This window comes from Bradyrhizobium elkanii WSM2783 (genome assembly GCF_000472865.1).
GTDB lineage: Bacteria > Pseudomonadota > Alphaproteobacteria > Rhizobiales > Xanthobacteraceae > Bradyrhizobium > Bradyrhizobium elkanii_A.
This window is the reverse complement of sequence record NZ_AXAP01000061.1, coordinates 1-51,876: the sequence shown is the minus strand read 5'-3', so window position 1 is coordinate 51,876 and position 51,876 is coordinate 1. Positions and strand designations below refer to the sequence as shown.

Genomic DNA, 51,876 nt, shown 5'->3' with positions numbered 1-51,876 from the left:
CGTTCACTCGCGTTACGGCCTGCACACTCGCGCTGTCACCAATTCGTGACACGCTAATCGAAGGCTTCAGCCACTTCGTTACCTCCATGACTGCTCCGATTGCTTCCGGCTGGAGCGTTTGCCGGGTGGGACTTGCACCCACTGGAAAGCGCCGCCTTGTCACGGCGCACACCCGAAACGGTCATTTTATTGGATTGAAATAACGGAGTGGCGGCTTCCACATCGGCGGAAGACACTTCGGTGGCGGCCGTGGGTTCGCCGGGAGACCTCATTTTGGCCCGCGGATAGGCCGTTCGTTTGCGCGGCCGAGCTTCCATGGCGGTCGTTCGTTCAGCCAGCGATCGTTCGCACCGCACAACAGGATCGCGGCGGTCGGCGCCTCGGCGCTTGCGGCGAGGCACGTCAACGTGGCGCGGAACGCCAACGCCGTGCGGCGTTCACTGAACGCGCGCCCGGTTAACCGGGCGCTGAACAACACCGTCGCGCTGCGCGATCCGCGCACCCGCGCGTTCATCGCCGCGAGCGTGGCCACGGCGGCGTGGCATGGTAGCAACTGGTCGTGGTGGCGCCATCGCAATGGCGGTTTTGGGTGGGTCGGCCCCTTGTTCTGGCCGTTCGCTTTCTATGACATTTATGACTACACCTTCTGGGGCTATCCCTATGATGATGCGTTCTGGGGCTATGGCTACCCGGACCTCTATGCCGGCATCTTCGGCCTTTACGGCTATGACGGCCTGATGGGCTATGCGGGCTACCTGCCGGGCTATGCCGGCAGGCGCGGCGGCAACCTCGACACCTATGCCTATGCGCCGTCGACCGGCCGGACCAATCTTGCACAAATGTGCGGCGACGATAGCCGCGCGATCGCCGGGCTGCCGATCGAGGCGTTCCAGAATGCAATCCAGCCGAACGAGGCACAGCGCGCCGCGCTCGAAGAACTCGCCAACGCGTCCGAAAAGGCAGCTGCAGGCCTCAAGGCCTCCTGCCCCACCGACGTTGCGCTCACGGCCCCAAGCCGGCTTGCAGCGATGCAGCAGCGCATCGAAGCGATGATCGTCGCGGTGCAGACGGTGCAAGGGCCGCTCGATAAGTTCTACGGCCTCCTGAGCGATGAGCAGAAGGCGCAGATCAATGCACTTTCCACCACGCGCCAGCGTCCGGGCCGGACCGCGGCGAGAGCCGGCCCGGCTGGACCAGCCTGCGATGTGACGCAACCGGGTCTAAGCGAGTGGCCGACCGCCACAATCGAGCAATCGGTCAGCCCGACCGACCAGCAGCGCCGATATCTTGACGCGCTTCAGGGCGCCGCCGCCGAGGCCGCGGAGACGCTGAAGCAATCGTGTCAGACCGGGCCGGAGGACGCGCTGACGCCGCCGGCACGCCTCGTAGCCGTCGGCCAGCGGCTCGACACGATGCTGCAGGCGGTGAAGACCGTGCGCACGGCGATGGATGACTTCTATGGATCGCTGACCGACGAGCAGAAAGCGGCCTTCGACGCGATCGGTCCGCAGCAGGCTGGCGGGCGCCGACACGTCCGCGGGCGCGCGTGATCCGCCGGATGATGTCGTGCGCGTAGTGAACGCATTCCAGTCATCTGACCTTTGGAGGCCATTCAAACGTTCCCTCTAGGATTCGCTGAAGGATACGCCAATAATGTTAAGCATCACTAACCTGGTCCCGGTTGCTCCCCTCTGGCTCCCCTTCCGCGTTCCGAGGGCCGATATTCCTCATATTCTGAACTGGTTTTCGTCTGGGCTTCTAACCTTCACAGGGTTAAGTTCTTCTCAGCAAACTGACAGTGGCACCACCAGAAAATGCGTCCGAATGCGCTGCAGGGGAGCTCCGGGGTATCTATCAGACACATGGGTCATCTTCGGACCTGACACAGTGAATGCGAGATGTCTGTCACTCTCTCGATTGTGTTGCAAAAGTCTTTTTGTCTCACCGATGACAAATTTTCCGGGCCGTGGGGCGGCGATCGAATATTGATGTGGGGACACTTCATTCTGTGATGAATTCACCAACGACTTCGGAGGCGCGTTTGAGGCTACGTCGATCGACGGTTGCGCTTGTTTTGTCGTTTAGCGGAAATTTTGCTGCACGGCGTTTTGGGACTTCTGCAACACAATCCTCTCACTAGCGGACATGTCACGGGCGCCAGACGGCGGCTCGATCAGCACGCCATCGTAGCGCGACGGCGGGCGCAGACTGCCGATTTAAGGGCGTCACTGCCGGAAACGCCCGCGCACTGCAGAAACGGGCGCTTCACTCGCTATTGGCCAGGGAGGGGCCTCATTCTGTAAAAAGGGCCTGAGCGAACCGCTACGCCGGCCGGGCTTTTCCGGACGAGGGCGCTTGCGCGCCGAAAGAGTAAGGGCAAAAGGGCAACTGAGGGAGCTTTGTCCTCTCGGACAATATCCAGGCGGCCCCTAGCCTTGGCCCTAAGCTATACTGATGGGCGGCGATTATGTTGGCCGGCGTGGTCTACGTCGTGATGCAATAAGGTTGCTCAATTGGCCGCCTCTTTCACTCGCCCCTTCCCGCCGCAAACCTTGCAATTCGGCGGGTAAATTCTGCGGCTCGGTTGGCGGTGGATGAATGACCGGCTCAAGTCCGGTGCCGTTGCAGGCCGGCATTTCGTTTCGGGTACTTCGGACTTAATCCGCTTGATCGCTCGCGCCACAGGAGAACAGCGCCGCAGATTTCGCTCGTTTAGTCACCTCTCACAAGCGAAGTAGCGAATCAACGTTGAGCGGTTCGGTTAATGCCGAGACAGCGGCCCGTAGTTTTACGGGCCGGCATCTTCATTAATTCGACTCATACGACGGTTCAACTCTTGGTTTATCGTTGGTTTGGAGCTTAGGGGGACCGCTTCCATGACCGAAGTTGGTGAACTGCGCGTTTGTGAGACGTGCGGAAACGAGATGCAGCATCTAGCAGACTTGCCAGATACCGCGCGGTTTGATGCTGCGCGTGTATTCCGCTGCTCTAGGTGCAACTCCGTCTCACGCGTGTCACTACAAAGCAACAGCCCGAGGTTGATCGCATCGCGCACGCTTTAGTGATGTTGATCAAGTCGTTCGAAAGTTCGATTATTGCTTGCTTTGGGGGGCATCATGACCATTACGCAAGTGTCGATCCGAAAATCTCAGGACCAGAAAAATACCGTAGCGGCGCTGGACTCGTTTAAGCGCAAGCGTACCGCAACTCAGAAGCGGCGTGCGCTGAAGCGGAAAGCAAAAGCGTCCTGAAATTTTACCACTTTATCGACGGTAGCAACCAACGGCATCGCAGTTAGCACAGCGACATCGACGCAACAGGCGCCGATGCGGCCGGGCTTGCACGACTTCAGCAACAAGTTGCCACTCTCCATGCGAACTTGCCCGCCACGGTCATTAAGACGGTGCGGGATGCAAGAAGCAGTCGAAAGCTTTAGCGCATACGATGGGGCAACTTTGAGGAGTCGCCTCGACCAAATCCTCCGCATCGCTGGATTTTCCTCTCAAAGGTATCGCTCCCAGGCGCGTTGCCTTTGCTGGATGAACATAAATCGTTTCAATCAGCGCTTCAGTAATTTGCATCATTACTTCAATGTCGCTTCGCTCAGGTACGTAGCCTCGATGCATCGCGGCGTGGCCTGCCTCAATCAATTGAAACGCCGTCGGAATCGCGGCCAGGTTTCGTTTCCGAGCGACTTTAGTAGACCCGGCGATGCCGCCGATAACCCGCGGGCTCTTGCGTGCTCGCAAAATAGGGATTGATGACGCACTGGGCGGCGCGGCCCGATGCAGACGCGTTGCACTGCGGCAGCGACGTGTAGCGGCATTCGTAATAGTTTGCCCCCCGGGTGTACACGTGCAGGCAAACCGGATAAGCCGGATCGTAGGTCTGGGCCCGAGCCGCCGCCGTCAAAACCGTCGCGATCGTCAAAATCGCCAAAGCCAGAATGCGCATCAGAACCTCCTTCGGGATTCACTCAAAGACCTCATACTCAAAGACCACGCCTTCGGGATCGTTCTCCTCGAACCATGTTTTCGGCGGCGTCCTCGAAGACTTTCAGACGATCGCGGTCACCAAGTTCCTTGCTGGTGTCAAAGTAGATCCAACCGTCGTCATTGGTCCCTCTTGAGCTTTCTCTTGTCCCAGTGAGGACCTTGCGTGCATTGAACCGGCGAACGTGGCCGCGGTTCAATGCACGCATCATGCGGATCTGGGCGAACATGGTGGGGCCGCCGAGCTCGACCACCAGCATCACCGCCTCGATCGCTTTCTAGCATGAGGTCTGCTTTAGCCTCGAGAACGGACGAAGCCGGATCCACACGCGAGGTCCGAAAAGGGCCGATTTTGTTGAAAAAGGCGGTTGTTGCGACTCAGAGATAGCAGTGATTCAGTCTGCTTAGTTAGCAGGACTGAAGATCATGATGGGGCACCGGCAAGTCGAACAGCCTGAGTTGTTCTATGAATTCTCGCTCGAGAAGCATGTTCCCGCCGACCACCTGCTACGGTCGATCGACAGGTTTATCGATCTCGAAGAGGTCCGGCGGGGCCTGGCGCCTTTCTACAGTAGCATCGGTCGGCCTTCGATCGATCCGGAGCTAATGATCCGGATGCTCCTGATCGGTTACTGCTTCGGCATCAGATCGGAGCGGCGCCTGTGCGATGAGGTCCACCTCAATTTGGCCTACCGGTGGTTCTGCCGACTCGGTCTGGACGATGCGGTGCCGGATCACTCGACTTTTTCCAAGAACAGGCATGGTCGCTTCCGAGAGAGCGATCTCTTCCGTCGAGTGTTCGAGAGTGTCTTGGGCCGCTGCCTCGAGGAGCGACTGGTCGGTGGTGAAGGATTTGCCGTCGATGCGAGCCTGATCAAGGCCGATGCCAATCGGCAGAAGGGGATCGAAGGCAACAAGGGACTTCCACCGGAGGCTGCTGGCCGAGCGATCAATGAGTATCTGGCCGTCCTCGACGATGCCGCTTTCGGAGCCGCGACCGAGGTCACGCCGAAGTTCGTGTCGCCCTCCGACCCAGCGGCGCGCTGGACGGGAGCGCACGGCGGCCAAGCCTTCTTTGCCTACTCGACGAACTACCTGGTCGACGTCGAGAACGCGATCATCGTCGATGTGGAGGCAACCACGGCAATCCGGCAGGCGGAGGTGTTGGCCGCCAAGCGCATGATTGAGCGCTCGCTCGAACGGTTCGATCTCTATCCGAACCGGCTCCTCGGCGACAGCGGCTATGGCTCGGCCGAGATGCTCGGCTGGTTGGTCTACGAGCACGGGATCGAACCGCACATCACCGTCTTTGACAAGTCGGCCCGCACGGACGGGATCTTCTCGCGCGAGCACTTCACCTACGACCACGCAGGCGACGTGTATCGCTGTCCTGGCGACAAGGTCCTCACCACGACCGGAGCGCTGGTGAACGACGGTGCCACGATGCTTTACATGGCCAGCAAGCGTGATTGCGATCGATGCGCATTGAAAAGCCGCTGTTGCCCCAAGCAGCCTTCACGGAGGGTACCGCGCTCAATCTATGAGGGCGCTCGCGATATGGCTCGCCAGATCGCAAGCTCGTGGGAGGGCCGTACCTCGCGCCGGCTTCGCAAGAAGATCGAGATGCTGTTCGCGCACCTCAAGCGCATTCTCAAACTCGACCGTTTGCGCTTACGAGGCCCAAACGGCGCGCGCGACGAGTTCACCCTCGCAGCCACCGCTCAGAACCTTCGCAAGATGGCCAAGCTGATCCCGATGCAAACCCTCAAGCCCGCATAAGAGGCTAGTACAGCCGTTCGGCCCGATCGGCACTGGCGCCAATACATCCGACTACTGCTGCCTTTTTCAACGAAATCGGCCAACAGCGGTCATTTTCGAACGGCCAGTTATCGTCCCGAAGCAGCGCTCGCGCCATAGTTCAACAGCTGCTCTGATTGGTTTTACGAACGATGGGCATGCTGCCCGTTCGTCCGCTAAGCCAGCCGCTCAATGATCGAAGTCGTCGTCTTCGCCCCGTGGTACCCTGGTGGCCGCGCGCTGCAGGAATTGCGGTGCGTGATGGCGCGGCTCGCGCGGGGCCGGCCGTTCGGAAGGGTCGCGGCCGAGCGTGGATTGCAGCTCCACGAGGTCGATGAAGACGTCGGCCTGGCGCCGCAATTCGTCGGCGATCATCGGCGGCTGGCTTGAAATGGTCGAGACCACGGTCACCCGGACGCCGCGACGCTGCACCGCTTCGACCAGCGAGCGGAAATCGCCGTCGCCTGAGAACAGCACGATCTGGTCGACATGCCCGGCGAGTTCCATGGCATCGACCGCGAGCTCGATGTCCATGTTGCCCTTCACCTTGCGGCGGCCAGAGGCGTCGATGAATTCCTTGGTTGCCTTGGTGACCACCGTATAGCCGTTGTAATCCAGCCAGTCGATCAGCGGGCGGATCGACGAATACTCCTGATCCTCGATGATCGCGGTGTAGTAGAACGCGCGCAGTAGCGTGCCGCGGCTCTGGAATTCCTTGAGAAGGCGCTTGTAGTCGATGTCGAAGCCGAGCGTCTTCGCGGTGGCATAAAGATTGGCGCCATCGATGAAAAGCGCGATCTTATTGGAATCGAATGACATTTCGATAACGACCAAAGTCGAATTGGAAATGGAAGCAAACGCTTTCCGTTTCAAGCTGTAGTTGGATTGAAAGACACGATGAAGTTTAGATTGTGGCGGCCCGGGAAAACCGTCGAATCCGGAACGGAGCGGCCCATCGGCAGAAAAACTACATCCGATTGTTTTAAGTATCAAATTAATTCCTTGGAAGATGCTCCGCACCACAAGAGCGCGCGGCGCGAACCCTTAGGGCAAAAGGACAAAACTCCCATGATCGCTCTTTCATGCAGTTTTGCTATACTGCTGTAAACCTTGAACCTGCGACCAGATCGAACGCCACAAGACCAGGCTGACCAATGAGCGATCGCAAATGCCGGATCAATTTCCTGTTTTTGAACGGCTCTTGAAAAAGCGCGGCCGGGTATGGCGGTGGTGCCTGTGCACGACCGAAGGGAAGGTTGTCATGCACGGTACGGAAAGCAGCCGAACCGCTGCCAAATACAAGGCTGATAGGGCGCTCTTCCTGATGCTGCTCTGCGCTCCGTATCAGTCGACCCGCCCGAGTGACCGCGACGGCTCAGGCTACAACCGTTCAGGCCGGTCCCGTTCCACTAACTGACTCTTCTCGACTTTGGGAAGTAGCGGGGCTGGAAAACGTCCACAGACCTGCGGTCGCTCGCGGCCTTTCCGCACGGCTCCGCAAGCTTTTGCACTATTCCACAATCGACTGAACCTATTGACTACCTTCGTTCTAACCTCGGCTTTGCGCCATTCGCGCTGTAATGACCCGCCCAGCGGACTTCCGATCTGTCTCGATAAGCGGACATTCTCAATGTCTCAAAGGTGCCAACAACGGAAGTCGCGCCTTCACAACTGGCCAAAAGAAAGGCCGCTCGAAGGGCGCTCTTCAAGAGCGAATCGAAGACGAACAGGCCGAACTTGGGCCAAAGCCGACGTCATTGCCGGCCAGGAGGAACGCAGATACACGCAGAACACCGCGATTATCATAAGGCCGGTATTGATGCGCGGATCTCGTGATCAATCTCGGCAACGCCAGCCACTGCTTCCGATGTATGAGTTTGGGAGCAAGATGGTGCCTTGGGTTTGGTGGCCAGCACCGTGTTGTACGGGTTGCCAAACACAAACACCTTCGACGTGCGCCAAATGATTCGCTCCAGTTCCACGAATGTGCGCATCTTTAGCCGGTACTTCCACAGCAGCATGTGTTGGATGAAGTTCCAAGTTACTCCCCAGGCCAAGAATGGTAGTCGCCGATAGTGGATTGGACTGAAGCCAAGTCGGCGCATCTTGTAGACGAGAAGATTGGCTCCGACAAAATTGTAGCGCCAATTCTCGAAGAAGGCGGTAACACTCAGGTAATCCTTGGTACGGCGACAATGATCCAGCGACCCCGGCGAATGGATCAGCAACCGTCCTCCCGGCTTGAGCATCCGCCAGCACCTAGTTAGCCACGCGTCCAGATCTTTGGTGTAGCCAATCGACTCGAGCGCATAGATGGCATCAAAGTGTTCATTCGGGAGATCGAGGTTGTCGAAGTCGATGACTATCACCTGTCCACGCCCGCCAAGTCTCGCAAATTTCCGCCGGCAGATCTCCGCCTGCACAGATGAATTGGTCACGCACACAATTTCGATATTGCTCCGCCTCGCGAGGTATTCTGCTGCCGCGCCGGAGCCGCATCCGAGATCCAGGAATCGCATCCCGTCTTTCGGCTTCAAAAGTGCATATTCGGCCTCGTAAGGGTGCGAAAATGCCAATCGGGGAAACACACACGTGCTGTAGTTCGACTGCTCGTCGCGATACGTGCCGAACACGTCATCATATGTGCGCCTTTCGTCGTCATGTTTGAGAAAGTCGTTCGGCTTTGGTGTCCACTCAACCAGTTGGCGCTGCTCGAATTCATTCAGCTGGTGACCGATCTTGCTCGCGTCCTTCGGTCGGGTCACCAAAAGAAAAAGTACGTAATGAAACAAGTTGTATGCCACAAACAACGCAATGACGGCGGCCGCTACCAACTGAGATATTAGAACAATATTCAAGGTTGCTCCTGTGATAGCTGAAAAATTCTACGAACTCGCGTTGCAATTATCAATCACAGCAGTGCCGCGTCCTGCTAGAGGCTAATTTCCGGGTTGGGTCATTCGGGTCACTTTGACCGTGCGCCGCTCACTTCGGTTTTCCCCAATTAGCGGACATTCTCAGGGTCAGCCGGGACCGTCATAAAGCCCTCGCGCGGTTCTCCGGCAGCTGGTCGAAGCCGATTTGGAGCCAGCTCACCCAATTGCGATCACTTTCCCTGCGGGTTCTGAAGCGATCGACGCACTTCCTGGAACAAAGCGGGGTTCGCCACGAGTAGTGCCGGACGAGACCAAACTTGCCATCACACACTGCGCATCGCGCGGCACTGCCAGATCTAAGATTATCGGAGCAATGGGGCATCGTAGTCTCCTCTTGGTACTATCGTCGCTGTTCGTCGATCATCCTTTTCCACCGTCGCACTGCATGGGCCTGTGCGCTTTTCCTACGCGTGCAGCCTAGGACGATCGCGTTCAGCCGCTCAATTGAACCTAGGTAATGTGCCGTCCATCCAAGGGGCCAGGGAATGATACGAAAGTGTAGGGAGCGCGCCCCTAAAGCCGACCACTTCCGCAACGGGTCAATCGCGTCGGTTTTTGCGGAGCCCAGCCATTTCCGGTCTACCCCGATGACCCGACCTTTTCAGAGACGCGCCGTCCTTCGCATTTGGGCCATCAACGGACTCATGCACCGCAACAAATCACTACAGCATTCGATCAGAGCGCAAGCTATTTCAGAGCGACAATACGGATGCCATCTAGCTTGCGTTGTTGTTCAACAAATCGAACGTAGGATTTGTGAAATGCATCGTGCCCCGTTGGGGTCCCCGCTTGTCGAGCTTCCTCACGCAGTCGTTGATACATGCCAGTCGTACCTGGAGGACTGGTCCCCATTCATCTGTTAAATCAGTTGCTGAAAGCACCCTAAGACCGCAGCTCTCGACCGGGCCTACATGCGCGCAGTGTCAGATGGCCAGAAAAGTCGCACGATGAGCTGCGCGGATTGGAAAGATCCCGCAGAGGCTGACAAGACCCGTCGCCGCTCCCGGCTTCATCGATCCGGCTGCGAGCCTACAATCTACGAGATATCTACACCCCTGTGGCGAAGTCTCCTCCTCACGGAAACTGATACGGGGACGACGCAAGTGCGTTGCCCACATCCCCACCGGCACCACAACAGCAACAAGAGTATTTCAATCTAAGGGTGAAAGTGCTATTTTCAATCTAAGGGTGAAAATGCTACTAGCTTCGCTGCCCCGTTCGCCCGTTTCCCGTCCAATGGATGGGGTCCACCTCAAACTTCAGGATTCATGATGATGGCGAACATGTCTGCGCTCGATCGGTGCAAGCACTTCGGTGTAAGCAATATTCGCGGAATCGCCTATATGCCGGGACCAAGCAATTACACCAAGGAGAAGAAAGCACAGTATTTCGATTCGGACTTCTACAACGGAGATTTCCACGCGTTGTGGAGTCCCAAAAGCGACGGCACGGGGCCCTATGGCCGAAGCGATCTTCACCGCTTCAGCGAAAAACTGGGGGCCAATTTCATCCATTGCTACGACTGGTCGGCCCCGGTGCCGGAAATCGGCCTGCGGAACCATCTGGTCTTCCTTGCGCGCTGCACCGAGCTCGGGATGAAGGCAACGGTCCCGATCAGCAACTATACTTATCTGTGCATGGCCGACACCCCCAACAAAAAGCCGTGGGAAACCCCCGCGACGGCTCATCTGAATATCCAGAAGGTGTTCAAGGAAATCTACAGCCAGGGCCAAGGGCCGGCTCCCGGCGCCGGGATGTGGAAGATCTTCAACGAATACGAATTGTGGTACGACCGCAATCCGGCCCACGTGGTAACCGCCATGACATGGCTCGTCGAGGAGGAAGACAGGCTCAATCTTCCCGATTCGGCGCGGTTGCCGATCATGGTCGATTGCTCGTTCGGTATGAAGGACGGTATCGAAGGTGCGGGGTATGTCAAAGACGTCTGGGACAGGCTGATTGGTCAGCCTCGGATCGGCAGCTACAGCCCGCGTGATTTCTGGAACGCCCGCTTCGTCTTCGCGACCAACCCGCAGAATGACGGGCCGGATATCACCAGCTTCCTGTCGACACGTCTGCCGCAATATTGGACGAGCCGGGGCATACCCATTCCGCCGGTCATGTTCACCGAACTCGGCTCGAGCATCGAGCAGACCGGCAGCGAACAGAAACAAGCCGAGTGGATGGCCCGGCAACTGGCCGCATCGGTGCCGGGAAGCTCGAACGGCATGATGCTCGGCGCTTGCGTCTTCATAAACGAGCAGCGTCCGTGGGAAGATGGTTGGGAGCGGTCATTCGGCGTCCTGAAATTCGGAGCGAGCACGGAATGGCCGTGGCCGTCAACTAGCCCCTATGTCATGCAGACCCTCTATCCGGCTTGGAACGAAAAGGGCGAGCCCTATGCGGTTAAGGGCAGCTATCCGGTCGAACAGCAGGTGGCGAAGCTGAACTACTTTGCGGTCGTGAAGGCGTGGAAGGGCTGACGCCTTCTGCGGCGAAAGCCGGCTTCACTGGTGATAGCCACAGACAGAACAGACAATGAGGGCCGCCCGATGCAATACCCGATCGATAAATACAAGGCTCAAGCCAAGCAGACCTTCCAGACCAGTCCTCTCATCGAGAATTTCTCCACCTGGACGAATTCGTGGCAGATTGGCAACGTATTCGACACGCTGATGGATTACCTCGTGCGTTTTCCCGATGCGGAAAAAGCGCCAGGCGCGATTGCCAAGATCGCGTTGGACCGCTGGACGAAAGCCGCCGGCAGCCTGTGCTGGTACGACGACTATGGCTGGTGGGGAATCGCCAGCGAAAAGGCCTTTCACGCCGAATATAACGGTGTCTTTGGCGCCACCAGGGAAAGCTTCCTGACGATCGCCAGACAATGCTGGGACGTCATGAACACGGGCAAGACGGGCAAGGCCTACAGCTACAAGGGCGGACCGAACGTCTGGGAAAACCGCGAAAACGGTTCGCCGACCGGCTACTTCACGTCCCCGGACACTTGGGCGGTCCCCCGCATCGCGGGGGGCGTCTGGCAATACGACATGTTTAAGGAATACAGGCCGAGCGGGGAGTGCTCGCCTTCCGATTCCAATCCGTCCGATCCGAACAAAACGGATTTGGGCCCGTTCCAGCTCACCGTCATGAACGGCCTCTACCTCGTCCTGGCTGCCCGGCTAGGCGCCAATGGCCAGGGCACTGCCGAGGCGGTCAGGAAGGAAATCAATTTCCTGAAGAGCTGGTTCTACCTTGACCAGGAACCGGGCCATGAAGGCCAGGAAGGCCTGCTGATGCATTTCCCTCCCCGGGCGCTCGTGCGGGAGCGTGTGGGGACCTACGCCTATTGTGACGCCAAAGGCAGCTATCCGCCCGTCCACGGCTATAACGCCGGATCGGCCTGGTGCGGCGATCAGGGCCTGATCCTCGGCGGCCTGCTCGATTACCTCCGTGTCGACCCTGCCGATCCGATCGCTCAACCGCAGGCCGTCTCCATCGCAGGCGGCGTGCTGTATCACATGGTCACCGATCGGGTGGTGCAACCGACGCTTAATCTCACCAACGACCCGGACGATTACGGGTGCGGATCAGGCGTCTTCTGGCGCTATCTGCTGCACGGCTTCCGCACGAACGCCGCTCTCCGCCAGCAGGTCTTGAGCTGGGTGAATGCGGACCGGACGAACAATGCGATCTACCGATCCGCCGAATACGCCTGCGCCAACGGCGGTCCCGGCAATGCCCTGTTCGCGGACTTCAACGTTCTCGCGACCCTGACCGCAGCCATCGAGATCCTTCAAGCGGCGGAAGCATAAGGGTCATCCCACTATAGAAGCCGTACAGGAACGTCGGGACTACCGAGCCCTTGATGAACATGGGTTCGCAAATTATCGCCGGAAGAACGTCCTTGAGAGTGCGTTAGGTGCCCTCTAATGAGCCGGTGATCGACACAAACACCATAGAGCTAAATGCTGGAGACCGTATTTTTATCACGTCCGATGGAGTGCATGGAAAAATATTGCTGCGAGAAATGAAAGCACTTTCTGACGAATTTCGGGATGCGACCGCGCTTGTTGGTGAACTTAAGGCGGCCTGACGATAATCTTTCGCTCGTCGCCGTTTTTCTGAATTGAATGTTGAGTGCGGGTACGGCTGGCAATCGCGAGCGACGTTCGATATCACCGTTGGAAGTGGCTCGGCGATAGGCCGCATCGACGCGGCGCGCCTCCAGCTTCTTCAAGGGATATGGGGATGCGTTTAGGAACGGCGCAAACGCCAGAGGTTACGAGGCACCTTGTACGACCTAAGTGACAGGGAGCTAATGGATATCGGTACTACTCGCGGCGAGATCGACTATGCCGCCTGGACCGGGGAATCGAGCGCGAGGCATCCGTTCCTCCGGATGAACGTCTGATATCTGGCGCCGCATGGATGGCCGGGGTCCGACGCGACGAGACGCACCAATGCTCGCAACCGACTTCCGCTCCGGGTCAACAGCGCCGTTTCGACGGTCGGCCAGGCACTTCCGGTCGTCCCCACTAACCGGACATATTCAGTGCCAGTTAGCATGTCTCGAGACAACCGGCCGTCGCCCGCTGTGCCACGGCCGCGGCTCTCTTGTCATATGGGGTCACGCGAAGAGCAAAGTTGGCCAATATGCAAATTCTGCTCGCTGATTATGGGCGCGCGACTCACCACTGCAAAAATTCTGGCAAGAGATCACGAGGGCTTTGCCAAGCGGTCGTTGTTCCAACTGTCGGATGTTTGCAACACTGCACACGATTATCTCCTGCGTCACAATCGCGCCGCACGAAAATCCAAATTGATAATGCAAGCTGCTCCCACCCCGCTGGGCGGTTGCGCCGGTGGTTGTGCTCCAAGCACAAGGTTAGGCGATGTAAGGGCGGGACTTATCCACTCTCGCACCTCTACGGGTGCTTTGGGCTCGTACGCTTAACTGCGCTTGGACACGACGTGCCGTGGGCGGCGCAAAATCAGGGGAGACCGAATGCGACACGAACGAACGACGATCGGCGATGAGGAGTCGGCTGGGTACACCTTCTTCTTCCAGATAGCGAACGACGGTAGGCGGCGGGCCTGTTGCGTACAAGTAGACGCTTTAAGCATACATGAGGCGTCAGCTCTCTTTCAGCAGAAATGGTCCATCATTGAGAGGATGGCTCGCGACAGCATGAAGACCAGCGTATCTGACGACGGTGTCATAAAACTCGCTGTGCCTTGATTGTCACTTCTCGAGCTGTCGCTGGCGGCCCTGCCTAGCCTTCTAATCAGTCGTCAGGTCTGTCTCGGGTCAACCTCGTCATTCTGACCAGGCGCCGAGCACTTCCAGCTGCCTCGATAAGCAGACATTCTCTCGGCCGCCAATTTTCGACTTTCAACAGTACTAGGTCAGAACGAGACCATGAGGAACGTCGAGCCCTTGACGCAGAGGGGACAGCTCTTGGAGCTCAACCTGCGCAGGATTAAGCTCAAGGCGCTGGCCTCAATCAAGCAACAAGAGCCTTTGCGACCCCAACGGTCTTTGCGCTGTCCTCCGGACTGCCATCGACTCCTCGAAGCGGTGACGATATTCTCGACCGGTGCGTTGGCACCTCTGCCGCGGGAGGAGCCCGCAGCTGGGAGGTGACAATGACGTCAACTCTGATCGGCAAGCAGGCCGTCGTGATCGGCGCCGGGATGGGCGGCCTCACGGCCGCGGGGGCGCTCGCCGACCGCTTCGAACGGGTGATTGTTCTGGAGCGCGACACTCTGCCCTCGGAGCCGGCGTATCGCGCGGGGACGCCGCAGGCCCGGCACGTGCATGCGTTGCTGCTCAGCGGCCAGCGCGCCCTCAGCGAGCTGTTTCCAGGATTCGAGCAGGATCTCGTGCGTCACGGAGCGGTACCGCTCAGGGCCGGGCTCGATGTTCGCATTGAGCGCCCGGGCTACGATCCCTTCCCGCAACGCGATCTTGGCTGGTCCAGTTACGCCGTGTCGCGACCGACCATCGAGCGCGCCGTGCGACGGCGGGTGGAAGGCCGCCCAAACACCACGGTGCGGCCGCGCTGCCGAGTTCAGGAAGTGTTGGCGACACCAAATGGAGAAGCGGTCACCGGCGTGCGCTACGAGAACAGCAACGGCGCACTAGAGACGATTACGGCGGATCTCGTCGTCGACGCGTCCGGACGCGGCGCCCTCACTCTTGCTCTGCTGCAGTTAATCGGCCGACCACTGCCGGAGGAGACCACAATTGGCATCGATCTCGGCTATGCCACATGCATCTTTGACATCCCCGACGATGCCGCGACCGATTGGAAGGGCGTTATGACCTTCGGCCAAGCGCCCGCCAACAGCCGTGGCGGCCTGATGTTGCCGCTCGAAGGCAATCGTTGGATGGCGACCATTGGTGGGCGCCACGGTGATGTGCCGCCCGGCGATGCGGAAGGCTTCCTGGCTTACGCCAAGGCATTGCGGACAGCGACGATCTACAACGCGATTCGTAGCGCCAAGCGCCTGGACGGGGTCGCGCGCTATGGCTTCGCCGAGAGCGTGCGGCGTCATTTCGAGCGACTCGAGGTCTTCCCACGCGGGCTCTTGCCGATCGGCGACGCCATCTGCCGGTTCAATCCCATCTACGGCCAAGGTATGAGCGTGGCCGCGCTAGAGGCGTGCCTGCTCCAGAGGCTGCTCGATAAACAAGGGGAAGACAGCAATCCGATCGCTGCGCTGGCAGCCGCTTTTTTCGCCGAGGTGCAGGCGTTGATCGAGACGCCGTGGTCGGCAGCAATCCTCGACTTCGCGTTCCCCGATACGCGTGGGCAACGTCCGGTGGATTTTGAGACCACGCTCAAATTCGGTATCGCCCTTACCCAGCTAGCCGCCGAAGATCCGGCCGTCCACAAGCTGACTGCCGAAGTCCAAAATCTATTAAGGCCGCGTAGCGCATATCTCGATCCTGCCCTAGTGCAGCGCGTGCTCGCGAAGATAACCAAGACATGACCAGTACGGAAAGGGATGGAGACATGATCCGGCTTCGTCTCGTGGACCTCGTCCTTCGTTAAAACCCTCCAGAGGGCTGGGACGTATGGCTGACGCCGCGCTCGGCAACCCCGGTGAGGCGCGCAGCGAAGCTATCCACTCGACTTTCATCCCCCGAGGCTCCCCGAGTGGTCATCAATCTCGGTTGCTCCCTCAAATTCAATCATAATTTGGCTTCGGCCCGAACCTTGAGAGGAGTGTGCTCGGCGCCCGATGCTCGAGTGCGCGCTGCGGGCACGATGACACTGGTTCGCTCGCGAAGGACCTACGCGCGCGCGTAAGGTCTTCTCCTGCTCGCGGCTCAATGTCCACGTGCAGAATCCGACACGATAGATGTCGCACCTTAACCGGACCTCCTCGAAGGTCGCTGCCAACTTGTAACCCGGTTCGTTTCGAGGTCACGCGTGATCACGGCGACTGTCAATGATTCGCAGCACATGGCTCGCGATGATTAACATTTCAGCCGCCTCCTTAGGATCAGCCAGATCAACAGCTCGGTGGCTCCGCGGATTCTTAAATACGCCTACAGCGCCAGCCATGAATTGTTGCATTGCCTGGCGTTCCCCCGCGGGATCCGATGGCAACGTTAGCGGGCCGTTCTCAGCATTGAAGGCCTTGGCTACCATTGCCATGCCGTGCGCTTCTGCTGGTTGGCCAGCTGCGTCTCGGATTTCGCTTTCCACGATCTTGAATGCCTCGAATACCGCCGCGTCATACCGACCAATCTTAAAGATTTCGACTGACGAATCCTTGATAGTAGGGTGCAATAAAAATTCCGGAAGCAATCGCTCCAGATTCAATCGCTCAATGTCGGTGCCCGGGTCGAACTCGGCTCCTGCACGGCTGAGAATATACCAAGCTCCTGCCGGCTGACCCAGGTCAGGCACAGCAAGCAACATTTGTTGGGCCCACTGCATACCTTCTGACATGCGCTGCATAAGCCAAGGGGGCGAACCTTGATTGCCGTACCAGTGATTTACGTCAGTCTGAAAATTGTGCGGTGAGAACTTACCGCGTTGCACTTGCATATGGAGCACTATTGCCACTCCAACCTGCTCTGGTGTCGCCCTGTTCAACTGTTCCAAAGTTGAGAATGAATAATTGAATAGTTTGGGCATACTAACCTGATGTTTGTTTGTGGGTTGGTCATACGTCCCAGCTTTGAACTCGCGACAGTCAATCCAACCCTAACAATGATAGAACCTGCTCCTCATGTTCTACCCTAAAAAGTATAGGTACCAGTGCTACACCCTTGGCCCGCGCGACTGCTAGTCGATGATTTCCCCCGGCAAGCGTGAGGTTCTTCGAGTCAGCAGTTGGAACGACCATTGCGGGTGTCATATGTACCCCTTCGGACCAGTGAATTATAATTCGGGCAGCTTTACGCGGATCGCCAACGGTCCATACTTCATCTGCTCGTCGGTGCCAGTACTTTGTGAGCGCGGCGTCGATTTTGGCTAAGTCAACACCTGCTCCCAGACGATATTCATCGGGATTCACAGCTGCAGGATCGGCACCGTCGAAAGTCCAATAGTATCGGGCCGGATCGTCCGTCCAAACCACCTCAAAGGCCGGCCACTGTTCTACAGGCCGGCCCATCACCTTCTCGGCAAGTGCATTGATCCTCGTCCTTTCGGCAGACCGCGCTTTCGCTTCTTCGTAGGTACAGTTCGTATCAATCATTTCGAGCAGCTCTGCGCCCGAAATAGGTCCGGTGGCGATTGCTTGACCAAGTTCTTCGCCGTCTCGCATGTCTCAAAAATCTCCCATTCTCGACGCTCGCGCCTCTTGCGGTCGGCTGAGGGGCACACGGTCCGACACGTCAGGACGCACTATCTCATGTTTCTGTTCACTTGAATCCGTGCCGAGCACGGTGTCGTACGAGGTTCGCCCGGTGTTCGTCTCGCAGTCCTCTTAGCGGAGTAGTCGTTTCTATGCGAAGTTCTGCTCGCGCCACACCTGTCAGTTTTGGGCTCGCGAGCGGAGTGCCGTCATCGGCAAAGCTGACGAGGCCGCGATCGAAGGCAGCGTCCCAAAGGGCAGAGAGCAACAACCCATTGTGCACATCGAGGCGCTTTTCATCCGTGCATTCGGACCACGGCTCGATGTGTGAGGCGCGGAGAAGCTCGGCATCCGCAATACCTGTGAGAGGACACCGGCTGCCCCAATAATCCATCAGAGCGTCTCGGAATACATCCTGGCCGATGCGCTGGATCATCAGCCTTTCCGCCTCCGTTGTCCGGGGCAAGGCGGTTGTTTTGGCCTGGAAGCGCGCGAGGGGGGCATTGGGCAGGCTGACAGCGAGCCTGTAGATGCGATCAAGCGCGGCATAAAGTTGGCTGAGCGTCTCGAACACGAAAGTTGCAATGCCTGGGCCGGCAGCTGGAGACGACGGGAAGGAACCGATCTCGGATGCAACACCTCCGTGATCGACAGAAGCAAACCATGGACCGTTTGGGCCAGCGCCAGCTATCCAAACGGAGCCCCACGCGGTGGTCGAAGAGTAGCGCAGCCAACCACCCTCCACACCGCGCTCGAGCCGAAACCCGTTATCCGACGCAGCCTTCTGCGCCTCGGTGCGGATGATAAAGCTGGGTGGGTTTTCGAGTGCTGTCATAGCATCGTGATCGCTTTCATTCAAACGGCAACTCAGCGTGCGCCTTTGCTAGAGTTGCAGCGGCGGTGCATAAGTTGCGCATTAGTCAGGCTCGTCTTCCCTCCCCGCGTATATGCGCGGATATGGTCGACCGACACATCATTCCAGGCGATGGCCCGTTTACATTTCGGACAGAGAGGTTGCTGCTCACTATTCCAGAGTATGCGCCGCTGCTCGACCGAGAAGGATCGCTTCTCATCCTTACGCTCGAACAAACTCCATAGAAGACCCTTCAGAATCTGGCGACGCCGCTCGCGACTGGCGCTGCTGTCCGTATCGCCTTGGACCGTGAGGAGATAGTCCTGGTAAATTCTTTGGTTCATCCTTCCGGGACGAGCTTTCCTCAACTGCTCGCGGAGAAGGTCCACTTCCGTGGACAGCTTACGTATAAGAGAGAATGCCATTGCGTTGCGCTTTCGGTCAGTGAAAACGCACTTCTCACGATGCATCTCCCAGACCAGCAGGAAAAGCGAGTAGAACTCAGCAGTGTTTCTGAAACGTGTCTCGCGCAGGTCCGGGAACAGACGTTTCATAATGCGCATTGTCGACGCAACTTCATTGACAAGCCTGTTCAGCGTATTGCCGTTTACGCCCTCATTCCCGATCGCTCTGTCGAGTGAGACTTTCTTGTTGATAGGGCCTCCTTTCTGTACCGACATGAGCAATTCCGAAAACAGCTCAACGCCCTTCATCCGGTCGATTTGTGCTTGGGACAGAATGCGCTCGGACCGTAAATATCTCTCGAAGCGAGCCACCAACTTCTCGGCGGACTTGAGAAACGGGCTATCGAAGAAGCGGGCGTGACGCTTCTCGCCCGATGTGAGCCGTTTTCCAGTTGAGTTAATCCGAACAAACAGGTCGATGATGGATGGAAGTTCGCCCTGGATTTCGACCGTTTGTATTTTGTAGGCATGAATAGCTGCTGTTTGGCGGGGGTACTTGCGTTGTAGATAGGACCAATCATACCAGTCCGAGCCCTCGCCCAGATCCAAGCGCACGTCGAACCAGTCACGCTTAAAGCGCCCCTGCCGCATAAACATGAAAATGGTTTCCAGCCTTTGCTTGCCATCAATCACGTCGTACACGAGCTTTCCGTGATGATCGCGCTGGTAAAGGAAGATGCTGGGGAGAGGGTAGCCTTCTACGATCGATTGGATCAGCCGTTGTCGGTCTGACCCCGTCCAAACCGAGTTACGCTGAAAACCGGGCGTCAAATTAATTTGACCGCTACGGAAGGACAAAACTAGCTGGTCGATACTACGTTCTGTGAATATTGGATTGAGTTGTCTGGAAAGATTTTCCGCAAGCATTCCCCTCAGCTCCCTACTTCCATATCTGTGTCATGGCGTTAGTTCACCGCGCACCAGGCGATCCCATGCCGAGAGCACGAGCCGCGCGGTGCGATATTCGCTGTATTTCGCAATCTCGTTCTTCTTCAATACTCGGAACGTTTCGGAGGGATAGTCCGGGCCCCTCACCTCAGCGGGATCAAGGATGAAGCGAAGCTCGTCGCGTGTGAGGCTGTAGGCGCGGGCGTAGCAGGCATCAAGCTCGGCACGGAGCTGTGCGCGGCGGTCCTCGTTCCAGGCGAACGGCGGGCCTTCGTAGCCGAGATCTCGCGCGAACGGCGCCATCGAGTGGCTGGTGTAAGTGAGTTCCAGGACGCGCGGGACGATGAAAGCGAGTTCTGCGGGAACGTAGGAGATGGGCGAGAGGACAGGGAGCTGCTCGTAGACGAAGTAATTGACGTGTGTTCCACCTACTTTGTGTCGCGCGAAGTAATCGCAGGTGAGCGAGACTAACGAGCCAAGAAGGGCTGCAAGTTTCGCTGGCTCTGTTGACGGGTCGAAAAACATCAATGGAAGGTTATTACCCACTCCTACCCGTGGAAACGCTGCAGCGATCACCGTCCTCTCGTCCGTTGCGCGTGCGATGTCCCGCCAGCCCATAAGCCAATTACGCGCCCAGTTCTTAGTGGCAAGACGATCGGCCACTTCGCTCTCTGGTACCCAATAGCGCGGCGTTGGTTCGAACGCGGGATCGACTTTCTCGGTGTGCGTGACGGTACGGCTGTCAGTACCGTCATAAGTCGCCCAGCAATGATCGAACTGATGAATCATCTTGGCTTCGTAGAGCGGTACGTAACGTTCAGGATTCCGACGAAGCGATCCGCCCTCCAAGGCGAGGCTAGCGCCGTCAGGACCGCCAGCCGTTGCAAGCGCACTTTGGCGACGCGATTGACCGACCGGCGGTAACCAATTGCCACCCTCCCGCTTAAACCCCCCGTCGGCGAGCTGCGCAGCGGTGCGGAACAGACTACTATCGTTGGACATGTCGAACGTACGCATGAACGAAACACGCCACGGATTGCCGTCCTTGCCCTTCGTCTCGTCGATCAGCACCGGCACGCGGGCGTAGATTTTCGCCGTTAGCTCGGCGTCTTCAGAAGTGCGAAAAACTGGTGCCGTAACGGTATTTGGATTAATTGCAGCAATTGCTTCACGAGAAAGGACAAAGTGCCGCCGGGGATCTTGGAATTCCAATTCCGTTCGCGAAAAGAAACTGAAGCGGGGACGGTCAGATCCCGTGCCTTTGCTTCCAACTGTGAGGAGACAAAACTTGAACCGAGCATGTCCGATCCGATCGAAATAACCCATGCCGGTCTGAAAGTCGTACAAGCTAAACAGCCGCTTGCCTTTGAGTAGCGCGGCGAAGAACGGGGCCGTGGTGGCGTCGGTTGCGATGCCGGTTGGGACGATCACGCCAGCGCGCCCTCGTTTGGATGCAAGGCTCGCGAACAATTCAGCGAACAGCGCATAAGTATTCACATCGCCTCGGCCGGTAAGCGGGAAGCGCCCGCCATCCTCCACCGCAACCCGGACGAAGACTGATGACGCCTCGGCCGTGCGTTTGGCGCCCTCGAACTCCTCGTGAAGCGCACGCTCCCGCGTGCCAAGTGCACCCTCCTTAAGTTTCATAATCAGTCGGCCGCGGGCTGCGGCATTGGGCGCGGTCGCGATCTCGGGATCGCGGGCGGCGAAGAACTCCTGCTCCTGGAGTTTGATGCGATCCCACGGTGGATTGCCAAGCACCACATCGAAGCCGCCGGATGCCATCACATCCGGAAACTCGAGTGGCCAGTGGAAAGCCCGCGTTGTGCCGGCAAGATCCTGCGCTCGCCCAACGAGGGGTCCATAGACCGTACGGCCGGCGAGCGCGTCCCAGAGATGCGCCGTAGTCGGAATCGTCACAGCATTGCGGTTCGCCGGGACGCCACCGGTCTTCGGCGTCACGAAAGCGGCCAAATACATGTCGGCGGCGATACGCAGATTCCAGCGGTGTGGATCACCGCGTGCGCCCTCGAAGCGCTTGCGCTTTAATGCTATCTCCTCGGGACTATTCTCAGGCATGGCGCGCAGCGCTTTTGCCTCGCCGACCATTGGCGTCGCGGCCGGGAGGCGGCCCGAGCCAGCAGCAAAGTCGAGGCTGCCTTGGCCATCACGTTCGGCTTTGTTGCGATTCTCGAAATGCTTCGCGGTCTCCTTGTCGTCGCCCGTCAGTGGCTTGTATGCGGTATCGGGAACGCCCTTTTCTAGCGCTGTGAGGTCAAAGACGCCGAGTAGCGCGTCGCCACACCGGATGTTGGGGTCGAGAAAGCCCAGTGGCTTCCCGGGCTCGACCGTCTCTATCCACAACGCCACTTTGGTGAGTTCGACCGCCATGGGATTGCGATCGACACCGTAGATGCAGGCGCGCGCCACATCGCGCATGGCGTGACGAAAATCGGCGGGTGAGGCGAGGCCATGCGTGCGGGCACGCGCCAGCCGGGTCGCGATCCGCCGCGCCGCCGCCAGTAGGAAGTGTCCCGAGCCGCAGGCAGGATCGAGCACGGTGACGGAGAGAAGGGCGGCAGCGGGATCCTCCGCTTCGGCCTCGACGCGGTCGAGTACCGGATCAAGAGCGGAGTCGAGCAGCACCTGAACTAGACTGTCCGGTGTGTAGTAACTGCCCGTCGTCTTACGGGCATGTCCCTTGGCCTCGCCGCCCTCCGCAAATTTAAAATGGCGGCCGGCGCCGTCGAGCTGTGGCGTGAGTTCGAGCAGGCTCTCGTAAACAGAGCCCAGCTCTTCCGTTTCCATGTCGCGCCAGTTGACCGGAACGAGCCCAGAATCCTCCTTGAGCCACGCGAGGCGGTAGATCGCTTCCATGAGGCTGCGATTGGCGAGCTTTGTGTTCTCCAAATCCCGCAGGGTGCCGTGCGCAAACAACCCGTCCAGCGCGGGGAGGCCGAGCTGTTTTTCGCCGCGCGCCAGAGCAGCGAATGTGATCAGCAGACCTTCCCAGCGGTCGTGATGGCGATCCCAAGCGCCGCGGCGCACCGCGCTTTCGCGCAAGCCGGTAAGCGAGTAACCCTCGGCGTAGAGCTTTCGCGCGGTGGTGATTACCCCTGGTGGATGCAGGAGGTCGCGGTCCTCGGCCGCGAGCAGAAAGATGAGACGATAGACAAGCCGAAGCAGCTGACTGAAGAAATCGTTCAACGACAGTTCGCCGCCGCTCAGCTTCTTGCGGAGTGCTTCATTTTCGGGATGAGCGAGAAAGCCGTTGCCGAAGCTTAGCAGCGCCGCTTCCACGCCGTCGCGGAGGCGATCGCGTGCGGCGATGCCTTCCTTTTGACCCGCGGCGCGCCACCGCTCCAAAGCACAATCGGAGGGCAATGTGCCCGGCCGGCCGAACCGGCTGGCATGAACAAGCAGCCACAGCGCGGTGAAGTCGGCGAAATTCTCCTCTTGGAAGAGCGCGCGGAGATCAGCTTCGATGTAGGCGGGACGGGTTAGGCTTGCATTGTCGCGCACGAGCCGCAGGCGGAAGCCATTCGAGCAAAAGCCCCAGAGGCTTTGGTCGGTCGCGTTAAGCCAATCCTGAATTGCTGAGGCTGCCGAGACCCGGCGGCCGTCCGTCGGGAGGTGACCGCTCGGCCGGTCAATCTCGTCGGCGGGAGGCACGATCACAGCTGGCACGCGGCCGTCACCCCCCTCCAGTGTAACCGCAAACTGCCGGTCGCCGATCGTGCGTACCCCAATCTGTTTGAGATCGGCGAAACCGAACACCTCACGCAAGAGGCTTTCGACGAATTTGATTGTTGCGCCAATGGACGGAGTATCGCCAGCTGTGAGCGCGGCAAACAGTGCCTGGCCAATACGGAAGTACCGCGCGATCTCGTCACGCAATGTGAGACCCTTGGGGACACCGTAATCGGCTTCGGTCTGTCCTCCTGCTTGATGCGCTGCAATGCGCGTCAACATCGCTGGCGAGATGAGCACGCCCTCGACCACGAGCGCCTCGAAGATCAGCGCCGGCGCGCTGCGGGTACGTGTGCGCGCCATACTTAATGCACCGCCGGAACGAGAACGTAGAGACCAATGATGTCGGCGGGCACGATGGGCTCGACAGTGACGCGGGCGCTGCCGGCAGCCGCCGCGCGAAGTCGAGCATGATCTTCAGCCAACGCTTCGGCTCGCTCGCGACCATATGCCGCCACCGACGCTTCGAGCGCCGCCACAATTCGCTCACGCGCCTGGTTCACCAGTCGCTGACGCGCGATGGGGGCAAGATCGCCGGTCGCTGGAGCTTCCAACAGTGCGCGCGCGGCCTCGTCGGTCGGGCCGGGCTGCTCAGCTGTTCCTTCCCAAGCGAGCATCCTGGCTTCTTCCACCAGCAAGAGCCGCTCCCGCCGACCGTGAACGGTGAGCTTGTAACGCAGCCGCAACAACGCAACGGTCGTCACCGCTTTGACAGCTGCCGTTGGCCACGCGCCGGCACGCCCCAGCGGAGGCACTGGGCTGGATGCCGGATCGAGCGTACCTTCGAGCAGACTTTCCGCCAGCGTGGCGGGTAAAGGATGACTCCGGCCAACCATTTCCACGCCGGTCGGCGGTGGCTCCTCGAAGGTGAGGCGCACTGTGCCTTCCAGGCCCCGACTTAAGAGACGCCCGCTGACCGCTGCCGGAAGCGCCGTCAGATGAGCGCGTACCGTGCCATCTTTCTCTGGCTCAACCGGTGCATCAAGCCTGCTCATGGCGCGTTCGACGAAGCGGCGCACCTGATCAGGCGTTCCGAGCAGATCACGCCAACGCTGCCATTCCGGGGCGACCTCCTCAGGTTTCAAAACATTCTGCGCAAAGCGCGCGCGTGACTTGCGTTCGCCTTCTTCAGCGTTTCGCCATTGCATTTCAATTTTCTTGGCATCGTTCGCGAGTCCGAAATCGAGGGCGAGCTGCTGTGAGCGGCCTTTGCGAAGCATCACGGCATTCATCAAAGCGCCTGTGACGGCACCGCGCTCTTCGGGAAGCGGAACGGTGACGCCCGTCGCTTTTCGGATCGCCTCGGCTTTGCGCAAGATGACATCCAGCACCGCTCCGTCGATAGCGCTATCTGACGAATAGAGGAGAACCGAACGTACAAGACCCTTAGGCTGTCCGAAGCGATCGACACGGCCCTCGCGCTGTTGGTGCCGGGTCGGATTCCAGGATAGGTCGTAATGGATCACGCTGTCGAACAGGCCCTGCAAATTGATGCCTTCCGACAGGCAGTCGGTAGCAACGAGAAGCCGCTGTTCCGCATCGACCATTGCTTCGACGCGCGCTCGCCGCTCTTCCGGCGTCAGTTCGCCTGTCACAGTTTCGACTCGAATCTTCGGGAAAGCTTTGCGCAGGCCCCCGGCTGCCTGGTCTGCTGTGGCTATGAAGCGGCAGAAGACCACCGGATTCGCACCACCAGCGATCAAAGGCTTCAGAGCCTTCGTTAGTGCGCCCAGTTTCGGATCTGGCGTCATCGCTAGACGCTCAGCTTGCGCAACGAGCGCTGCTAGAGGGCCGTTCGCTTCGAGTCCAGAGGCGGGTTCGACGTCCACTGCATCAGCCTCATCGGCATCGTCGTCGAATACTTGTTCTTCGAGCCGATCGGGATCTGCAGCAAGGCGATTGCGCAGCGCACTCGCAGCTGCTGCAGGGGACGACCCAACACAGCGCATCAATGCAAGGGTACCCCAGAAGGCAAGCCTACGACGGCGCTGATCGGAACCGGCCCCCTCTACGACTTCAAGGCAGTAATCGAGCACGGCATCATGGAATGCGCGGTGGTCATTGCTGAGGTTATAGGTACATTCGGCTGTATCGTGCCGCGGAAAGGCTCGATCCTCGCCCCAGTCGCGGCCCGTGATGTCGACCCTTCGACGCTGAACATAGTGACGTGCGAGGCGAACACGCGCGGCATCGGTATCAAGTGCGCCGTCCGCGAATTGTTCGTCGAGAAGGCTAAGGAGTCGGCTGAAAGCCGCTTCGTCGCCACTATGCGGAGTCGCGGTCAGAAGTATCAAATGCCGCTCGCGATCCCCTGTGAGGCGGCGCAGCAATTCGAAACGTTGCTGACGGCTCTGGTGCGTGCCCACGCATGCGTGAGCTTCATCGACTACAACGAGTGCGGGGCAGGCCCGTGCGAAGCTGTCGCGACGCCGCTCTGCCTTAATGTAATCGAGGCTCACAACTGTAAACGGATAGGCATCAAACAGGGTCTGTGATGCTGGCAGTCCGCGCTCAAGACGGGCTGCCGAAGCGGCAGTGACGGCTACCGCGTCGATATCGAACTTGCTTTTCAGCTCGCCTGTCCACTGCTCGACGAGATGTGGAGGACACAACACGGCAAGTCGGTCAGCCTCCCCGCGATCAATCAACTCGCGCAGGATGAGACCCGCCTCAATCGTCTTGCCGATACCTACGTCGTCGGCAATGAGCAAGCGCACAGTCGGAAGACGAAGCGCCATCAGTAGGGGCACAAGCTGATAAGCCCGTGGTTCAAATCCCAGCCGCGCAGCCGAGCGGAACGGGCCTGCGCCGCGCCGAAGCGATAGCCGCAATGCTTCGGACAAAAGGCGTGCGCCTTCTTGAGTCCCGACTTCCTCCGTAGTCGGAAGCGCGAACCGCGCGGGCCGCACTGGCTCACGTTCGAGGGCAGGATGGATGATTTGCACGTCAGCTTCGGAGCCTGACAACGGCCGCAGGTGGAGAGCTTCATCGTCTGGCGCGGGCAACATCACCCATTCGCGCCCCCGCGCGAACACGAGATCGCCTGGCGCGAACGTCGCTGTCATCGCCCGGCCCCAAGCAATTCAACAAGCTCGTGCGGCGGCGTCTCTCCCGGGTCATCCGGAAGCAGCGTAACGGTGAAACCGAGAGCCTCGGCATCGGCCCGCACCTGCGGGTCGAGCGATCCAATCGCGGCTGCTGCAAGATGCGAGCGCCAGGCGAGTGGCAGATTTGCACGCCCAACGCCGAGCGGTTCACCATCAGGTGCGGGTAGGCCCCAGCGTGCCAGGGCCTGCGTCCAAGATCCGTCGGATGCCGCTTCTGCTGCCCCAACTTCCGTGGCGACGTTGCCGCGCGCCAAGCGGAGCAGGATCGCCTTCACGTCGCGATTGGCGCGGTCGATCAGTTCATGGTCGGGCTGATTGTAGTAAGAGAGCAGGCATCTGTAACAACCCGCAACGCAGCGAGCGTCCGGCTTTTCCGCAAGATCGTCCGGATTTGCGGTAGCCACCGCCGCCTCGAGGTTCTCAAAGTGCATTAGATCCAGCGCTGTCCGCGCGACCCCCGCGAGCGCCATGGGATCGGCGGTTAGCCGCCCGAGCACGCCAGCACCGCCCTCTGTTGCTTCGTAGAGAAGGATCGCCCGTCGTTGTTCACGAGACGGAACAGGCTCCGTCGATACCTCGCCTTCCTCAAGCTGGAAGACAATCTCCAGACCGCGCGCAAGGGCGTGCTGCAGTGTCGCAAGCGCTGTCTCTGACAACTCCGGCCCGGACAACCGAAACAACAGTGCGTTCTTGTTGTCCTGCACGATCGGAACCACGCGCTGTTGTCCCGGCTTACTGGGGTCCTCATCGTCTCCTTCATTCTTGCTTCCGGTCCAACGTCCTGTCGCGGGGTCGATAACAAAGCCAAAGATGCTTTTTTCCTTTCGGCGACGCAGGCCCTTGTTGAGGCGGCTGATGGTGGCTCCCTGAGCGTAACCAAGCGACAGGATCGATCCGGCGTCATCGCTTGCTTCGGACGTCGCTACATCGATGACGCCCTCGCGGCGTGGCCAGGCAAATACGGTCTGAAGATCGAAGCCTTGCCGCTGCCGATCCTCGTCGTTGGCGGTAATGCGCTCGGCGGGTGCGGTCTCGACATTGTCGATGCGCAATACGTTCCGAATCGGATGAATGCCGGCCATCGGAGCGCGGCAGGCGTGACAGCGTTCTGGTTCATTTTGCTGATGCATGGCGCCGCAATCGTCGCACACATAGAGGATGTCGGTCGCAAGGCGTCCGCTCTCTTCTGTGCGGGCTCCCGGCGGAAGCTTAGCCTTATAGACGCGGTAGGCCCTGCCCTCATGATAGATCAGACTTCGAGGGCCGAACTCGGCAATGGCGATGAAGCGCGCGCGCTGAAGGTAGGCGGCCTTTGGACCACCGCCACTTACCGCTGGCACGTAGGCGTAGACCGGCAGCCGAGGGAAATTGTAGCCCGGCAGAAAACCTTCTGTAGCGAGATAACGATAAGTGGAGAAGTCCGTGCCACCGCTCGCCGACCCCTTTTCAAGAAGCGCGATCTGCTCGTTAGCCTGGGCTTGAAGGGCTTTCACTTCCCTCCGCTCCGACGCCGGAAGACCTGGCAACATCGAGCGGCGGTTTGCCTCTTCAAGCTGCGCTCGTGCACCATTGTAAAGCTGCCGCCAGCGGTCGAACGATTCCGAAAACCTCGCAGGGGCGCGCTCGGCGATACCGTCGGCGAAGGCCAGACGATCGGCCGCCCACGGCGCCGCCGTTAGAGTGAGTTCGGCATCGATGCTGTCGAGAATGCGTTGCATGGCCCGCGCCGACCGCATTCGTAGATCGGAGTCGTTGAACGCATCAGCGATGTCTTCCTGCACAGGCAAGCGGATATCTGCCAGAACAAGGACATGCGGGATCTCGCCTTCGAGCGGTTTCCCGGATTCCGCCAACCACACAGCCTGAAGATGCGCTTCGATAAGATCGCGATTGGCGAGGTCCAGCGCGGGCGGGCGCACAATTCCGCTCACAACCTCTTTCGGAGCGCGGAAGTAGTATTGGTCGTGTGGCCCCTGAGCAGCGCAATAGGTCACCACCAGTGCCGCTTGCCCGGAGCGCCCGGCTCGCCCGGAGCGCTGTGCATAGTTGGCCGGCGTAGGCGGCATGTTGCGCATGTAGACGAGGTTCAGCGCCGAAATGTCGACACCAAGCTCCATGGTCGGCGAGCAGAACAAGGTCGGCAGGAAAACGCTCGGTTCGCCTGCGAGGCGAAGCTCCTCTCGCGCGTCCTTAAGCCTTTCACGGTCCTCTTCACCCCAGCGGAAGCGCCATTCTCGCCACTCCCTTCGGGTCTGATCGACCTGGGCTGTATGCTCGCGGCTTTCGAGGCCAAACAATCCCTCGCCCCCACGCGCAAGCGCGTCCGCGAGGCCGCCATAGAAATCAGCGAAGTATCCGTTGGCGACTTTACCGTCAGTCCGTCCATCGGACGCGACGAGGCGAACGGCGTTAGCCGCAAGGCGCCACCCGTTGACATCAAACGGGGTCCCCACTTGTCTGACCAACTGGTACTGCACGGCCGCTTCGAGCAATGCGGCGATCACCTCAAGGTAGGTGCGGCCGTCTAGCCGTTTGCCCCAGATACCCGCCCGGCTGAGCTTGCGCGCAAGAAGCGTCCGTGAGCCCCCGCGAACGATTAGCGGTTCGCCTCGCAAGCCGGCCTCTGCACGCTTCGGAGCATCGATGATCAACGCGGCAGCGACGCGCGAGGTTTCCTGTTGCGAGATCGACCAGGGCTCCCGCAGGCTTTGGCGCGACGCATTGCCGAGCGCTTCGACGTTCGCAGGGTCGAGGGCATCGGTCGTGATCGCCAGCCCCTGCCGCAAATGATCCAGGAGGAGCCGGAGCGCTTTGCGGCGATTGTCGGGAGTGGCCGTGCGCAGCTCGACCGGAGCACTTGCGAATGCATCGTCATCGGAAGCAAGCTCATCCAGCGAAACATAGTCCGCGCGGACGAGACCCAACTCCTCCAAACTTGGGTTGGTAAATCGCCAACCGCGCCGTTGATCTACCCACACGCGATGCGCCAAGACACGGGCCAGCGTACGCTCGGCCTCCACTTGGCCCACGCCCTTGATCTCGGGATCGAGCATCCACTCCTGCCGACGATCGCGGTTTGCCGCCGTGAAACCCAGCGCAGTTTGAAGACGACGTCCGAACTCGTCTTCAGACAATCCATCCGGTCCAGCAATGCGGACGGCAGCCAGCGTCGCGGCGCGCAACAGAGACACGAACAGAAAATCGTTGAAGTGGCCAGCCTGAAGGGCTGCGTCCTGACGATTGTCCGTGAAGCCGAGCAGCTTTCGGCGCTCCAGGGGCATTCCGCTGCCGCTCGTGTTCATCCATCGCAGGGCGCTCGATACCAGGAGGGTCGTTGCGGAACTGCGGCCCTCTGCCGAGAGGCTTGCCAGCTTATTTCTCTCACGCGCCTGCGGGGCAGGCTGATCGCCACACGCCGGGCAGAAGCGAAACTTGCCTGGGAGAAACCAGGCACGGCATCCGGTCGTGCCTGTAACACCGGCAGGATCGACGACGAGCGCCTGCGCGGCGTAGACACGTCGTTCACTGCGCAGTCGCATCGAGCCGTTGCCATTCGAGTCTACCCACTCTTCGGGATAGTCTTGCGGTGCCCCGGTAAAAAAGTACTCGTCGTCGTTGTGGGGCTCCGGCATCAGATAGCCGGGCTTTTCGACGACATCGGAATCGTCCAACGGCGTTTCATCGATGTCACGCGGCAGGATGCTCCTGATCCCTCCGTCGTCGACCATAACGACCGGATGATGCTCCTGTCCGCAGTTGCGGCAAAAAAAGGTTGCGTAGAGCCGCGCTTCCGGATCATCGGGGTCGAAGCGCTGACCGTCCAAAGTCACTTTCCGCCGGGGTGGCGAACGTAGGGTCGTGTAAACATGACCCGCCCCGGAAATGAACTGGTGTAGCTTGAAGGCCATGAAGGCACGATCACTTGTCCCGCCGCGCTCATTGGCTGGCTTACTCATAAGTATGAGCGCGACTTGAAGCTGGGCTCGGCAGCGCTCTTCATCGCGGCCGATCTGCTCGGCCAGGCGCTTTGCAGCTTCCTTGATGGTAGTAGGTGGTCGCCGCGATAGGCGCTGTCCGTCGGCAAGCCCTATTTCCAACTCGATCCAGACGGCGAGCGGATGCACCCTTAATTCGTCATCATCCAACGCTCCCGGAGGTTCCGTATCAATGGCTGCCGCAAGCTCATCCCTGAGGTTCGCAGGCTTGAGCGCCGGATCGGTAGCGCGTGCAAGACTCTCGTCGATTACGGCATCGGCGGAAATTGCTGTTCCGAACAAGCGCGACGCGACTGACGCCACCGCGGACGCGCGGTCGGTCTCGTTGCCTTCGCTGGCCATCGTCGCGGATGTGCCGACGCAGATCGGCTGCTGATCAGGGCAAAGCCGATCGCGCACACGGCGCACCAGCATCGCCACGTCGGCGCCCTGCCGACCTCGGTAGGTGTGAAGCTCGTCGAGAACGATGAAATTGAGCCCGTGCGCGTTAGCGATCACCGCGCGGTCAAGCGGGTTCTGCCGCGTCATCAGCAGCTCGAGCATCATGAAGTTGGTGAGAAGGATGTCGGGCTTCGCCTCCCGGATGCGCTCGCGTTCCTCCTGGCTTTCCTGGCCGGTGTAGCGTGCAAATGTGGGCCGCAGCCTCTCAGGCAATCCGGATTGATCGATGAATTTTTCAAGCTCCTTGAGTTGGCTGTTGGCCAGCGCATTCATCGGATAGATGACGATTGCGCGCGTACGCGGTGCCTCGCCCGCGGCTCGAGCGCGAATGGCCGCATCGATAATCGGCACAAAGAAGCACAGCGATTTTCCGGAACCGGTTCCGGTCGTGACAACGAAGCTTTGTCCCGCTGCCGCTTTTGCAACGGCCTGCGCCTGGTGACGGTGAAGTGTGAGTGGTTGACCGCCAGCGCGGAACACGGATGCTGTTTCGGGATGGAGACAGCCGTCGCGTACCAGCTCACTAACTGAAGCCCCACGTTCGAAGTGTGGGTTGATCGTGATCAGAGGCTCAGGCCAGAACCGGTCGCTCTCATAGATCGCTTCGATTTGAGCACGGATATCTGGCGCCCGAATTTGGGTGAACGAGCGCGCAAAGCGCTCGTAGTCCCGCAAGAGGGACTCATCGAGTTCGAAGACGTTCACGCTTGGCGCCCCATACATAACCGACTCAGCAGCCGGAGAATAACCGGCTCGACGAAAACCACAATTGGCAGTTGTGCTCATGGCTGCGGCCGGCCGTATGAATTTTACTTGCGGGCCGCCATCATGCCGTGATCTTGGCTCATCTCTTCAAGTCATATTCAGCTTTCAGCCGGGCAGCGATCCGCTCGATCATATCGCGACGCTCCGCATCGTCGACGTTTCCCTGTTGTAGAACTCGGACCTTCCAACTGTTACCGTCAGGCTGAACCGAAAACGACGTATCGGTCGGCTCATCGCAAATGTCCTCCATTTCTACCTTGATGGAGGCTTCGAGTTCAGCCGCAGTCTTGCTCGGTTTTTTCATGCCGCATCTCCCGGCGGGGTAGCGCCATAGCGGGGTAGCGCCGTAATTGAAGTCCCTTCCCCGGTGATCCGTTGGAACCAACCGGTCATGGCCCAATGTATGACCCAACATCAACAGGAGGAGGGTCCAGGATGAATAGTAAGGTTCTTGGGGCGGCATTTATAGCCGCGCTCACATTCGTGCCAATGTCGGCATCGGCGCAGGGCGTACCCGGAGGCGTTGAACGTGGCGCCCGTGAGGGTGGGCGAGCTGCGGGTCCGGTGGGCGCAATCGTCGGTGGTACCGTGGGCGGTGTAGTCGGCGGCGTGGCAGGCGTATTGGGTGCGGATCAACGACCTCGCTTCCGTAGCTACGTTGTCCAACAACAACGGCCAGCCTACCGCTATCAAGGCGATGTGAGGGTCGGCACTGTGCTTCCTAACGCAGGTGTCACCACTTACGACGTGCCGCCGGAATATGGTGTTCGCGGCTATCGATATACCGTCATCAACGATCGGCCCGTATTGGTCGAACCTCGTACCCGGCGCATCGTCGAAGTCATTGAGTAAGCTGCAGCTCGAAACATGCGGATAGGCCACTCCGTCCGAGCGGCCTTTTTCGTATTCGCAGATTGCCCCTGCATTCATACTTTCTTAACGATTACTTTTTTGGGGCTATATATTTTCAACCCATGTCTCGGCGCGCGCGAGACCGGGGGGCCCGTCCATGCACCCCCAGGGGTAAAATTTCCAGGTCCGCTTCATCCGACCCGACGCGGCTTTAGCAACGCGACCGACCGTGGTCGCGTCAGCTACAGCCAGCGAGGGAAGTATGAAACGTGACCTCTATGCAGAAGTATCAACGCGCATCATCGCAGAGTTAGAAGCCGGCGCGGCGCCGTGGATCAAGCCATGGTCAGCGAGTCCCGGCGCGAACACGCCATGCAACGCCGTGACCAATCGCCCCTATTCGGGGTGCAACGTCATTCTGTTGTGGATGGCGCAAGCGGCGGGATATCGCACGCCGCGATTTCTAACTTTCAAGCAGGCCTTGGAGCTGGGCGGTTGTGTTCGCAAGGGTGAACGCGGCACGAAGGTCTACTTCGTGAAACAGCTACAGGTCCGCGACAAGAGCGCGGAGGATGACACCGCAACGCGCCTTGTGCCGATGCTGCGCGAATACACCGTGTTCAACGTCGACCAGTGCGAGAACCTACCCGCGCGGGTCGTGACGCTCGGTGAGGGAAAGCCGCGCAATGCAGACGAACGCGACGCCACGATTGACGAGTTCTTGGCCTGCAGCGGCGCTACCATCCGGGAAGGGTTTGGCGAGGCGTATTACCGCCCGGGCGATGACTCCGTCAGCCTGCCCCGCTTTGAGGCTTTCAAGAACGCTGCACAGTTCTACGCCACCGCGTTTCATGAGCTTGGCCACTGGACTGGGCACAAGTCGCGCCTCGCACGTGATCTGCGCCACCGCTTTGGCGAGAGGGCATACGCTGCCGAGGAGCTGGTTGCCGAACTGTGCTCAGCGTTTCTTTGTGCCGAGTTCTCGATCGACGGCGATCTGCGCCACGCGGGTTATATCCAAAACTGGATTGGCCTCCTGAAGGCCGATAGCCGGGCGTTCTTCACGGCATGCAGCAAGGCACAAGCCGCCGCTGATTACCTGCGCGGCCTGACGCTTGCCGAGCCAACGGACGTTGCTGCGTGAGGCACCGCCGTGTCCCATCCCGAACGCGCCCATAAGGCGTTCTTCGACATCCACCCACTGACCGGCGCTCCTATTGAGGTGTTCTATGCTGACCGGTCGCTGGAAAGCTTCGGACGGCTCAGCGCAGGTTGGTACTGGTGCGCGCGGCAGCGGGGGTTCGCGCCTACGGAACCAGCGCACGGCCCATTCCCTACTGGGTACTCAGCTTATCGGAACGCACTGGGACTGTTGCGAAAGAATTATTACGAACCCGAGCGGTTCGCACGGGGCGGCGTGAGCTGCAAAGCTGAATGCAAATGCGCCGAGTGAGGACTTTTAGGTCAGCGCGCTTCCACATTGCTTCCAAGAGCGAGCGGCATGGAAGCAGCCAAATCGTTCGGCAGAAAAAACGCTGTGTTTGCAAAAGCTTGATGGCGCGCCCGGAACGATTCGAACGTCCGACCCTCAGATTCGTAGTCTGATGCTCTATCCAGCTGAGCTACGGGCGCGTTTTCGCGTGAGGGGCTTGGCCCAAGGTGCATCCGAGGAGGCTCGGGCGCATCAGCGAAAGAGCGCTCTAGCTACAGGGTCCCGGCCCGGTTGGCAAGGTCCGGGATGGCGGTTCGCTGGGTTGATTTGAGCCGAAAGTGGGCCCAGGGAGGTGAAAAATCCGGAGTTTCCCGCTATTCCGGCCCACCTCACGCCCGTGCGCGCTCGGTGCGGACGATCTGGAGTTCCACCGGGCGGTCGGGGATGGCGATGCGGAAGGTGGCGCCGATGGTGCCTTCGACGAGGTGGATCTCGCCGTCATGGGCACGGATCAGTTCGGCGGCGATCGCAAGGCCGAGCCCGCTGCCGCCGGGGCGGCCGGACGTCTGGAACGCCTCGAACAGGTGATCGCGGGTCTTCTGGGGAACGCCGGGGCCGGTGTCGGAGACCTCGATGATCGCGACCGTCCCCTCGCGGCGGCCGGTGATGCGGATCTGCTGGGCACCGCCGTCGGTTGCCGGACGGCTCTCCAGCGCCTGCGCCGCGTTGCGCACGAGGTTGAGCAGCACGCGGAACAGCTGGTCCGGATCGGCGTCGATCGCAAGCCCGCGCTCGATGGCGCTGATCCAGGTGATCGAGGCGTCGGACGCAAGCCCCGCCGATTCGCGCACCTCGACGACGACGGGCTCGACCAGGATCATGCGGCGGTCGGGCGCGGCCTCCTGGGCACGGCCGTAGGACAATGTCGACTGGCAGAATGCGATGGCGCGTTCGAGCGAGCGCAGCAATTTCGGCGCGAAGCGTTGCACCCTGGGATCGGGGACGCTTGCGAGTTGATCGGACAAGAGCTGCGAGGAGGCAAGCAGGTTGCGCAGATCGTGGTTGATCTTGGAGACGGCGAGCCCCAGCGCCGCCAGCCGGCTCTTCTGATGCAGCATCGAGACCAGGTCGCGCTGCATGTCGGAAAGCTCGCGCTCGGCGACGCCGATCTCGTCGCCGCGTTGGCTCGGCACGATGATCCGCGCCGAGCTTTCGGGGTTTTCGTGGAAACCGATCAGGCTCGCGGTCAGCCGCCGCATCGGGCGCACGAACAAATAATGCAGGGCGAGATAGACCAGACCCGCGGTGAGGCCCCCGATCAAGAGCGCGACGATCAAGACGTTGCGGGAGAAGCGGTACATCGCCTGCCGCAGCGGCTTCTCGTCGATCACGACCTCGATGAACTGCGCCTGGCCCGGCGCCGGCCCGACCACGCGGATGGTCTGGTCGCCATGCTCCAGCATGATCTGGAACGCATCGACGATCGCCGACCACACCGACATCTCGCGCATGTCGACGTCGTGGTCGATCGCAGCCGGCAGGTCGGCGCTGGCGAGCAGCCGCCGCTGCTGGCCCATCTTGATGGCCACCGCACGAGCGCCGATGCTGGTCAGGATCTGGCGCGCCAGCGATTCCGGGACGTAGCCGGACGGCGCGGCATCGAGCACCAGCGCCGCGGTGTTGGCAGCGGCCAGCCGGTCGTTCAGCCGGTTCATCCGGAAGTTGGCGATCGCGGGCACATAGATCAGCATCCCGGCGATCATCACCAGGGGGATCGTGAGCAGCAGAAGCTTGCCGGACAGGCCAAGCCGGTACACCGGCTGCGCCCGAGACTTCTCCGTCGTCGGCTGATCGTCGGTCACTGACACGATATAGGCCTTCTTTGGCGCATGTTCAGCATGCTGCCGTGCACCATCGCCGGTCAAATTACGGATCGCTAATGTAAGCCGGTTCCATGTGCCCCGGATGCAGCCGGCTAACGCCGGGCCACATAGACAACAACCCCACAGAATCAGGACTATTTCCGCGAATTACGACCTTTCGAAGAACCGCTTTTGCCGCGCTGGCCGACATTGACGAAAAGGAGGCGCTCCCGTATAAGCCGCGCAAATTGTCCGCGATGCCCCGGTTTTGCCGGGGGCGGCTCATTTGGGGCCGCGAATGGCCCATTCTGGGCCGGCCAGCATCATCGGACCTATCTCAATTCATCGGCAGATTGCCTGTTCAGCGGAGAACGACCCGTGAAGCGGACTTATCAACCCAGCAAACTGGTGCGCAAGCGCCGCCACGGCTTCCGCGCCCGTCTCGCCACGGCCGGTGGCCGCAAGGTCCTCGCCGCGCGCCGCGCGCGTGGCCGCAAGCGTCTGAGCGCCTGAGCCCGGGCGTCTTCCGGAGATTCTAAATGGATCGGCTAAGGCAGCGGGCGGACTTCGTCGCCGTTGCCAATGGCGCGCGGGCGACCAGCCCGGCCTTTGTGCTGCAAGGCCGCGCCCGTGATGATGACGGCCCGATCCGCGTCGGCTTCACCGTCACCAAAAAGAACGGCACCGCTACCGAGCGCAACCGCATCCGGCGCAGGCTTCGCGCGCTGATACAGCGGCTCGACGTCATACCGATGCGGCCACATCATGACTATGTGTTAGTCGGCCGCCGGGATGCACTAACCCGCGACTTCGCGGCCATGCTCGACGACCTCCGCACAGCGCTCCGCCGCCTCGACCGGCAACCGGCCAAAAGCGGCCGCAGCCAGAATAACATAAAGAGCGGCGGCAACCGGAATTGAATGACGAGACCTTGAAGAGATGACCGACAACCGCAACACCATCATCGCCGTCATTCTATCCGGCCTGGTGCTGATCGCCTGGCAATATTTCTACAACGTGCCGCAGATGGAGAAGCAGCGCGCACAGCAGCAGGCGCAGGCTGAACTGCAGAAGCAGCAGACGCCGCCGCAGACGCAGCAGACGACTCCGGGCACCGCGCCGCAGCCGGGATCGGCGCCTTCGCCTTCGAGCGCGCAACCGGCCTCCGGCGCGCCGGTCGTCAGCCGCGAAGCCGCGATCGAGGCCAGCCCGCGCGTCAAGATCGACACGCCCACATTGTCAGGCAGCATCTCGCTGAAGGGCGCGCGTATCGACGATTTGTCGCTGGAGAAATTCCGCGACACCGTCGACCCGAAATCACCACCGATCGTGCTGTTCTCGCCGTCGCAGACCGCCGCACCCTATTACGCGGAATTCGGCTGGGTGCCGGCGACCGGCGCCACGGTGCGGATGCCCGACGCGACCACGGTGTGGCAGCAGGAGGGTTCCGGCGCGCTGACGCCGACTAATCCGGTCACGCTGAAATACGACAATGGCGAAGGCCTGACCTTCCGCCGCACGATTGCGATCGATGACCGCTATCTCTTCACCATCAAGGATGACGTCACCAATGCCGGCAGCGCCCCGGTCACGCTCTATCCCTTTGCGCTGATCTCGCGCCACGGCACGCCGCAGGTTTCCGGCTATTACATCCTTCATGAAGGCCTGATCGGCTATCTCGGCGATCATGGCCTGCAGGAATTCGGCTACAAGAAGATCGACGACGCCAAGCGGGTGAACTTCAGCGCCACCGACGGCTGGCTCGGCATCACCGACAAATACTGGGCTTCCGCACTGCTGCCGGGCACCTCCGCCAAGCTGCAGGCGAGCTTTTCCTCCGATCTGATCAACAATAACAGAAGGTACCAGACCGATTATCTGCTGGAGCCGCAGACCGTCGCGGCCGGCGCCACCGTCACCGCCAATGCGCGGCTGTTCGCCGGCGCCAAGGAAGCCGGCGTCGTCGGCATCAACTTCCCGCTTGGACCCGGCGGCTACAACCGGCAGCTCGGTCTCAATCATTTCGATCTGCTGATCGACTGGGGCTGGTTCTACTTCATCACCAAGCCGATGTTCCTGGCGCTCGACTGGTTCTATCGCCTGTTCGGCAATTTCGGCGTCTCGATCCTGCTGGTGACGGTGATCGTGAAGCTGTTGTTCTTCCCGCTCGCCAACAAGTCCTACGCCTCGATGGCGAAGATGAAGTCGATCCAGCCGCAGCTTGCGGCGCTGAAGGAGCGCTATCCGGACGACCGGGTGAAGCAGCAGCAGGAGATGATGGAGATCTACAAGAAGGAGAAGATCAACCCGATCGCGGGCTGTCTTCCCATCGCGCTGCAGATCCCGGTGTTCTTCTCGCTCTACAAGGTGCTGTTCGTCACCATCGAGATGCGGCACGCGCCGTTCTTCGGCTGGATCAAGGACCTGTCGGCGCCGGATCCCACCAACCTGTTCACCCTGTTCGGCCTGATCCCGTTCGACCCCACCACGATCCCGGTGTTCGGCCATTATCTCTGGCTCGGCATCTGGCCCATCATCATGGGCATCACGATGTGGTTCCAGATGAAGCTCAATCCGACGCCGCCGGATCCGACGCAGAAGATGATCTTCGACTGGATGCCCTTGATCTTCACCTTCATGCTGGCCGGCTTCCCGGCAGGCCTGGTGATCTACTGGGCCTGGAACAACCTGCTTTCGGTGGCGCAGCAGAGCTACATCATGCACCGGAACGGGGTGAAGGTAGAATTGTTCGACAATCTCAAGGCCACCTTCGCGAAGAAGGCGACGTAACATGATGCTGTCATTCCGGGGCGATGCGCCAGCATCGAACCCGGAATCTCGAGATTCCGGGTCTGGTCCTGCGGACCATCCCGGAATGACGGGGAATGAGATCCTTCCCACATGACCGCCGAAACCGATGCGGAGCTGATCGAAGCGGGGCGAAAACTGTTCGCCGGCGACTGGCATTTCATCTGGGCCGCGCCGTCGATCGAGACGCTGCCGCCGATGGCGGGGCTCGAGGTTGCCTTTGCCGGTCGCTCCAATGTCGGCAAGTCGAGCCTGATCAACGCGCTCACCGGCCGCAGTTCGCTCGCGCGCACATCGCACACGCCGGGACGCACACAGGAACTGATCTTCTTCGAAGGCCCTGAGAAAGCGGGCTTCCGTTTGGTCGACATGCCCGGCTATGGCTATGCCTCCGCGCCCAAGGCCAAGGTCGCGTCCTGGACCGCGCTGATCCAAAAATTCCTGCAGGGCCGCGCCACCCTGGCGCGGGTCTATGTCCTGATCGATGCCCGCCATGGCATCAAGGATGTCGATCTCGATGTCCTGAAGACGCTCGACAAATCGGCCGTCAGCTACCAGGTGGTGCTGACCAAGGCGGACCAGGTGAAAGCCTCCGAACTCGCCGCCCGCATCGAAGAGACCGCGGCCGCGCTGGCGAAACACCCGGCCGCCTTTCCGGATGTCTTGGCGACCTCCTCGCGCACCGGCACTGGCATGCCGGAGCTGCGTGCCGCGATGGTGCGCCTGCTCGAAGAGCGCCGCGGATGAACAGCCTGCATCGAATCCTGCTGGTCCTGGCCGGCATCATGGGCGCCTGTGGCGTGATGCTGGCGGCCGGATCCGCCCATCTCGCCGATGCGACGCGGCTTGCAGCCGCCTCGTCGATGCTGCTGTTTCATGCCAGTGCGGTGCTCGGGGCAATCGCCCTCGTCGGGCGCGGCTTGCTGAACCGCGCGATCGGGACTGTTTCAGCGATCGGCTTCGTCATCGCCGCGTCATTGTTCGCCGGCGATCTCTGCCTGCGCCAATATGCCGGCCACGGCCTGTTTCCGATGGCCGCGCCGACCGGCGGGACGCTGTTGATCGTAAGCTGGCTGGTGCTGGCGCTTGCGGCAGCATGGCCACGGCGGACTTAACCCTTCTCCCCTTGTGGGAGAATGTGGCGTGGACGCAGTCCACGCCGGATGAGGGGTCTCTATCCGCGGAGACAGACCCCTCACCCGGCTTCGATGCTTCCGCATCGAAGCCACCCTCTCCCACAAGGGGAGAGGGTGAACAGCGCTTTGCGCCTCGCCCGCCAATCAGATAGAACCGCGCCCGACGCCGCTTTCTGGGAATAGCGAGACCCGCTCCATGACCGACACGAAGATCAGCCCGCTCGACCAGGCCCGCATCCTGTCCGAGGCGCTGCCGCATATGCAAGAATATGACGAGGAAACCATCGTCATCAAATATGGCGGCCATGCCATGGGCGCGGAGGACACCGCCAAGGCGTTTGCGCGCGACATCGTGCTCCTGGAGCAGACCGCGATCAATCCGGTGGTCGTGCATGGCGGCGGGCCGCAGATCGCGACCATGCTCAAGCGCCTCGGCATCCAGTCCGAATTCGCGGCGGGCCTGCGCATCACCGATGCGGCGACGATCGAGATCGTCGAAATGGTGCTGGCCGGCTCGGTCAACAAGCAGCTCGTCGGCTATATCAACGAGGCCGGCGGCAAGGCGGTCGGCCTCTCCGGCAAGGACGGCAACATGGTGAAGGCGTCGAAGACGACGCGCACCATGATCGATCCTGGTTCCAACATCGAGAAGGCGATCGATCTCGGCTTCGTCGGCGAACCGGAGAAGGTCGACCTGACGCTGCTCAACCAGCTCATCGGCTATGAGCTGATCCCGGTGCTGGCGCCGCTGGCGACATCCAAGGACGGCCAGACGCTGAACATCAATGCCGACACCTTCGCCGGCGCGGTGGCCGGAGCCTTGAAGGCCAAGCGCCTGCTGCTGCTCACCGACGTGCCGGGCGTGCTCGACAAGTCCAAGAAGCTGATCCCGGAACTGTCGGTGAAGGATGCGCGCAAATTGATCGCGGACGGCACCATTTCCGGCGGCATGATCCCGAAGGTCGAGACCTGCATCTACGCCCTGGAGCAGGGCGTGCAGGGCGTCGTCATCATCGACGGCAAGACGCAGCATGCGGTCCTGCTGGAGCTGTTCACCGATCAGGGGACCGGCACGCTGATCCATAAGTGACCAGGTCCTACTATTCACCGTCATGGCCGGGCTCGTCCCNNCCATCCACGTCTTTTCAGCAGCAACCGCGTGCGAAAGGCGTGGATGCCCGGGTCAAGCCCGGGCATGACGAGGCGAGGGTGAGGAGATCGCGCCGGTCCCTTCTAGCTCAAGTGCTGACGGCGGTGCCGGCCGCGGCGCTTTCGTTCTTGTTTTCCTCTGCGCCGGCGCGCGCCGACCTGAAACTCTGCAACCGCATGAGCTACGTGGTCGAGGCCGCGATCGGGATCGATGAGAAATCGGCGACCGCAACGCGCGGCTGGTTCCGGATCGATCCCGCCGCCTGCCGCGTCGTGGTGCAGGGCGCGCTTACCGCCGACCGCGTGCTTCTGAATGCGCGCGCGCTCGGCGTCTACGGCGCCTCGCCAATCCCGCAAAACGGCACCGACACGCTCTGCGTCGCGCAGGACAATTTTGTCATCGCCGCCGCCCGCCAGTGCCGCAGCGGCCAGACGCCGGCGCAATTCACGCAGATAACGCCGACGCAGTCCGAGGACGGCAACCTCGTCGCCTATCTCGCCGAAGGCTCCGAATATGACGAGGAGCAGGCGCGGCTTGCCGGCATCCAGCGTTTGCTCGTGATCGCCGGCTATGATGCCGCGCCGATCGACGGCGTCGACGGGCCGAAGACGCAAGGAGCGCTGTCGGCGTTCCTCAAGAGCCGCGGCCTCTCCAGCGACGTCGTGCAATCGCCGAATTTCTTCACCACCATGATCGATGCCGTGCAGAAGCCATCCGCGACCGGACTGACCTGGTGCAACGACACGCCGCACAAGGTCATGGCGGCGGTGGCGACTGACGACGGCAAGGCCGTCACCAGCCGCGGCTGGTATCGCATCGATCCCGGCAAGTGCCTGCATCCCGACGTCACCGGCCAGCCGAAGCAGATCTTCTCCTTCGCCGAAGCCGTCGATGCCGAGAACCGCACCATCCGCTTGAAGGACAAGCCGCTAAACTGGGGCGGCGCGACGCAGCTCTGCACCCGCGAGAGCAAGTTCGAGATCGCCGAGCAGGGCGATTGCGCCACCCGCGGGCTGGCCGCGGTCGGCTTTGCGCCGGTCGACATGACCAGCGGCGGCAAGACACTGCGCTTTGCGATGCCGTGATAATGGCGTCGTGGACCCGCATACTCAGACGTCATGACCCGCGAAAGCGGGTGATCCAGTATTCCGCGCCGCCTGTCGTATCCCTCGTCCGCCGCCATATACTGGATGCCCGCTTTCGCGGGCATGACGGAAAGTAGGCATCATGGCTCCCCGCGCCTTCGACCATATCGACACCTGGGTGTTTGACCTCGACAACACGCTGTATCCGCATCACGTCAACCTGTGGCAGCAGGTCGATGCGCGGATCGGCGAGTTCGTGAGCAACTGGCTGGGCGTCACGGCGGAAGAAGCCCGCCGCATCCAGAAGGACTATTACCTCCGCTACGGCACGACGATGCGCGGCATGATGACCGAGCACGGCGTCCGCGCCGACGACTACCTCGCCTATGTCCACCAGATCGATCACTCGCCGCTGGAGCCGAACCCGGCGATGGGCGCCGCGATTGCAAGGCTGCCCGGCCGCAAGCTGATCCTGACCAACGGCTCGACCGACCATGTCGGCGCGGTGCTCGCGCGTCTCGGCATCGGCGCACATTTCGAGGCGGTGTTCGACATCATCGCCGCCGAGCTTGAGCCGAAACCGGCGCCGCAGACCTATCAGCGCTTCCTGGCGCTGCACGACGTCGATCCCGCCAAGGCCGCGATGTTCGAAGACCTCGCACGCAACCTGGTCGTGCCGCATCAGCTCGGCATGACCACGGTGCTGGTGGTGCCCGACGGGACGCAGGAAGTCGTGCGCGAGGACTGGGAGCTCGAGGGCCGCGACGCCGCGCATGTCGACCACGTCACGGACGATCTGACGGGGTTCTTGCAGAGGCTCTCTCAGACAATCTGAACCCGTCATACCCCGCGAAGGCGGGGTATCCAGTAATCGCCGGCATCTCGACCAATTACAGCCGCCGCGGCTTACTGGGTCACCCGCCTTCGCGGGTGACGACAGACAGCGAGTTAGCCTTGACTCCGCCGCGCCAAATCCCGAAAAAGCTCCAAATACCCTCCCCGTCCGCCTCAAGGAATCGCCCGATGTCGCTGTCCGCCCTCGAGTCCATCGTCAACGCCGCGTTCGAAGCCCGCGACGGCATTTCGACCTCGACCACGGGCGAGGTGCGCGAGGCCGTGGATTACGCGCTCGAGCTGCTCGACAAGGGCGAGGCGCGCGTCGCCGAGCGCGAGACGAGCGGCAAATGGAAGGTCAACCAATGGCTGAAGAAGGCGGTGCTGCTGTCGTTCCGCCTCAACGACATGGGACAGATTCCCGGCGGTCCCGGCAAGGCGTCGTGGTGGGACAAGGTGCCCTCGAAGTTCGATGGCTGGGGTGAGAACCGCTTTCGTGACGCCGGCTTTCGCGCGGTGCCGGGCGCGATCGTGCGCCGTTCCGCCTTCATCGCCCGCAACGTCGTGCTGATGCCCTCCTTCGTCAATCTCGGCGCCTATGTCGATGAAGCGACCATGGTCGACACCTGGTCGACCGTCGGCTCCTGCGCGCAGATCGGCAAGCGTGTGCACATCTCCGGCGGTGTCGGCATCGGCGGCGTGCTCGAGCCGCTGCAGGCCGAGCCCGTGATCATCGAGGACGATTGCTTCATCGGTGCCCGCAGCGAGGTCGCCGAAGGCGTGATCGTGCGCAAGGGCGCGGTGCTCTCGATGGGCGTGTTCCTGGGCGCATCCACCAAGATCGTCGATCGCGAAACCGGCGAGACCTTTGTCGGCGAAGTGCCGGAATATGCCGTCGTCGTGCCCGGCACGCTGCCGCCCAAGCCGATGAAGAATGGACAGCCGGGCCCGGCCACCGCCTGCGCCGTCATCGTCAAGCGCGTCGACGAGCGCACCCGCGCCAAGACCAGCATCAACGAATTGCTGCGGGACTAGAGCGTTTTCGAGCGAAGTGGCCACCGGTTCGCGTGAAGAAAACGCGTCAAAACAAGAATCTAGAGCTTCGGTTCTGATTCCATCAGAACCGAAAATGCTCTAGCTCACGCGCGCGGCATCGCGGCGCACGGGCGACAACACGAAACCGAAATCGTGCCGCGCAAGGCTGGCCCGCCGCCGCGGTGGCGTGTTAAGTCCGGAAGCATGACCGATGCCATCTCCATCACGCGCGACCTTGTCCGCTGCCCTTCCGTCACCCCCGCCGACGCAGGTGCGCTCGGCGTGCTCGAGAACATCCTGAACGCCGCCGGCTTCGAGGTGCACCGCGTCACCTTCAGCGAGCCCGGCACCGCCGACATCGACAATCTCTATGCACGTATCGGCGATCAGGCGCCGCACATCACCTTTGCCGGCCATACCGATGTGGTACCGCCGGGCGACGAGTCTGCCTGGACGCATGGCCCGTTCTCCGGCGAGGTGAAGGACGGCTTCCTCTATGGCCGCGGCGCCGTCGATATGAAGGGCGGCATCGCCTGCAGCGTCGCCGCGGTGCTCGAATATCTCAGGGACAATGGCGGCAGGCCAAGGGGTTCAATCTCATTCCTGATCACGGGCGACGAGGAGGACGTTTCCATCAACGGCACGATCAAGCTGTTGAAGTGGGCGGCCGAGCGCGGCGAAAAGTTCGATCATTGCGTGCTCGGCGAGCCATCCAATGTCGAGGTGCTCGGAGACACCATCAAGGTCGGCCGCCGTGGCTCGCAATCCGGCACGCTCCATGTCGAGGGCGTGCAGGGCCATGTCGCCTATCCGCACCGCGCCTCCAATCCGGTGCCGGACATCTCGCGGTTGATCGTGGCGCTGAGCGACGAGCCGCTTGATAACGGCAGCGCGCAGTTCCAGGCGTCCAACCTCGAATTCACCTCCGTCGACGTCGGCAATGCCGCGAGCAACGTCATCCCCGGCCAGGCGCGGGCGAAATTCAACATCCGCTATAACGACAATCACACCCAGGAGAGCCTGCGCAAGCTGGTGGAGGAACGCCTCGCCAAAGCCTGCGGCAACCGGATCCGCGCCCGCATCGTGTGGGAGCCATCGAACTCGAACGTGTTCGTCACCAAGCCCGGCCCGTTCACCGACCTTGCGGTGGGAGCGATCGAAGCAGTGACGGGACACAAGCCGGAGCTTTCGACCTCAGGCGGCACGTCGGATGCCCGCTTCATCTCGAGCTATTGCCCGGTGATCGAATTCGGCCTGGTCGGCCAGACCATGCACCAGATCAACGAACGCACGCCGGTCGCCGATCTGGAAAAACTGACGCAAGTCTATCGCGGCGTGCTGGACAGGTATTTTGCTTGAGTGCTGGGGCTTTCCTCAATCATCGCACCCTTCCGCTGTCATCGTCCGCGAAAGCGGACGATCCAGTACTCCGCGGCGCCTCGGTCAAACAACAAACATCGCCGTTTACTGGATACCCCGCCTTCGCGGGGTATGACGGGCAGAGTGTGACTAGTTCTATGGAGGCCCGGCAATTCCCGGATAAAGGTCGTCCCAGTTCGGGTTGTGCTCCTCGATCAACCGTATCTTCCAGTCCCGATTCCACTTCTTCAATCGCTTCTCGCGCTTGATCGCATTTTCGGGATCATCGAACTGTTCGAAGTACACCAGCCGCGCGACGCCATACTTCTCGGTGAAGCCTTTCACGACCTTCAAGCGATGTTCGGCGATGCGCCTAATGAGATCGTTCGTCACTCCGATGTAGAGTGTCCCGCCGATTTTGCTTGCAAGAATATAGACGTAGAAATTTTGCGGCCGCATTGCGGAAGTCTCCGCGGACTACGACACTTGGTCAAGCCCATAATCCCTACTCCGCCGTCATCGTCCGCGAAGGCGGACGATCCAGTACTCCGCGGCGTCTCGGTCAAACTAAGAACGCCGGCGTTTACTGGATACCCCGCCTTCGCGGGGTATGACGAAAAGGGAAAAGCGCCCCCTAATACTCCACCCGCACCAGATAGAGCCCCTCCGGCGGTGCCACCGGGCCGCAGGCGGCGCGGTTGCGGGCGGCGAGTGCTGTGGCGAGATCGTCGGCGGTCCAGCGGCCTTCGCCAACCCAGACCAGCGAGCCGACCATCGAGCGCACCTGGCTGTGCAGGAACGAGCGCGCCGAGGTCACGATGCTGACCGCATCGCCGCTGCGCGTAACGTCAAGCTGATCGAGCGTTTTCAGCGGCGATTTGGCCTGGCACTCGGTGTCGCGGAAGGTCGTGAAATCGTGCTTGCCGATCAGGCGCTGCGCGGCTTCATGCATCGCGTCCGCATCGAGGCGGCGCGGCACGCGCCAGACGCGGCCGATGTCGAGCGCGAGGTTCGCGCGGGTGTTCCTAATGCGATAGAGATAATGGCGCTTCGTCGCGGAGAAGCGCGCCTCGAAATCGTCCGGCACGATCTCGGCTGCGAGCACCGCAACCGGATGCGGGCGCAGATGCGCGTTGAGACCATCGCGCAGGCGGTCCGGCGGAAACGGCTTTGCGATGTCGCAATGGGCGACCTGTCCGAGCGCATGCACGCCGGCATCGGTGCGGCCGGAGCCATGGACGCGCACGTCCTCACCGCACATCGCCTTCACCGCGGCCTCCAGCGCGCCCTGCACTGTCGGCGCCGTCTCCTGGATTTGCCAGCCGGAGAACGGTGTGCCGTCATATTCGATGGTGAGCTTGTAGCGGGGCATGACGGCTTAAGTGAACCGCGCGCCGGCCTTCAGCGGCGTGCCGCGCAGGAAGTCGACCGACTTCATCCGTGCCTTGCCTTCGCGTTGCAGTTCGAGGACGCGGATGGCGCCCCCGCCGCAGGCGATCGCAAGGTTATCGTCCAACACTGCGCCTGATGCGCCCGAGCCGTTCGCCAGTTCGCAGCGGAGAATCTTGATACGCACCGTTTCGCCATCGTGAGGCAATTCAGTCCAGGCGCCAGGGAATGGCGACAGGCCGTGAATGTGCCGCAGCACGTCGTGCGCAGGCCTGTTCCAGTCGATCCGCGCCTCGGCCTTCTCGATCTTGGCGGCGTAGGTGACGCCCTCCTCACGCTGCCTGGTCAGTTGCAGCCCGCCGCGCTCCAGCGCGGCCATCGCCCGCACCATCAGGTCGGCACCGAGCGGCGCCAGCGCATCGTGCAGATCGGCCGCCGTCATCCGGTCGGTGATCGCAAGCCGCTCGGCCATCGCGACATCGCCGGTGTCGAGGCCGACATCCATCTTCATCACCATCACGCCGGTCTCGGCATCGCCGGCCATGATGGCGCGGTTGATCGGCGCAGCGCCGCGCCAGCGCGGCAGCAGCGAAGCGTGCAGGTTGTAGCAGCCAAGCCTTGGCGCATCGAGGACCGCCTGCGGCAGGATCATGCCATAGGCAACCACGACGGCCGCATCCGCCTGATGCGCGCGAAATTCCTCCAGCGCTTCCGGTGTCTTCAACGTCTTCGGCGTCAGCACGGGAATGCCGAGCCGCCGCGCCTCCTGCTCAACCGGCGTCGGTTGCAATTGCAGGCCACGGCGCCCGCCCGGCTTCGGCGCACGGGTATAGACGGCAGCGATCTCGTGGCCGTGGCCGGCCAGCTCAAGCAGCGTCGGCACGGCGAAATCGGGCGTGCCCATGAAGATCAGGCGGAGCGGCATTGGTCACACTTCACATGGTTCAGTTTTCTCCGTCATGCCCGGGCTTGTCCCGGGCATCCACGTCTTGTCTGTCGCCGACCAAGAACGTGGATGGCCGGGACAAGCCCGGCCATGACGGCGGAGAGATTGTAACCTACTCCACCGCGCGCTTGGCGGCCTTGGCGAACTTCTTCAGCACGCGGTCGCGTTTCAGCTTCGACAGATAGTCCACGAACAGGATGCCGTTCAAATGGTCGATCTCATGCTGGATGCAGGTGGCGTAGAGGCCCTCGGCATCCTCTTCATGCACCTTGCCGTCGATGTCGGTGAAGCGCACGCGCACCCGCGCCGGCCGCTCGACCTCCTCGTAATATTCGGGGATCGACAGACAGCCTTCCTCGTAGACCGACTTCTCCTCGGACGCCGAGATGATCTCCGGGTTGATGAACACGCGCGGCTTCGGCGTGGTCTCGCCGTTCTCGTCCTTTTTCGCGAGATCCATGGTGACCAGCCGTAGCGGCTGCGCGACCTGGATCGCGGCCAGCCCGATGCCGGGCGCCTCGTACATGGTTTCGAACATGTCGTCGACCAGCTTGCGGATCTCAGGCGTGATCTTTTCGACGCGTTTGGAAACCAGCCGCAACTGCTTGTCCGGCAGGATGATGATTTCTCTCAAGGCCATGGCGGGCGATTTAAGCGCTTGATATGCCGCGGTCAATGCGATCCGGAACCGGTTAAGACGGCCTTAACCATGATTCTTCTGCTTTTCTTAACCATGAATCTTCACGGCTTGTTAACCGTAAATGTTCCACTTTCGTTCGCAGCTGCCTGCGAATCGGCTATAGCGCTCGCATGAGCGAGATTCTCTTCATGGTCGGCGACTGGCCGGTCCGCGTCGCGGACGCTTTGGTTGCGTTCGGCGTGCTCGTGCTCATCCTGCTGCTGACAATCGCCATCGTGATCGCGCGGTCCTCCCGGCGCGGCGCGGAACTGGCTGTCGCGCAGACCATCCGCGCCGATGAGCTGGAAGAGCGGCTGAGCGAGGTGCTGCGCGCCCAGAGCGAGGCGAGCGGCCGGGTCGATGCGATGACGCAGGCGCTCGCCGGCCGCCAGGCCGAGATGGCGCGTGCCGTCAACGAGCGGCTGGATTCGGTCACCCACCGCGTCGGCCAATCCATGGAACAGACCACGCGCCACACGATGGACAGCCTGCGCCATCTGCACGAGCGGCTCGGCATCATCGACAACGCGCACAAAAACCTCACCGACCTGACGACGCAGGTGACGACGCTGCGCGACGTGCTCGCCAACAAGCAGTCGCGCGGTGCCTTCGGCCAGGCGCGGATGGAGGCGATTGTCCAGGACGGACTGCCGAAGGATTCCTACGAATTCCAGTTCACGCTCTCGAGCGGCAAGCGGCCGGATTGCGTGGTGTTCCTGCCGGACCAGCGCCCGCTCTGCATCGACGCGAAATTCCCGCTGGAGGCGATGACCGCACTGCACGACGCACGCAGCGATGAGGAACGCAAGATTGCCAGCCAACGCTTGCGCAACGACGTGATGAAGCATGTCAGCGACATCGCGGAGAAATACCTGATCGCCGGCGAGACCCAGGACACCGCGCTGATGTTCGTGCCGTCCGAGTCGGTCTATGCCGAAATCCATGACGGCTTCGACGATGTGATCCAGAAGGCCTACCGCGCCCGCGTAGTGCTGGTGTCGCCGTCGCTATTGATGCTCGCGATCCAGGTGATGCAGCAGATCATGAAGGACGCACGGATGCGCGATGCCGCCGACCAGATCCGCACCGAGGTGATCAAGCTCGGCGACGATCTGTCGCGGCTGCGCGACCGCGTGCTCAAGCTGCAGAACCATTTCTCGCAGGTGAATGAGGACGTGCGCCAGATCCTGATCTCCGCCGACAAGATCGAAAAGCGCGCCGGCCGGATCGAGGAACTCGATTTCAGCAAGTCAGACGCCCCGGTGGAACTGCCGCGGATCGTGACCAGCGGCCGGCCGGAACTGTTCCCCGCCCCGCCCAAGCTGCAGGCGGGGGAGTAGGCAACCATTGTCATCGCCCGGCTTGACCGGGCGATCCAGTATTCCAGAGACGGCAGTTGGGCACGCGCAGCTATTACGTCTATATTCTCGCAAGCCGCATCGGAGGCACGCTCTACATTGGCGTAACGAATGATCTCGTGCGCCGCATCGCCGAACATAAGCTGAAGATCGCTGAGGGCTTCACCAAGCGCTATGAGGTGAGCCGCCTAGTCTATTTTGAGGTCTTTGAGGAGATCGAGCATGCGATTCATCGGGAAAAGCGACTGAAGAAGTGGCCGCGGGCCTGGAAGATCTCATTGATCGAAAAAGGTAATCCGGATTGGATCGATCTCTATCCCGAGATTGCGGGAACTCAAGAGTAATTCGAATAGGTCTCTGGAATACTGGATCGCCCGGTCGAGCCGGGCGATGACAGTCTTTCTTGGCCGAATCTGCTAACAGGGCTCCATGACCGCGCCTGAAGCGACAGCCGCCGCGACCGAGAAAGCCGAGCCTGCCGCCACCTCCTGGCGCGACAGCCTTGCCGTCTATCTGCAGCCACGCGTGCTGATCGTGCTGGTGCTGGGCTTCTCGTCGGGCCTGCCGCTGGCGCTGTCGGGGTCGACGCTGCAGGTGTGGATGCGCGAGGTCGGCGTCGATCTCGGCACCATCGGCCTGCTCGCGCTGGTCGGCACGCCCTACACGCTGAAATTCCTCTGGGCGCCGCTGGTCGATGCGCTGCACGTGCCGTTCTTCACGCGACATTTCGGACGGCGCCGCGGCTGGCTGTTGTTCTCGCAGCTGCTGCTGATCACCACCATCCTGCTGCTTGCGCTCGCCGATCCCGCGCGTTCACCCTGGTTCGCCGCCTTTGCCGCGCTCCTGGTCGCCACCACCTCCTCGACGCAAGACATCGTCGTCGATGCTTTTCGTGTCGAGAGCCTGCCCGAGAGCGAGCAGGCCGCCGGCATGGCCTCTTATGTCGCGGCCTATCGCATCGGCATGCTGGTCTCGACCGCCGGCGCGCTGTTCATGGTCAGCGGATTCGAGTCCTACGGTCTGGTTCGGTCGTCGGCCTGGATGTGGGGCTATGTCGCGATGGCCGCCCTCGTCGTGATCGGGATGATCACCGCGCTGGTTGCGACCGAGCCGGCGCAGTCAAAGGACGCCGAAGCGGCCACGGCCGCGCAAACAGCGTTCTCCCGCGTGATCCAGGCAGCGGTCGGAGCGTTCTCCGAGTTCCTGAGCCGGCGCGATGCCATTGCGGCGCTTGCCTTCGTCGTGCTGTTCAAGTTCACCGACGCGTTCTCGGGCACGATGACGGCGCCGTTCGTGATCGACATCGGCTTCAGCAAGGTCGACTACGCCGCGATCGTCAAGGGCGTGGGATTGGCCGCCACCCTGATCGGCGGCTTTGCCGGCGGCTTCGTGGCGCGGCGCTATTCGCTGGCAACGAGTCTCTGGATCGGCGGCATTGTGCAGGCGCTCGCCAACCTCTCCTTCTCCTGGCTGGCGCTGGTCGGCGTCAATCAGTGGGCGCTGGCGCTCGCGATCACCTGCGAGAACTTCACCAGTGCGATCGGCACCGTGATCTTCGTCGCCTATCTCTCGGCGCTGTGCCGCAATCCCCTGCACACGGCGACGCAATATGCCCTGCTGACGGCGCTTGCCGCGGTGGGGCGCACCTATCTCTCGTCAGGCGCGGGCTTCGTCGCCAAGGCGACAGGATGGCCCTTGTTCTTCGCGATCTGCGTGCTGGTCGCGATCCCGAGCCTGATCCTGCTCGCCTGGCTGCAGCGCCGCGGGCATTTCGATGAATTAGGGCCGGTTAAGGTTTGAACCCTCACTGTCGTCCCGGCCAAGCGAAGCGCGAGCCGGGATCCATAACCACAAGCCTCTGTGATAGGCAGAGCTGTAACCGCTTGTGCGCGCCACAACACCGTTCGGTGGTTATGGGTCCCTGCTTTCGCACTAGGGCATGCACGGATCTCTGAGGCTCCATCCGACTGCGACGGCATGGAAGTATTCAAGGCCGGTTTTGAAGGTGATCGGGCCTGGCGGCTTGGATGATGGATAGCCATCCCAGCCGCCGAGGCGGCCGATGATCCAGGCGGCCCAGGCGAGGCTGTCGGGGGGATGTGGGTTTTTCAGCCGTTTGGTTCTGGCTTCGAGCTGCTGATTGAGG

Annotated in this window: 42 protein-coding genes, 1 tRNA gene and 1 pseudogene; 22 read left to right on the top strand and 22 right to left on the bottom strand. The window is 61.0% G+C overall.

All coding sequences use genetic code 11. The features are described from left to right. Both YY7_RS62640 and YY7_RS53845 read left to right on the top strand, forming a co-directional pair. A partial coding sequence (locus tag YY7_RS62640) for a hypothetical protein (RefSeq protein ID WP_210164720.1) occupies positions 1-203 on the top strand: 203 nt, incomplete at its 5' end. Between the two features lie 204 nt (positions 204-407). Further along, positions 408-1,550 carry a Spy/CpxP family protein refolding chaperone gene (locus tag YY7_RS53845; RefSeq protein WP_051397096.1) on the top strand — a complete coding sequence of 381 codons (1,143 nt, stop codon included), beginning with the start codon at positions 408-410 and terminating at the stop codon, positions 1,548-1,550. Positions 1,551-3,208: 1,658 nt separating this feature from the next. Here YY7_RS53845 and YY7_RS60950 read toward each other — a convergent pair. Genes YY7_RS60950 through YY7_RS62210 form a run of 4 tightly spaced genes read right to left on the bottom strand, consistent with a single transcriptional unit; the run spans position 3,209 to position 4,252 of the window. Next, on the bottom strand, positions 3,209-3,358 hold the full coding sequence (locus YY7_RS60950) for a hypothetical protein (protein ID WP_155255444.1): 150 nt from the start codon (positions 3,356-3,358) through the stop codon (positions 3,209-3,211). A gap of 37 nt (positions 3,359-3,395) precedes the next feature. Then, positions 3,396-3,650 carry a hypothetical protein gene (locus YY7_RS60945; RefSeq protein ID WP_155255443.1) on the bottom strand — a complete coding sequence of 85 codons (255 nt, stop codon included), beginning with the start codon at positions 3,648-3,650 and terminating at the stop codon, positions 3,396-3,398. A gap of 46 nt (positions 3,651-3,696) precedes the next feature. Next, the gene (locus tag YY7_RS0135550; protein ID WP_028167355.1) at positions 3,697-3,954 is read right to left on the bottom strand and encodes a DUF3551 domain-containing protein; all 258 of its coding nucleotides are present in this window, start codon (positions 3,952-3,954) and stop codon (positions 3,697-3,699) included. Between the two features lie 37 nt (positions 3,955-3,991). Beyond that, positions 3,992-4,252 (bottom strand): hypothetical protein, encoded by a 261-nt coding sequence (locus YY7_RS62210; protein WP_028167354.1) that lies wholly within the window; start codon positions 4,250-4,252, stop codon positions 3,992-3,994. Positions 4,253-4,418: 166 nt separating this feature from the next. On the opposite strand from YY7_RS62210, the gene YY7_RS0135540 reads away from it, so the two are divergent. Then, positions 4,419-5,771: an IS1182 family transposase gene (locus tag YY7_RS0135540; RefSeq protein WP_028167353.1), complete on the top strand. Its 1,353-nt coding sequence runs from the start codon at positions 4,419-4,421 to the stop codon at positions 5,769-5,771. Between the two features lie 207 nt (positions 5,772-5,978). Here YY7_RS0135540 and YY7_RS0135535 read toward each other — a convergent pair whose 3' ends face one another. Both YY7_RS0135535 and YY7_RS0135530 read right to left on the bottom strand, forming a co-directional pair. Beyond that, the gene (locus YY7_RS0135535) at positions 5,979-6,608 is read right to left on the bottom strand and encodes an NYN domain-containing protein (RefSeq protein WP_028167352.1); all 630 of its coding nucleotides are present in this window, start codon (positions 6,606-6,608) and stop codon (positions 5,979-5,981) included. 983 nt (positions 6,609-7,591) lie between these two features. Beyond that, positions 7,592-8,647 (bottom strand): SAM-dependent methyltransferase, encoded by a 1,056-nt coding sequence (locus YY7_RS0135530; RefSeq protein ID WP_028167351.1) that lies wholly within the window; start codon positions 8,645-8,647, stop codon positions 7,592-7,594. 1,361 nt (positions 8,648-10,008) lie between these two features. On the opposite strand from YY7_RS0135530, the gene YY7_RS0135525 reads away from it, so the two are divergent. Continuing rightward, the gene (locus tag YY7_RS0135525) at positions 10,009-11,208 is read left to right on the top strand and encodes a hypothetical protein (RefSeq protein WP_155255442.1); all 1,200 of its coding nucleotides are present in this window, start codon (positions 10,009-10,011) and stop codon (positions 11,206-11,208) included. Positions 11,209-11,277: 69 nt separating this feature from the next. Next, positions 11,278-12,537 (top strand): hypothetical protein, encoded by a 1,260-nt coding sequence (locus YY7_RS0135520; protein WP_028167349.1) that lies wholly within the window; start codon positions 11,278-11,280, stop codon positions 12,535-12,537. A 149-nt stretch (positions 12,538-12,686) separates the two neighbouring features. On the opposite strand, the gene YY7_RS60940 is transcribed toward YY7_RS0135520, so the two are convergent. Continuing rightward, a complete protein-coding gene (locus tag YY7_RS60940; protein WP_028167348.1) occupies positions 12,687-12,962 on the bottom strand; it encodes a hypothetical protein in 276 nt (91 codons plus the stop codon). A 54-nt stretch (positions 12,963-13,016) separates the two neighbouring features. Between YY7_RS60940 and YY7_RS65285 the strand changes: the two genes are divergently transcribed. Beyond that, on the top strand, positions 13,017-13,136 hold the full coding sequence (locus YY7_RS65285; RefSeq protein WP_155255441.1) for a hypothetical protein: 120 nt from the start codon (positions 13,017-13,019) through the stop codon (positions 13,134-13,136). A 1,235-nt stretch (positions 13,137-14,371) separates the two neighbouring features. Beyond that, the gene (locus YY7_RS0135500; RefSeq protein ID WP_035691745.1) at positions 14,372-15,721 is read left to right on the top strand and encodes an FAD-dependent monooxygenase; all 1,350 of its coding nucleotides are present in this window, start codon (positions 14,372-14,374) and stop codon (positions 15,719-15,721) included. Between the two features lie 437 nt (positions 15,722-16,158). On the opposite strand, the gene YY7_RS53840 is transcribed toward YY7_RS0135500, so the two are convergent. From YY7_RS53840 to YY7_RS58885, 8 genes are all read right to left on the bottom strand, one after another. Further along, positions 16,159-16,878: a TIGR02391 family protein gene (locus tag YY7_RS53840; protein WP_080663993.1), complete on the bottom strand. Its 720-nt coding sequence runs from the start codon at positions 16,876-16,878 to the stop codon at positions 16,159-16,161. A gap of 58 nt (positions 16,879-16,936) precedes the next feature. After that, positions 16,937-17,512, bottom strand: a complete 576-nt coding sequence (locus YY7_RS0135490) for a hypothetical protein (RefSeq protein WP_028167344.1) — start codon at positions 17,510-17,512, stop codon at positions 16,937-16,939. A 97-nt stretch (positions 17,513-17,609) separates the two neighbouring features. Continuing rightward, complete coding sequence (locus tag YY7_RS0135485) at positions 17,610-18,377, bottom strand: HNH endonuclease (RefSeq protein ID WP_028167343.1); 768 nt, start codon at positions 18,375-18,377, stop codon at positions 17,610-17,612. Between the two features lie 32 nt (positions 18,378-18,409). Further along, complete coding sequence (locus YY7_RS0135480; RefSeq protein ID WP_028167342.1) at positions 18,410-19,726, bottom strand: GmrSD restriction endonuclease domain-containing protein; 1,317 nt, start codon at positions 19,724-19,726, stop codon at positions 18,410-18,412. Positions 19,727-19,756: 30 nt separating this feature from the next. Next, complete coding sequence (locus tag YY7_RS0135475; protein WP_245287522.1) at positions 19,757-23,749, bottom strand: Eco57I restriction-modification methylase domain-containing protein; 3,993 nt, start codon at positions 23,747-23,749, stop codon at positions 19,757-19,759. Positions 23,750-23,802: 53 nt separating this feature from the next. Then, the gene (locus YY7_RS0135470) at positions 23,803-26,562 is read right to left on the bottom strand and encodes a DEAD/DEAH box helicase (RefSeq protein WP_028167340.1); all 2,760 of its coding nucleotides are present in this window, start codon (positions 26,560-26,562) and stop codon (positions 23,803-23,805) included. After that, positions 26,559-31,745, bottom strand: a complete 5,187-nt coding sequence (locus YY7_RS0135465; RefSeq protein ID WP_028167339.1) for a DEAD/DEAH box helicase — start codon at positions 31,743-31,745, stop codon at positions 26,559-26,561. The genes YY7_RS0135470 and YY7_RS0135465 overlap by 4 nt, the downstream gene beginning before the upstream one ends. A 139-nt stretch (positions 31,746-31,884) precedes the next feature. Beyond that, complete coding sequence (locus YY7_RS58885; protein WP_028167338.1) at positions 31,885-32,109, bottom strand: hypothetical protein; 225 nt, start codon at positions 32,107-32,109, stop codon at positions 31,885-31,887. A 131-nt stretch (positions 32,110-32,240) separates the two neighbouring features. On the opposite strand from YY7_RS58885, the gene YY7_RS58880 reads away from it, so the two are divergent. Both YY7_RS58880 and YY7_RS0135450 read left to right on the top strand, forming a co-directional pair. Beyond that, positions 32,241-32,657 carry a DUF1236 domain-containing protein gene (locus YY7_RS58880; protein ID WP_080663992.1) on the top strand — a complete coding sequence of 139 codons (417 nt, stop codon included), beginning with the start codon at positions 32,241-32,243 and terminating at the stop codon, positions 32,655-32,657. Between the two features lie 262 nt (positions 32,658-32,919). Beyond that, positions 32,920-33,801 (top strand): ArdC family protein, encoded by an 882-nt coding sequence (locus YY7_RS0135450; protein ID WP_028167336.1) that lies wholly within the window; start codon positions 32,920-32,922, stop codon positions 33,799-33,801. Positions 33,802-34,212: 411 nt separating this feature from the next. On the opposite strand, the gene YY7_RS0135445 is transcribed toward YY7_RS0135450, so the two are convergent. Next, a tRNA-Arg gene (locus tag YY7_RS0135445) sits at positions 34,213-34,289 on the bottom strand. A gap of 189 nt (positions 34,290-34,478) precedes the next feature. After that, positions 34,479-35,957: a sensor histidine kinase gene (locus YY7_RS0135440; protein WP_028167335.1), complete on the bottom strand. Its 1,479-nt coding sequence runs from the start codon at positions 35,955-35,957 to the stop codon at positions 34,479-34,481. Positions 35,958-36,329: 372 nt separating this feature from the next. Between YY7_RS0135440 and rpmH the strand changes: the two genes are divergently transcribed. From rpmH to dapE, 10 genes are all read left to right on the top strand, one after another. Continuing rightward, the gene (rpmH, locus tag YY7_RS0135435) at positions 36,330-36,464 is read left to right on the top strand and encodes a 50S ribosomal protein L34 (RefSeq protein ID WP_008542748.1); all 135 of its coding nucleotides are present in this window, start codon (positions 36,330-36,332) and stop codon (positions 36,462-36,464) included. Positions 36,465-36,490: 26 nt separating this feature from the next. Continuing rightward, positions 36,491-36,871, top strand: a complete 381-nt coding sequence (rnpA, locus tag YY7_RS53830; RefSeq protein WP_051397093.1) for a ribonuclease P protein component — start codon at positions 36,491-36,493, stop codon at positions 36,869-36,871. A gap of 19 nt (positions 36,872-36,890) precedes the next feature. Beyond that, positions 36,891-38,741 (top strand): membrane protein insertase YidC, encoded by a 1,851-nt coding sequence (gene yidC, locus YY7_RS0135425; RefSeq protein ID WP_028167334.1) that lies wholly within the window; start codon positions 36,891-36,893, stop codon positions 38,739-38,741. A 111-nt stretch (positions 38,742-38,852) separates the two neighbouring features. Beyond that, complete coding sequence (gene yihA / locus YY7_RS0135420) at positions 38,853-39,506, top strand: ribosome biogenesis GTP-binding protein YihA/YsxC (protein ID WP_028167333.1); 654 nt, start codon at positions 38,853-38,855, stop codon at positions 39,504-39,506. Then, a complete protein-coding gene (locus tag YY7_RS0135415; protein ID WP_028167332.1) occupies positions 39,503-39,874 on the top strand; it encodes a DUF423 domain-containing protein in 372 nt (123 codons plus the stop codon). Before yihA ends, YY7_RS0135415 begins: the two co-directional genes overlap by 4 nt. Positions 39,875-40,091: 217 nt before the next feature. After that, a complete protein-coding gene (gene argB, locus YY7_RS0135410) occupies positions 40,092-40,985 on the top strand; it encodes an acetylglutamate kinase (protein ID WP_028167331.1) in 894 nt (297 codons plus the stop codon). A 152-nt stretch (positions 40,986-41,137) separates the two neighbouring features. Further along, entirely contained in the window at positions 41,138-42,130 is a 993-nt protein-coding gene (locus tag YY7_RS0135405) for a DUF1036 domain-containing protein (protein WP_028167330.1), read from the top strand. A 142-nt stretch (positions 42,131-42,272) separates the two neighbouring features. Further along, on the top strand, positions 42,273-42,965 hold the full coding sequence (locus tag YY7_RS0135400; protein ID WP_035691736.1) for a pyrimidine 5'-nucleotidase: 693 nt from the start codon (positions 42,273-42,275) through the stop codon (positions 42,963-42,965). Positions 42,966-43,153: 188 nt separating this feature from the next. Next, the gene (gene dapD / locus YY7_RS0135395) at positions 43,154-43,999 is read left to right on the top strand and encodes a 2,3,4,5-tetrahydropyridine-2,6-dicarboxylate N-succinyltransferase (protein ID WP_028167328.1); all 846 of its coding nucleotides are present in this window, start codon (positions 43,154-43,156) and stop codon (positions 43,997-43,999) included. 204 nt (positions 44,000-44,203) lie between these two features. Beyond that, the gene (dapE, locus tag YY7_RS0135390; protein WP_028167327.1) at positions 44,204-45,358 is read left to right on the top strand and encodes a succinyl-diaminopimelate desuccinylase; all 1,155 of its coding nucleotides are present in this window, start codon (positions 44,204-44,206) and stop codon (positions 45,356-45,358) included. Positions 45,359-45,514: 156 nt separating this feature from the next. On the opposite strand, the gene YY7_RS0135385 is transcribed toward dapE, so the two are convergent. From YY7_RS0135385 to def, 4 genes are all read right to left on the bottom strand, one after another. Then, complete coding sequence (locus YY7_RS0135385; RefSeq protein WP_028167326.1) at positions 45,515-45,817, bottom strand: GIY-YIG nuclease family protein; 303 nt, start codon at positions 45,815-45,817, stop codon at positions 45,515-45,517. A gap of 175 nt (positions 45,818-45,992) precedes the next feature. After that, positions 45,993-46,730: a tRNA pseudouridine(38-40) synthase TruA gene (gene truA, locus YY7_RS0135380; protein ID WP_028167325.1), complete on the bottom strand. Its 738-nt coding sequence runs from the start codon at positions 46,728-46,730 to the stop codon at positions 45,993-45,995. A 6-nt stretch (positions 46,731-46,736) separates the two neighbouring features. After that, positions 46,737-47,672, bottom strand: coding sequence for a methionyl-tRNA formyltransferase (gene fmt, locus YY7_RS0135375; RefSeq protein WP_028167324.1), 936 nt, complete (start codon positions 47,670-47,672; stop codon positions 46,737-46,739). 133 nt (positions 47,673-47,805) lie between these two features. After that, on the bottom strand, positions 47,806-48,333 hold the full coding sequence (def, locus tag YY7_RS0135370; protein WP_028167323.1) for a peptide deformylase: 528 nt from the start codon (positions 48,331-48,333) through the stop codon (positions 47,806-47,808). 170 nt (positions 48,334-48,503) lie between these two features. On the opposite strand from def, the gene YY7_RS0135365 reads away from it, so the two are divergent. The 3 genes from YY7_RS0135365 (at position 48,504) to YY7_RS0135355 (ending at position 51,530) form a co-directional block, all read left to right on the top strand. After that, a complete protein-coding gene (locus tag YY7_RS0135365; RefSeq protein ID WP_028167322.1) occupies positions 48,504-49,712 on the top strand; it encodes a DNA recombination protein RmuC in 1,209 nt (402 codons plus the stop codon). A gap of 56 nt (positions 49,713-49,768) precedes the next feature. Beyond that, complete coding sequence (locus tag YY7_RS0135360; protein WP_028167321.1) at positions 49,769-50,074, top strand: GIY-YIG nuclease family protein; 306 nt, start codon at positions 49,769-49,771, stop codon at positions 50,072-50,074. A gap of 85 nt (positions 50,075-50,159) precedes the next feature. Next, on the top strand, positions 50,160-51,530 hold the full coding sequence (locus YY7_RS0135355; RefSeq protein ID WP_028167320.1) for an AmpG family muropeptide MFS transporter: 1,371 nt from the start codon (positions 50,160-50,162) through the stop codon (positions 51,528-51,530). 132 nt (positions 51,531-51,662) lie between these two features. Here the strand turns inward: YY7_RS0135355 and YY7_RS62635 are convergent. Continuing rightward, positions 51,663-51,876: pseudogene (locus YY7_RS62635) on the bottom strand (IS4 family transposase); the annotation flags it as partial.

Coding starts and splice junctions, on each gene's coding strand:
- YY7_RS0135550 (WP_028167355.1), bottom strand. CDS start 3,954: ATGCGCATTCTGGCTTTGGCGATTTTGACGATCGCGACGGTTTTGACG.
- YY7_RS62210 (WP_028167354.1), bottom strand. CDS start 4,252: ATGCTGGTGGTCGAGCTCGGCGGCCCCACCATGTTCGCCCAGATCCGC.
- YY7_RS0135540 (WP_028167353.1), top strand. CDS start 4,419: ATGATGGGGCACCGGCAAGTCGAACAGCCTGAGTTGTTCTATGAATTC.
- YY7_RS0135535 (WP_028167352.1), bottom strand. CDS start 6,608: ATGTCATTCGATTCCAATAAGATCGCGCTTTTCATCGATGGCGCCAAT.
- YY7_RS0135525 (WP_155255442.1), top strand. CDS start 10,009: ATGTCTGCGCTCGATCGGTGCAAGCACTTCGGTGTAAGCAATATTCGC.
- YY7_RS0135520 (WP_028167349.1), top strand. CDS start 11,278: ATGCAATACCCGATCGATAAATACAAGGCTCAAGCCAAGCAGACCTTC.
- YY7_RS0135500 (WP_035691745.1), top strand. CDS start 14,372: ATGACGTCAACTCTGATCGGCAAGCAGGCCGTCGTGATCGGCGCCGGG.
- YY7_RS53840 (WP_080663993.1), bottom strand. CDS start 16,878: ATGCCCAAACTATTCAATTATTCATTCTCAACTTTGGAACAGTTGAAC.
- YY7_RS0135490 (WP_028167344.1), bottom strand. CDS start 17,512: ATGCGAGACGGCGAAGAACTTGGTCAAGCAATCGCCACCGGACCTATT.
- YY7_RS0135485 (WP_028167343.1), bottom strand. CDS start 18,377: ATGACAGCACTCGAAAACCCACCCAGCTTTATCATCCGCACCGAGGCG.
- YY7_RS0135480 (WP_028167342.1), bottom strand. CDS start 19,726: ATGCTTGCGGAAAATCTTTCCAGACAACTCAATCCAATATTCACAGAA.
- YY7_RS0135470 (WP_028167340.1), bottom strand. CDS start 26,562: ATGACAGCGACGTTCGCGCCAGGCGATCTCGTGTTCGCGCGGGGGCGC.
- YY7_RS58885 (WP_028167338.1), bottom strand. CDS start 32,109: ATGAAAAAACCGAGCAAGACTGCGGCTGAACTCGAAGCCTCCATCAAG.
- YY7_RS58880 (WP_080663992.1), top strand. CDS start 32,241: ATGAATAGTAAGGTTCTTGGGGCGGCATTTATAGCCGCGCTCACATTC.
- YY7_RS0135450 (WP_028167336.1), top strand. CDS start 32,920: ATGAAACGTGACCTCTATGCAGAAGTATCAACGCGCATCATCGCAGAG.
- rnpA (WP_051397093.1), top strand. CDS start 36,491: ATGGATCGGCTAAGGCAGCGGGCGGACTTCGTCGCCGTTGCCAATGGC.
- yidC (WP_028167334.1), top strand. CDS start 36,891: ATGACCGACAACCGCAACACCATCATCGCCGTCATTCTATCCGGCCTG.
- yihA (WP_028167333.1), top strand. CDS start 38,853: ATGACCGCCGAAACCGATGCGGAGCTGATCGAAGCGGGGCGAAAACTG.
- YY7_RS0135415 (WP_028167332.1), top strand. CDS start 39,503: ATGAACAGCCTGCATCGAATCCTGCTGGTCCTGGCCGGCATCATGGGC.
- argB (WP_028167331.1), top strand. CDS start 40,092: ATGACCGACACGAAGATCAGCCCGCTCGACCAGGCCCGCATCCTGTCC.
- YY7_RS0135400 (WP_035691736.1), top strand. CDS start 42,273: ATGGCTCCCCGCGCCTTCGACCATATCGACACCTGGGTGTTTGACCTC.
- dapD (WP_028167328.1), top strand. CDS start 43,154: ATGTCGCTGTCCGCCCTCGAGTCCATCGTCAACGCCGCGTTCGAAGCC.
- dapE (WP_028167327.1), top strand. CDS start 44,204: ATGACCGATGCCATCTCCATCACGCGCGACCTTGTCCGCTGCCCTTCC.
- YY7_RS0135385 (WP_028167326.1), bottom strand. CDS start 45,817: ATGCGGCCGCAAAATTTCTACGTCTATATTCTTGCAAGCAAAATCGGC.
- truA (WP_028167325.1), bottom strand. CDS start 46,730: ATGCCCCGCTACAAGCTCACCATCGAATATGACGGCACACCGTTCTCC.
- fmt (WP_028167324.1), bottom strand. CDS start 47,672: ATGCCGCTCCGCCTGATCTTCATGGGCACGCCCGATTTCGCCGTGCCG.
- def (WP_028167323.1), bottom strand. CDS start 48,333: ATGGCCTTGAGAGAAATCATCATCCTGCCGGACAAGCAGTTGCGGCTG.
- YY7_RS0135365 (WP_028167322.1), top strand. CDS start 48,504: ATGAGCGAGATTCTCTTCATGGTCGGCGACTGGCCGGTCCGCGTCGCG.
- YY7_RS0135355 (WP_028167320.1), top strand. CDS start 50,160: ATGACCGCGCCTGAAGCGACAGCCGCCGCGACCGAGAAAGCCGAGCCT.